Here is a 57,671-nt window from a genome sequence, read left to right as displayed (position 1 = left end):
AGAACAACCCTCCGATAAGACCGATAATCACAAGTGGAAGCAATAAATTCAGCCACTGCCATGTCGATTTCTCTTCGGTAATTCTTTGCCTGTCAAGAAGCCTTTCTTCAATATTTCTGTTTCTCAGCTCCATCAGGTTACTGTCATCCAGCAAATAATCTAAAGCGTTTCTAAGGAACTGTTCGTTTCCAAACTGCTCGTTGGTTAAAAGATCTACTCCCAATGGAAGTGGTTTTCCTTTGATCACTTTATTTCTTCCTACATCTCCGTCTGCGATAACGATCATTTTGTTTTCCGGACTTGATGTTTTGAATCCAGGGTAAGATTTTCTTTCAATTCTTGATGCATATGCAGAATTAAATTTCCCTTCCAGAGCAACAGCAAAGATCTTTGGAGTACTTGGTTTTTCCATTTGTCCAAGACTGTCTACGCTTGCAATTTCTTTCAAATCAACATAGTTTGGAACCTGTTTCAACAATGTTCTTTCACTGGATTCGAAAAGAACTTTTGTTTTGATATTCTTTCTTCCACCTAATGTGTCAATGGAAGTTGGGAATTCAAATTTTACGGGATTGATATTTTTTGTGATAGGGTCATTACTTTCAGCAATTCCAAGTGGATAATAAGGCCAAGGTAAGCTCGTATACTGAGGATTTCCGCTCACTTCACCTGTAACCAGTCTTAAAAGGGCAAACTTTTTAACGTCTTTTACCAAAGCAGGATTGATTCTCAACCCATAATTGAAAAAGAAGTCTGTCATATTAATATCTACCGGGAAAGGCATTACTTTTTTGGATCTCGTTAAAGTATCCATTTCAGCATTTACTGCATCAATCATCCAAAGGGTTTTCCCTCCATTCATGATGTACTGGTCAAGAATTACTTTTTCATTATCTGTAAACGCTTTTCTTGGTTTTGCAATCACCAAAGCGCTCATCTGTTTCAACAGTGGAATATCTTCCAACGAAAGCTCAGTCTGATTTTTAGGAATAATAGGTCCGGCATCATAGTTTTCCATGGCCAGCTGTACAAATCCCTGGAATTCGTCTGGATTTAGCTCATCATGATTCACCAGGATTCCGATTTTCTTTCTCTTAGCTGCTGCAATATTCTTGATATTGGAAACAAGATTGTACTCTAATCCTTCAATAGATCTTGTCAGCTGCTGATCAGCATCAATTCCCGCCTGTTGTACTACCAATGGTATAGAAGCTCCGCCATCTCCATATTTGATCACAGCGTATGGGAAAAGAGTGATCTGTGAGATCTTTCCGTCTTTTACATCCGGAAGAATAGACGGCTGCATACCCATTGCCATCAGGGTATCCTGGGACATTTTTGTTTTGATCGGGTCTATGAATTTAAAATCAATCTTCGGATTAATTTTTCTGAATTCTTCCAGCATGAATTTCGTTTCGCTTTGTAACTGCTTGAAACTTGCAGGAAAGTCACCTTCCAGGTATACTTCAACAGTCAGAGGCTTTTTCACGGACTCCAAGACTTTGATGGTGTTATCTGAAAGTGTATATCTTTTTTCTTTTGTTAAGTCTAATCGGATTCCTGAATAGGTCAGGATAATCACTAAAGGAACAATTACAATTAAGAAAATTCCCAGTGGAGATTTAGCATTGAACTTCTTCATGATTCTACTTCTTTTTGTTAATAAAATGATTAGACAATACTAATGAAGCACCGATAACAAGGACGAAATAGGCTACATCTTTAAAATCAATAAGCCCTCTTGTAAAGCCTAAGAAATGTTGATAGAAACCAATATTCTGAAGAATAAAGTCCGCTCCCCCCAATAATTTATAGCTTGCCAGCTGCTCGATTCCAAAATACATAATAAAACACATGAAAACCCCCAGCAAATAGGCCATAATCTGGTTTTGAGATAATGAAGAGGCCAGAATTCCCACTGCTGAAAATGCTGCGATTAGCATGATTAGCCCAAGGTAGCTTCCGAAGGTCATCCCAAGGTCAATATTCCCTGCAGGAACTCCCAGCACATATACTGTATAAAGGTAAATTAATGAAGGAATAAGGCATAAAATACCAACAATCCATACGGAAAGAAATTTTCCGGCAACCAGTTCTGAAACCTTTAATGGTTGTGAAAAAAGCCAGTTTAATGTTCCGGTTTGCTGTTCTTCTGCAAAAGTTTTCATGGAAAGTGCTGGAATGATAAACATCAACAGCCATGGCACCAAAACGAAATAGCTCTGCAATGAGGCCATTCCGATCTCAAAAATATTAGAATCGTTGTCGAAAAAGAACAGGAAAAGGGTTGCTATCAAACTGAAAGCGGCAATAATCACCCATGCACTCCAGTTTCCAAAGTAACTCCAAAGTTCTTTCTTTAAAATTGCAATCATAGTTTTTTTGTAAGATGTAAAAAGGATGAATGTATTAAAGCATACGTCCTACTCCACAATTATTTGTTTTTTTTATTTTTATTAACCAGTTTCACTGTCATCATGATAAGAAATACAAGAACGAAAAATCCTGTAATTAATTGCCACCAGTATTCGATCACCATTGATTTTAAAATGACTGTAAATACCACCAGAAACAAAATGAAAGTTGCAATTTCATTAGCCTGTCTCAGTTTGATATTGGCAATTGGTAGTGTATTTCCACTCAATATTTTTAAATGAAGGACTTTTTTCCAGCACCAGTAATGGTAAATAGCAAGCCCGATAAGGAAAGTAAGTTTCAGGTGAAACCAACCCATCTTCATCAACCCAGGATTTAGAAAAATCATGACCAATCCGCATACCGTCATAATTACCCCCGCCGGAACGGTAATAATATTCCACAGTCTTCTGGCCATAAAAGTATACTGCTCCCTCAGAATTTTCTTTTTTTCTTCCGGAAATTCATCGGTATCCTTATAGTAAACGAAAATCCTCACGAGATAAAAAATCCCCGCAAAGTAGCTTACCATAAAAATAATGTGCAGCGCTTTGATTATTGTATAAAGCATTCAGAAAAAATTAACAGCAAAGATAAGCTTATTATATAATTGTTAAAAATAAATTTCTTTTGATCAGGAAAATATAAGTAAAAATAGATTTCTATAAAAAATAGTTCGGCTCGGGGCAGCAAAGCTGCCCGAGCCGAACATTATATTTTCATTGTTGTAATCAATTCAACGATTAAGAGATCACTCCTAATTCTTTTCCTACTTTTTCAAAAGCGGCAATGGCTTTATCCAAATGTTCTCTCGTATGAGCCGCAGATAGCTGTACTCTGATTCTCGCTTTTCCTTTCGGTACTACAGGATAGAAGAATCCGATTACGTAAATACCTTCATCCATAAGCTTTTCAGCCATTTTCTGAGAAAGCGGTGCATCGTAAAGCATGACCGGAACAATAGCGGCATCTCCTTCAGGAATATCGAAACCTTTCGCTTTCATTTCCGTTCTGAAATATTCTGCATTTTCCATTACTTTATCACGAAGGGATGTATCATCAGAAATCATATCCAATACTTTCAAAGCAGCTCCGACGATTCCAGGCGCCAGAGAGTTAGAGAATAAATAAGGTCTTGAACGCTGTCTCAGCATATCAATGATCTCTTTTTTACCGGAAGTAAATCCTCCTAAAGCTCCTCCTAAAGCTTTTCCTAAAGTAGAAGTGATAATATCTACTCTACCCATTACTTCATTAGCCTCATGAGTTCCACGACCTGTTTTCCCGATGAAACCTGTTGCGTGAGAATCATCTACCATTACCAAAGCATCATATTTATCAGCAAGGTCACAAACTCCTTTTAAGTCTGCAACGATACCATCCATTGAGAATACTCCGTCTGTAACAATAATTTTGAAACGGTGATTCTTTTCAGAAGCTGCAATCAACTGAGCTTCCAGATCAGCCATGTTATTGTTTTTATATCTATATCTAGCTGCCTTACACAAACGAACACCATCAATGATAGATGCGTGGTTCAATTCATCTGAAATAATAGCATCCTCTTCTGTAAACAAAGGTTCGAAAACCCCACCATTCGCATCAAATGCTGCTGCATAAAGAATAGTATCTTCAAGACCTAAGAAATCAGCGATTTTTTTCTCAAGATCCTTGTGAATATCCTGTGTTCCACAGATGAAACGTACAGAAGACATTCCATATCCATGAGATTGAATCATTTCCTGAGAAGCTTTCATTACTTCCGGATGGTTTGATAATCCCAGATAATTATTCGCACAGAAGTTCAAAAGCTTTTTTCCGTTGGCTTCTATTTCTGCACTTTGTTGAGAAGTGATGATTCTTTCTCTTTTGTAAAGTCCGTCATTCTCAATATTCTGAAGTTCATTCTGTAAATGTTGAAGGTATTTTTCAGAGATCATTTTTGGTAATTTTTTAGATGTGCTAATTTACTAAAAAGGCAGTAAAATAAAACCTTTTATCAGTTTAATTCTAAAAAATCAATATTGATTTAAGTTTTAACATCATTAGTCTACAAATTTAGTAGGATAATATTTATATTTGTTTAAAATTTTAATGCATGAGACTAAAGCCGGTACAAAAAACAAAGAAAATCAGTTCAGAAACCTTCATTAACACCCATATGAAACCGAGAATTCCCATTATTCTTGAAAACTTTATGCACCCGGAAAGTCCAGCTTTCAAAAAGTGGAATTATGAATATTTCAAAGAAATTGCAGGTGATCAAATGGTTAATATATATGGCAGTGAACTTGATTCTCTGGACAGAGTCGCAAGTGATCCTATCGCACAAACCACATTTTCAGAGTACCTTGATCTGATACAATCTGCCCCTACAGAACACAGACTTTTCTTATTTAATTTACTAAAAATAAAGCCTGAGCTTAAGAACGATATCATCTACAATGATGTTACGAATGGGAAAATATTAAAATGGCTTCCTTTTATGTTCTTTGGTGGTGAAGGTTCTGTTACCAGAAATCATATTGATATTGACATGTCACATGTTTTCATTACGCAATTTCAGGGAATCAAAAGAGTATGGCTTTTCCCTTGGGAACAGTCTGATTTTATGTACAAACTGCCTTATAATTTTCACAGTCTTACTCAGATAAAAAATCCGAATTACAGAAAATATCCGGCGCTACTCTATTTAAATGGTTATGAAGCAATTATTCATCCCGGTGAAACGCTTTATATTCCTTCCGGATGGTGGCATTATATTCAATATGATGCGGAAGGATACTCTATATCAGTAAGAGCCCTTCCATCGAGTGCTCTTGAAAAATGGCGGGGCTTTAAAAACTTAGTCATTATCCGGCATTTTGATAATCTCATGCGTAGAATATTCAAAGAAAAATGGTTTAGCTATAAAGTAAAAATAGCCCGGGAAAGAGGAACCAGAGCGGCCAAAAAACAAAGAAGCTTTCAAATCTGAAAGCTTCTTTTGTTATATTGTGATTGATTTTGATAAAAGTAATCATTCATACCTTACCTTCTGCCATTTTAATGTTTGATAAATTTAATATTCTTTTCATCAATGGTAATAAAATAAGCTCCAGGAACCAATTCTGAAATTCCGATTGCTTTACCTGGCTGATAAGTTCCTTTTCCTACCAGTTTACCATCTATAGCATGAATGGTATAATCTACAGCTCTATTAATACCTTTAAGGTTAATTTCATTTTTGGCAGGATTTGGATATAAACCAAAACCTTCTTTCTCAGCAGAAGAAACACTTAAAGTATTATCCTGAGTAACGGTAGAGTTTTTCTCAAGAATCTGATATTCATAATTAAACTGAACACTTGCAATCGGGAATGTTACAGACTGTAAAAAGCTCTGATTATTTGAAGTATTGTTAAGAACCAAATAAGCAGTCTGCCCTGAAGTTCCGGTTACTTTAATAGGTAACGGCATTTCAAAGAAACTTACCGTAGAGCTGCTCTGGGTCTGAGAAACTTTAAATAAAGCCTGATTCCCGTTTTGCATCCATTTTATATTATAAGTAGGATATCCTTCCCCATACACCCAGTCATTAAAAAATTCTGTAAAATCTGTACCCGTAGATTGAAGCAGAGAAGCATTAAAATCAGCTGTACGCGCATAGCTGTAGGCCAGATTCGGTCTCGCATGATAATCTTTAAGTGCCTGATAAAAAGCAGCATCTCCTAAAGCCCATTTCAGCATTCTCAGGATATATCCTCCTTTAGCATACGTAAGCCTGCTATCGAAAATCCTGTTGATACTGGAAAGTCCGCTATCAGGTACATAAACACTTCCTCCTACACTTCCGGTAATATAGCCGGACTGACCTTGTAAGTAATTCAAAAATTCAGTATTGGTCATCAGTAGTTTTTCATTGGCAACATGCTCTCCAAAAGTAGCAAAACCTTCATTCAGCCAGATATCATTCCAGGCACCACAAGTCACCTTATCCCCAAACCACTGGTGGGTAAGTTCATGAGCAATAAGCTGTTTGCTCCATCCTCCCATAGAAGACATGGTCTGATGCTCCATACCTCCTCCATACATAAATTCCATATGGCCGTATTTTTCATTACGGAAAGGATAAGAACCAAAATACGTTTCAAAAGTATTCATCACCTGCTTCGTCCAGTCAATATTAGCTATACTGGCAGCATTTGAATTAGTAGATGGATAAATATAGTTCACAAAAGGAAACGGAGGATTTCCCATTGTATCAGTAAGCTTCACAAAGTTAGTGATAGACAAAGCAATCAGATATGCTGCTGTAGGATACATTGTTCTCCAGAAGGTAAGCTTTGTAGATCCTGTAGGAAAAGTTTCAGACATCAGCTTTCCGTTAGCAGCCACGCTGTAATTGGATGGAGTTGTAATTTTAAAATCAAATCTTTCAATTTTATCATTCAAACTCTGTTTTGTCGGAAACCAGTCCTGTGCACCATAAGGTTCATTCAAAGTAGAAAGTACCGGAGTTCCGCTCTGAAGTGCTGTTTTGAAAGCATCATTGCTTGTGGATGGTGCTCCTGCATAATAAATAGTAAGTGAATCTAATGTATTAGCAGGAATGGAAGCTGGGAAATCAATTTTCAATTCTTTTGAAGGAAGCTGTTGAAAGCTAGTAATGTTAGTTCCATGATACTTCACCTGAGAAACCGTTAATGAATTGGAAAGATCAAAATAAATACTTCCCATACTTTGGTTAGGTTTGAAATGCGAAGTTACTGAACCTGAGATATTATATACTGCAGGATCCAGACTGACATCCATTCTTTGATACTGCAAGTCATAATTCAGTGTATTGGGGTTCGTATTCCCAATATTCATTTTCTGAGTAAAGGATTGTTTCTCTTTTTCGATCAATCCTTTCATATCTATGTTTTGCTCATGCTTCTGGCCATAGAACTGCTGGGATAATATAAACCCCAACACCAAAAGGTACAATTTTGTCATGTTTTGAAAAATTTAATCAAATATAAAAAAAACCTTTTAATCAATGATTAAAAGGCTGTTATAATATATAAAATAAAATATTTTTAAAGATCCAGTGCGGGTTCAAGAATTTTTTCCATTCTCTTTTTCACCATATCTACAGATCCGGAATAGTTATTCACCATTAAAGAGAACACCAATGTTTTCCCGGAATTTGTTTTCAGATATCCGGCTAATGTTTTTACTTTATTTAAAGTTCCTGTTTTAGCAAAAACCTGTCCGTTACCTCCTCCGATAAACATTCTTTTTAATGTTCCGGATTGTCCTCCAATGGGAAGAGAAGTCAGATAAGATCTGTAATATTTCTGATCCATCAAAGAAGTAAGAAATTTTGCCTGAGAAATAGGAGTTACATTATTGCTTCTTGAAAGACCACTTCCATCCATATAATTAAGACCATTCATATCAAAACCTGCCTCTCTTAAGTGATTGGTCACCACTACTCTTCCAGATTCTGAAGTCTGGTCACCCATTTTCTGATATCCTACAGTTCTTAATAAAGCTTCTGCTAATGAATTATCACTATGCTGATTAGTATAATAAATAATATCACCTAAGGTTGGAGATTTATAAGCTGAAAGCATTTTTCTGCCTTCCGGAGCTGAATCTGTCATTTTCGGACTTACTTTTCCGGTAACAGGAATTCCGCTTTTCACTAATGTAGTTCTGAATGAGTTGGCAAGAAATGCCGGAGCGTCAGGAACTTTGGTTGTTAAAGCTCCGTTTCCTTCATATTTATCAGCATATACCATCTGATGATTGTAAGGAGAAACGTAGAAAAACTTCTTATCTGTAGAGAAACTTCCTTTTTTAACAATCAGTTTTTCGTTGGCCGGGTTAATATCTCGGGTACTTCCAGCGGGCAGATAGTAATTATTGTTTTCCAACCATACAACATTTTCCGGAAGCACTGAAATATTGCCTTTGAAAAGCGCTGTCTGAATGATAATATCACCATTTACCTTTTTGATTCCCTCTCTTGAAACTCCGCCTACGAAATCTGAAATGATATCTCTATAAGATGAAGCACCAGCTTTATTGGTTCCCAAAGAGGGGTCACCGCTTCCTATCACATAAAGATTTCCATTTAAGACTCCATTTTCATCTATAGTCCCTGAATACTCAAGCTGAGTCATCCAACGGTAGTTTTCACCCAAAAGGTTCAATGCTGTTTCCGTTGTAAGGAGCTTTGTAGTAGAAGCAGGTACTAAAGGAGTGTTTTCATTATACGAAGAGATTACTTTCTTCGTTTTCGGATCGTACACTACGAATCCCCAGCTTGCATTTTTCAGCACAGGATCCGCCATCATTGTGTTTACGTTAATATCTACTAGTTCTTTTGCTGACAAAACAGTTTTCTCCACCATCGTACTAACGGGTGAAGGCAGGTTTAAGCTGCTTTTCTGACTGTCATAATTCTGAGAATAAAGAACGGTAGAAACGGTAGACTGAGCCAGGAAAAGACCAGAAGCCAACACCGCCGCACTTGAAAAATATTTTCTGAAATTTACCATCTATCTTCTTTTAGTTCTATAGTTTTGACTCTATAAAAAATGATAGGTTAAATCATCCGATACAAAAGCCAAACACTTAATCAACGTCCAAAAGTAGAAATTATTGTAATACAACGAGCTACCAGCGTCTTATAAAAGAGTGTAAAGTTTGTTAAAAATTGTTAAAAATCCACAAAAACATCTTTTTTAATGCTTTGATAAGCAGTAATTTCATCAAATTCTTTCAAACTTATCAAAACCATATTTTTGAATTTCTCATAGTTTTTCCCGCGGGGAAGTTTAAGCATAATCTGGAATTGATACAGGTTATTCAGTCTTGCAATCTGGGCTCTCTCAGGGCCTAAAACACAATCTTCCGGAAGGTATTTTCTAAGGATAGAACCCAGAAACTGAGAAGCACGGTCTACTTTATCTTCTCTTCTGTGCTTCATTTCAATCATAATCAGCTTGGTAAATGGCGGATAATGAAATTTTTGGCGTTCTGTAAGGATATATTTATAGATCTTCGCTGGATTATTCATCTTGATCAGCTGAAATACAGAATGCTCTGGATTATAGGTCTGAATCAGGATTCTCCCTTTTCCGGAAACCCTTCCCGCTCTACCTGAAACCTGCGTGATCAGCTGATAAGCTCTTTCTTCCGCTCTGAAATCCTGTACATATAATAAGGAATCTGCTTTAGGAATGGTTACCAATTCGATATGATCAAAATCAAGACCTTTGGAAATCATCTGTGTTCCTACGATAATATCAGTTTCTCCATCCTCAATCTTTTCATACAGCTTTTCGTAGGCAAATTTCTTACGCATAGAATCCACATCCATTCTATCCACCTCATTTTCGGGGAAAAGCTTGGTAACTTCCTCATGAATCTGCTCTACCCCAACTCCTCTTTCGTTTAGTTTTTCGGAATTACATTTCGGGCAGGTTCTTGGTTTTGAAGCTCTTTGTCCGCAATAGTGGCATTTCATTTCATTAGCAGCCTTGTGATACGTCATAACAACATCACAATTGGAACAGTAATTCACATAACCGCAGCTCTCACATTCAATGACATTAGAATAACCACGACGATTGTGCAGAACGATCGCCTGATTTTTTTCATCCACCGTTTTCTTGATTTCTTCAATCAATTTCAAAGAAAAATTTCCGGAAACCTTTTTAGATTCCTGGGCTTCTTTGAAATTGATCAGTTCATATTCCGGCAGATTAACATTCCCGAATCTTTCATTCAGGAAAACATATTTCATTTTATCTTTTCGGGCTCTGTAATAACTTTCAACGGAAGGAGTTGCGGAACCTAAGATTACTCCCGCATTGTAAAATCCACCCAACACCAATGATGCATCTTTGGCATTAAAATAAGGAGAAGCCTCTCTCGGTCTGTATGCAGAATCATGTTCCTCATCTACAACAATAAGTCCCAGATTCTGATAAGGCAAAAATAAAGCATTACGGGTTCCGATCAGAATACGGATATCATTTTGCCTGATTCTTCTCCATACTTCTACCCTCTCAAAATCAGTTAGTTTCTGGTGATAAAAGCCAAGCTGTCTTCCGTATTTCTTTTCTAACCTTTGGGTAATCTGTTTCGTCAGAGAAATTTCTGGAAGTAAAAACAAAACATTTTTTCCTTCTCTGATACACTCATCAATTTTCTCTAAATAAATATGCGTTTTTCCTGATGAAGTAACCCCATGAAGCAGAACATTCTTCCCTTCTTCAAAAGCTTCATCAATTTCAGACTTTGCAATTTTCTGCTGTTCGGAAAGTTCTTCAAGCTCTTCAATTTCTCCTTCATAGCTTTCAATTCTGTCCTTCTGCATGTAATATTCTTCTACAAGACCTTTGTCTGCTAAAGGTTTGAAGTGCGAACTTCCAAAATAGCCATCCTCAAACAGCTCCGATTTTTTTATAGGAACATCAGGATTTTCCGTTTGTTTTTCTAAAATAAGGAGGAAAAGATCTTTCTGTTTTTGAGCTCTGTTCAGTTTTAAAAGTACATCAGTAAGATTCTGATTGGCCAAAACCTCATCATTGATTCTTACATATGCTACTTCTTTCGCTTTATATTTCTCAGCAATTTTTTCATCAATCTCAATATATTGAAGATCAATTAATGAATTGATGGTTTTAATAATATCCTTTTTAGGAATAAAAGCTTCAATATCTGTCAGATTGATCAGCTGCCGTACTTCCAATGCCTGAATCAGGTACATCTCGTTGACATCCAGATTTTCAAAATCAACAACTACACCCGGTTTTAATTTTAAATAGGTTTCGCTCTCCAGTTTTAACGAAGAAGGAAAAGAAAATCGGTAAATTTCACCAAGGCTGCAAAGATAATATTCCGAAAGCCAGTTCCAGAAATTAATCTGTTCCTCAGGCATAATCGGTTTATCATCCAGCATGCTGATGACTTCTTTTGCCACAAAGTTTTCCGGTGCGTTATTATGAAGTTCAAATACAATTCCCGTGTAGATCTTCTTTCCGCCAAACGGTACCAGGACACGCATCCCAGGCTGGATTTCAGACATCATTTCTTCAGGAACTTTATACGTAAAAGATCCTTTCAGGTTTAGGGGTAAAACAATTTGAGCGTATTGCAAGGGAAATATTTAAAGTGTAAAATTAGATTTTTCCTGAGAGAACTGCAACTTTGTGGAGATTGTTTCAAGCTTCTTTAACAGACCTTGAAATCCAATTTAGAAAAAATATTCAATACGAACGGACTAAAGTCCGTTTGATAGAAGTAAAATTTCAATAGGCTTTAGCCAAAACCTAGATTATAACGCGATGTTTGCAAAGCTATGATGAATTGTCTAATTCGTTCGCAAAGGTGTTCCACTCAGCAAAAATATCCCTCCAAAACAACAAAGAATGCCCATATTAATAAACGATAGCTTATCATTAAAAAAGAAGTTCCGTCATCTCATACCAGAATGCGGAGGTAAAAAATCCGACAATAATACTGACTCCGATGATCAGATTGGTCAGTTTTGTATTCAGTCTAAATTGTTCTGCAATGATACTTGAGGTAACGAGTGTAGGCATTGCTGCTTCAAATACCGTAATTTTTGCTACATCTCCTTTTATTCCGAATAACAAAGCCATTCCCAGAACCATTGCAGGTGCCAGAATTAATTTATACAGCATAGACATTGACATCTGGGGTATCAGCTTTTTCCATCCGTTGAATTTCAGCTGTAATCCTACTGAAAATAAAGCTAATGGACTTACTGTTGCTGCCAGCTTATCAAAGAACGGTTCTGCAACGGTAAAATCAATGAACTGCGACAATACTAAAGCAGAAATACATCCAATTAATGGAGGAAACGTAACAAGTCTTTTTAAAATAAATAGTGCACTTACCTTTCCTGATCTGCTTCCTCCTTTCACTGCTGCAATAATTCCGAGCGTGGAAAGAGAGAAAAACATGGTCTGATCACAGATAATCGCAATGCTCAGAAGCCCTTCACCATAAAATGCACTGATTAAAGGAAATCCAATAAATGAAGTATTACTATAGCCACTTGCCAGTTCTAAGGTACTTCTGGAACGCCTTGAATACCCTTTGCTTTTACTGTACAACATCATAAAGAAGAAACAGAACACAGAAATTAAGAACGTAGCCGCAATCGGGAACAGCATTTCTGTTGTCCATTTTACTTTAGGCAGATATTTAAATGAAACTGCCGGAAGAGCAAGATAAAGAATCCAGGTGTTGATACCTTTATGGGCATCGGGGTGGATAGATTTTGTTGCTTTGAATATCATTCCTGCAATGATACACACTGCAATCAGAACAAAATTTACCATAATTATAAAGAAATATGCTGCAAATTTACGGCTGATTTTTGAGTTGGAAGGGTAAAATTTATATTTTTTTCGGTAGAATTTTAATGAAATTTTTCAATTGTAATCAAAACCTATAAGGTTTGGAGAACTTTTATATTTTAATTCTTCATCACCTCCCAAAGACTCATTATTTCAATTTTATCCAAAGGTTTTGAGAGGGTAACCCTTTTTGAAGTTCCCGGTAACAGATCAAAGAAATTATCACTGAAGTGAGTATCTCCAATCAAGTAAACATCTTTTGCCAAGATGTCCGTTGATATTTCAATTTCAGTGGATGAAATTTTTCTGATTGTAATCTCAGGTTTTGAAAGTTTTAAATCTTTAGGTTTATTAAAGAAGAACAGCTTTTCGAATTTCGAATCTTTATCGGAACTGATTTTTAAAATAGCTCCGGACAAATCAATCTGAGCGAGTTCTGATTTGTTGATGCTTCTAATTTTCTTACTTACATCAGCATTGATAATATCTGACTGATTGGCTTTCCAAAGTGTTTTTCCTTTAAAATCAATTAATTCAAACTTTATGTCTGTTTTAAGTTCCTTCAATAAATCACTGATCAGATAAACGTCATAACTTTTATCTGTTTCAGCTACTGATACCAACACAGGTTCAAAGCTTCTTTTTGCCTGATAATGGAAAGCTTTCCAGTTTCCTAGATAATCGATGGACGACCATGATACCACCGGCCAGCAATCGTTAAGCTGCCAATACAGCGTTCCCATATTATAGGGTTTTGCACGGCGGTGAGCTTCGATAGCGATCTGCATTCCTCTTGCCTGTAACAGTTGTGAAACGTAATTGTATTGTATAAAATCGGTCAGAATTTTATAATCACGTTTCAGGTATTGATTAATGATGTCCCAGCCACGGGCATGTTTTTCATGAGCTTTAATGGTTGGATTTTGTAGACTTAAATCCGGAGTTCCGGAAAACATTGATTTTGTAGTTTCAAGAGCAGGTGTTCCCTGAAAACCATATTCAGACATGAAACGCCCTACTTTTTCGTTATAAATTTCAAAAGGTTGCTCACCCCACCAGACTCCCCAATAATGGGAATCACCTTCTGTAAGACTTTCCTTATGACCCCAGCCGATAGACGGGGAACTTGGCCAATATATATTTTTATCTGACTTCAGATTTTCGGCCAAAGCATTAGGAATTACATCATGAAACAACTTCTTATAATCTTTCCAAACCTGCAGTGAGTCGTTTTTTGAATATTTGAACTGTTTCTGATATCCCCAGTTGACAATCGCTTCATCAATCTCATTATTCCCGCACCACAATGCAATTGAAGGGTGATTTTGAAGCCTGCTGACCTGATCTTTTACTTCTTCTTTTACATTGTTTAAGAATGCTTCATCTGCCGGATAAAAACTTCCTGCAAACATAAAATCCTGCCAGACCAGAATTCCGTTCTCATCGCAGGCTTTGTAAAACTCATCGTCTTCATAGATTCCTCCGCCCCAGATACGAATCATATTCATATTGGCGTCTTTGGTATCTTTGATGAGTTTCTGATATTTTTCTTTGGTCATTCTCGGTGAAAAGCTATCTCCCGGAATCCAGTTGGTTCCTTTGATGTACAATGGATGTCCATTGACTTTAAAGTAAAATGATTTTCCTTTTTCGTCTTTTTCCTGAACAAATTCTACCGTTTTTAAGCCTATTCTGATATTTTTACCATCAATCTTTTTTTGATCTTTTGAAAGCTTTATTTCAAAATTATAGAGGTTGGCTTCACCACGTCCGTTAGGCTGCCAAAGTTTCATTCCGCTTGTTTCATAAGGCACCGATATTGTATTGATTCCTTTTTTTAAAGATATCTTTTGGTGGGCTTTATTCAGATCTAAAGTATAATTCCCGGCATTTTGCGCATAAATTTCTACATCAAAATGTAAATCATTCACCCCTTTATCAGATCTGTTCTGAATATCTTTGACGGTAATAATTTTGGCATTATTCCAGAATTCCAGCTGAACATCTTTCCAAATTCCTGCCGTGACCAATCTTGGTCCCCAATCCCATCCAAACTGATATTGTGCTTTTCTTACAAAACTTCTTGGTGATTCCGGCATAGTGAACGGAACTTTTTTGGCTAATTCCTTTCCTGTATTAACTGCAGATTTGAACTTAATCTGAATCGTATTCTTCCCTGTTTTCAGATACTGTTTCACCGGAATTGCCCATTTCCGGAACATATTATCTGTTTTCTTTAACAGTTTTCCATTAAGATAGATTTCTGAAAATGTATCCAATCCGTTAAAGACAAGATCAATATTTTCATTCTTTAATTCTTCGGAAGAAACCGTAAATGCGGTCTGATAATCCCAGTCTTCATTTTCTATCCATTGTACTTTCTTTTCATTTTCATCTTTGTAAGGATCGGGAATCACTTTATTATCGATTAAATCCATATGAACCGTTCCCGGAACTTTCGCAGGAAGCCAGTTTTGGTCTTTTGAATTTCTGAACTGCCAGCTTTCAGAAGACAAACTTCTTTGGGAAAACTGTGCAAAAAGGATATTCTGCGTGAAAAGGAAAGCAAAAAGGATCGTTCTATTCATCAATAATTTTGTTTTGTATCATTACAACACCTGTGATTTTGTCATTCCGAGGAACGAAGGAATCTCTATCTTATTGGTAGATTCCCGCTGCACTTGGAATTATAAACTTAGTACGAATCATTCATCCTATTTATTTTTCAGTGCAACTACTTCATCCGGGTTGGCAAAAGCTCCCCCATCAGTAATGGCAGAAGAGTGAAAATATCCTGCATTGGTAACAGTTCTTATTTCTTCAATATTGGATGAACGAAGCCCGCCTCCAACAAGGATTTCTATTCTTCCATCGGAAAGTTCAACCAGTTTTTTAAGGTTTTCTTTTCCTTCTGATACATTGGGTTTCTGGCCGGAAGTAAGAATAGTTTTGAAGCCACATTCAATTACTTTTTCTAAAGAATCTTCCAGACTTGCAGCACGGTCAAAAGCACGGTGGAAAGTACATGGAAGTGGTGCTGCCAGTTCTACTAAAGCTTTATTTTGCTCCATATTAACCTCATCATTTTTATCCAGAATTCCGAATACAAAACCATCTGCATGTAAGGATTTTAAATGAACCAAATCCCTTTTCATCTGCTCAAATTCTGAATCTGAATAAGTGAAGTCTCCACCTCTGGGACGGATCATCACAAAAATTGGGATGGTAATTTTTTTACGAAGTTTTTTCATTGTCCCAAAGTCCGGAGTGGTTCCGCCTTCACTGAGCCCATCACATAATTCTATTCTGTCTGCTCCGTTTTCAAAAGCGATCACCGCCGATTCGGGATTAAAACAAGCTATTTCTATTTTTGACATTCTATGATCTATTTAATTTTATTTTGGCTCATCCTGCAATACATCTGCAATCAGAAAGGAGCCGTTTTCTTTTATTACTTTTATTACAGAGGGATAATGAGCTTTAAAACCATCATCTCTCAACACCACATTAAAGACGTATTCATTTTTAGAAGAGGATTTTAAATCACAGCTTTCAACTTCAATATTAACCCAATCCTGTGCGGAAATAAGAAATCCTATACCAACTCCTGCTTTACCGGTATCAAATTTAGACTTCCATTTATCCTGAAATTCTTTTTCTGTAAGGCTTCCGTCTACATCCAGATCAACATTCGTGGCGTCCATTTTATAATCAAAATAGTCTTTTGTGGTGATCTTCTGTAAATTCTTTTCTCCATTTCCGATATCGGCTTTAAAATAATCGACAATGCTTTTTTCCAACCACTTTTTTGCATCTTCTGCTTCATTGGATTGATGATTCTGAACTAACTTTTCTTCTATCCGCTGTGGTTCTATGACTGTTTTGGCCTCCTTCTTTTCTTCCTTACATGCAATGATGAGAAATAAGGAAGCGATAATCATTCTTTTCATATTTATTTTATGTTTTGGCTAAAGCCAATTGGTGTCATTGATTTTTTTAAATAGGCTAAAGCCCATTTCTATTGAATTTTTAATTTTTGTTGGAATAACGCAAAGGCATAAAGATTTTCCTGTAACATTTTTTTAGGACGCAAGGATTTTATCTCCGATAAAATTTATCTATAACTCTGGCTATTTATTGCTTTTATTATACAATTATTTTAAAGCAAATTCTGGTTTTTCAAGACGGTTTCCTTTCTGATCGTAAACAGCAAAATTGAATCCGTCCTGAATACAATAAGATCCATATTCTCCCTGCTTGTTGATGGCAATAAAGCCTACCTGAATATCTTTTAGATTTTTGTTTCTTCGCTGAGTGATTTTAACAATCCTTTCTACGGCTTCTTTACAGGCTTCCTGTGGATTTCTGCCTTGTCTCATCAGTTCAACCACAAGATGGGTTCCCACTGTTCTTATTACTTCTTCACCATGACCAGTTGCTGTAGCCGCCCCTACTTCATTATCTACAAACAGACCTGCTCCGATAATTGGGGAATCTCCTACCCTTCCATGCATTTTGAAAGCCATTCCGCTTGTTGTACAGGCACCTGAAAGATTTCCCTGAGCATCCAGAGCGATCATTCCTATGGTATCGTGGTTTTCAATATTAGCAATAGGTTTATACTGGCTGGTTTTTAACCATTCTTTCCATTCTTTTTCCGATTCGGGAGTGAGAAGATTTTCTTTTTTGAATCCCTGTGAAAGGGCAAACTGTAAGGCTCCATCTCCTACCAACATAACGTGAGGAGTCTTTTCCATTACCGCTCTGGCAACGGAAATTGGGTTTTTAACATGTTCAAGACATGCAACGGAACCAATATTATAATTTTCATCCATGATACAGGCATCCAGCGTTACTCTTCCATCTCTGTCCGGACGGCCTCCATACCCTACACTTCTTTCTTTTGGATCCAATTCTACGAGACGTACTCCTTTTTCTACGGCATCCAAAGCTTTCCCTCCTTTTCCAAGGATTGTCCAGGCTTCTTCGTTGGCTATTAATCCGAAATTCCAGGTTGAAAGGACAATCGGTTTGTTGACAGTTTTTACAATAGGTTCAGGTAATTCGGCAGCCATTAAATCCAGTGGGTTTACGGCAAGTGCAAGAGAAGCTGCAGCGGTTTTTTTTATAAAGTTTCGTCTACTTTGCATATCAGGTTTATTAGGCCTACAAATTAGCGATTTTCCTGCTGGTAGGAAAGCAAAAAGACTACAGAAAAATGATCTGTAGTCTTTTATATTTTTAATTAAAAAAATTGATGATTTTATTTTGTTTTAAACAACATCAATTTCCTGTTAATGAGGTAGTTTATCTCTGAAATATCCATATACCCATGTTCCTGCAATAGCACTCAAAAGGGTAACGGATACTGCTAAAGCTCCTGTTCCGATCTGCGCAAACAGCGGTCCGGGGCAGGCTCCTGTAATCGCCCAGCCAAAACCAAATATCAATCCACCGTAGATATGACCTTTATTAAACTTTTTGGGAATCAGTGTAATAGGTTCACCGTGGATTGTTTTTATATTGAATTTTTTGATTAGCCATACTGAAATCATTCCCACCAATACAGCACTTCCTATAATTCCGTACATATGGAAAGACTGCAGGCGGAACATTTCCTGTATTCTGAACCAGCTGATCACTTCTGCTTTCACAAAAATAATCCCGAATATAACTCCCGAAGCGAGGTATTTCAAATTGTAATACCATGGATGAGTAAGGGTACTTTCGTTCACGCAAACAGCATCCTGATGACGTATATCCTGTTCTTTTTCTTTTATCATGATATAAACTTTTCTTTTAAAATTATAGGGAAAGAATGATTGGTAGAATAATATTCGCCATTAAAAAACCTCCAATCATAAAACAGACTGTTGCCACCAAAGAAGGCCACTGTAGATTGGAAAGTCCCATAATCGCGTGTCCGCTGGTGCATCCTCCCGCATATCTCGTTCCGAAACCTACTAAAAATCCACCCGCAACCATTGTGATTAATCCTCTTAGTGTCAACAGACTTTCAAAATTCATCAGTTGTACAGGAACCAGATTGCTGTAATCTGTAATTCCGTAGCCTGCCAGCTCTGCTTTCAGATGGAGGTTCACTGTTATTTCGTTGGGATTCACCAAAAAATAGGAAGCAATCATTCCCCCGAAGAAGATTCCCAGTACAAAAAATAAATTCCAGGCTTCTTTTTTCCAGTCGTACTTGAAAAAATTCACATTGGCAGGGATACAGGCTGCGCAAATATGCCTTAGTGAGGAACTGATTCCAAACGATTTATTTCCCATAATCAATAAAGCAGGAACGGTAAGTCCAATCAACGGGCCTGCAATATACCATGGCCAAGGTTCTTTTATAATCTCCAACATTTTATTTTTTAATCTAATTTGCTCCAATTTCATCCACAAATAACCACGCTTTTGAATCTGCTCCAGGGTTTCCTGCCGGAATAATACCTGCATTTTCAATACTTACTTTCAGGTATTTTGCATTCTGCGTTCCTACATTTATTTTGATTTTCCCATGAGCATTCTGAATTTCAACTGTCCCAATTTCCTTGATCATTTTAAAATTCTTATTATCATCGGAAACAAAAATCTTAGCAGATTTAGCCAGATGAATCCAGCTTCCTTTATTTTCAAGGGTATTGAAATAAACTTCTGAAAAAGCTGTTTTCTGACCAAAATCTATAGTTGCCACAACATCTTTTCCCTGGAAACCAAGCCATGTTTTACCAAGTTGTTTTACATTTCCGATAATTCCATCTACTAAGGTAAAAGCACCTCCAAAAGAATAATTTTCACTTGGCTGCTGTTCAAGACTTATGTTTTTCCCAGTAGTCTTTGAAATGGTAAACTGCTGAGTAGAGACAGCACTTTTCAACTGGCCATCTTCAAAATAAGCTGATTTTATCGTTAAAGAATTTGGAATCTGAACTGCATTCTGATACGTTTTAGAATTGACAGAAGGATTAGTTCCATCAAGAGTATATCGGATTCCATTTGAATTCTGTGATGTAGACAGTTCGTAGGCAATTCCGTTATTGGAAGGAACTACTTTTCCGGTGATGTTATAAATGCTTTTTGCATAGTTCACATTCATTTTATCCAGTACATTGAACTGGTTGATCACCCTGTTTTCAAATTCTTTGTATTTTTTAGAATCTGATGTTCCCCATCCCACTTCAGAAAGCGCCATTAATCTTGGAAAAATCATGTACTGAACCTGTTTAAAATCTAAAATGTATTCTGTCCAAAGGTTGGCCTGCACTCCCATTATGTATTTGGCCTGCTCAGCATTCAATTCAGAAGGAATAGGATTATAAGAATAAACTTTCTCTAAAGGAGTAAAACCACCAAAAGCGTTAGGCTCAGACTGTGGATCTCCCTGATAGTGATCAAAATAACAATATGCACCTGGGGTCATTACGGCAAAGTGCTTTGATTTTGCAGCTTCAATACCGCCGTTCACACCTGTCCAGCTCATTACTGCTGCATTCGGGGCTAATCCGCCTTCTAAAATTTCGTCCCAACCAATAATTTTTCGACCTTTACTGTTGACATATTTTTCAATTCGATGAATAAAGTAGCTCTGTAAGCCATGTTCATCTTTTAAATTATTTTTCTTAATCAATTCCTGGCAGTGTGCGCATTCTTTCCATCTCGTTTTCGGGCACTCGTCACCGCCAATATGAATGTATTTGGATGGAAATAATTGGATCACCTCATCCAGAACGTTTTCCAGAAAGGTAAATGTTTCATCTTTCGGGCAGAAAACATCATCAAAAACGCCCCATTTTGTAGCGGCTTCAAAAGGCCCCTTCGTACATGCCAGTTCAGGATATGCTGACAGTGCGGTCAAAGCATGACCCGGCATTTCTATTTCCGGAACTACTGTGATATGCCTTTCCTGAGCATATTTCACCACATTTTTGATGTCTTCCTTAGTATAAAAATAAGGTCCGTAAGGTTTGCCGTCAAAGGTATTGTCAACATAAGCCCCAATCATGGACTCTTTACGTTTCGAACCAATCTGAGTAAGCTTAGGATATTTTTTTATTTCAATTCTCCATCCCTGATCATCTGTCAAATGCCAATGAAAAGTGTTCAGCTTGTACATCGCCAGATAATCTATGTATTGTTTCACCTCATCCACGGTGAAAAAATGACGACAGACATCAAGATGCATTCCTCTCCATGCAAACTTCGGCTGATCTTCGATCTTCATTACAGGAATTTTCTTAGCATCTTTATACTGTTCAATAATCTGAATTAAAGTTTGAAGAGCCAGAAAGTATCCTTGTTTCGTATAAGATTTTATATGAATTTGTTTTGGAGAAATTTCTATTGAATAATATTCTTTTTTCTGTTCTGCATCTGCTCCCGAAGCAATTATGGAACTCGTTAAATGAATGCCACCACCTTTCGGGGTATATTGGAATTTTAAACGAGAACCAATTCTTTTTTTGAAATATTCTGTCTCTTCTTTCGGTAGGTCACCGCTTAACACGAATGTTTCAGGGATTATAAATTCTCCCTGTGAAAATTCAACTTTTTGAGGGTAAGGGATTAGATTCAATGTATTTTGAGCAAAAATCATGTTTGAAATCAATACAAAAAACACTAAAAAAGTACGTATCATTGGAAGTGGTTAAGGTTTAAGCTAAGATAATTATTTTTCAAAACTCCTGGAACCTTTTTAAAAACAAAATTTAAACATCTTAAGTTGTTTAAATTCTCATGAAATAGATAATTTATAGTTGTTAAACCATGTGCTTAGAAATTGTTCTATAATATCCTGTATATTATGGTTTATTTTTTGATAAAATTAGATGACTTCAAAAAATTAAAAGGTTTAAATTTGTAAAAAAATACAATGAAAAAAAATATTTTTCTTGCAGCAGGATTATTATTCTCAATATCAACACAGGCACAGCTTTTAGATATCATAAAATCTACCGTTAAAAATAAAACAGGGGTAGACCTGAACATTCCCGTAAAAAATAATGGTACTACCACAACTACACCAACTTCCACTACAAGTCAGACCAATAACTCATCTGCCAATCTTGGAAGCCTTACTTCAGGCCAGATTTCTTCAGGATTGAAAGAAGCTTTAAGTATGGGTGTAACTGATGGTGTTAAAAAACTAGCAGTTACAGACGGTTTTTTCAAAAATGAAGCGGTAAAGATTTTAATGCCGGAAAAATTAAGAAAGATTGATACAACTTTACGTTCTATTGGAATGGGAAGTCTTGCTGATCAGGGTGTGAAATTACTTAACAGAGCTGCTGAAGATGCCGTAACAGAAGCTGCCCCTATTTTTGCAAATGCGATTACTTCCATGTCGATCACAGATGCCAAGAATATTCTGTTAGGCAGTAATAATGCTGCAACAAGTTATCTTCAGGGGAAAACCCAGACGCAGCTGTTCAATGCCTTTCAGCCTAAAGTAAAAGCTTCTCTAGGAAAAGTAGGTGCTGATACGCTTTGGAAAAATCTGATTTCAAAATATAATACATTTACAGGACAGGCTGTTACTACAGATCTTAACGAATATGTTACTACAGAAACCATCAATGGTGTATTCAAAATGGTAGCAGATAAAGAGAGCGGGATCAGAAATACGCCTGCCATGAGAACGACAAGTATTCTGCAGAAGGTATTTGGGGCTCAGGATGGGAAATAAATTAGAGGTTAAATTGACTTTATAACCGTTAGATATAAAAAAACTGTTTCATGATGAAGCAGTTTTTTTGTTTTTTAAATTTCTTTTGTCTTGAAACAAAAGAAACAAAAATTCAAGACCTGGATCTCTCCGCTAAAAATAAATCCTGTTCTCTAAAAATTCTAAACTTGCGCGAAATCTTTATTTCTTAATCAGTTCCCAATTTGTCGCGCGCTTCGGACAGGAGAATTTTCTTAACGCTCACAGGAATTATTTTTTTAACGCTGCGATTTCCTATGTCGCGTTATTTCTGACGTCTTATACAAGTTTCGGCCTCACTTTATGAGGCCGAAACTTGTATATTTTTTAAACAGGTTAGAACTGCATTTCAGGAATTTCTCCTTCAATTATCAGGTCTGCTTCTGTTGCTTTAATAATATCTTCTACGGAAACTCCCGGTGCTCTTTCAACCAGTTTGAATCCTGCCGGAGTAACGTCCAGAACAGCTAATTCAGTAACTACTTTTTTTACACAGTTTACCCCTGTTAAAGGAAGTGTACATTTTTTTAGGATTTTACTTTCTCCTGCTTTATTCACGTGCATCATGGCTACGATAATATTTTCAGCAGAAGCAACAAGATCCATTGCTCCTCCCATTCCTTTCACCATTTTTCCGGGAATTTTCCAATTGGCAATATCTCCGTTTTCGGAAACTTCCATGGCTCCAAGGATCGTAAGGTCTACTTTCTGACCACGAATCATCCCGAAACTAAAGGCAGAATCAAAGAATGAACCTCCTTCCAGAATAGTAATAGTCTGTTTTCCGGCATTGATGATATCAGCATCTTCTTCTCCTTCGAAAGGGAAGGGTCCCATCCCCAAAACTCCGTTCTCACTCTGGAATTCTACGGAAATACCTTCCGGAACATAGTTGGCAACCAAAGTAGGAATTCCAATTCCCAGGTTTACATAATAGCGATCTTTCAGTTCTTTTGAAATTCTTTTGGCAATTTGTTCTTTTGTAAGCATAATAAAAACTTAGACTGCAATTTAATTATTTTCACTTGAATACAAAAGGGCTTTGTTGTATTCAATAATTAACACTGTTAGTTAAAATAATATCTGTAATTTTGCTCCATTATTTTAACAGAATGAAAATACTTTTTAAATATCTTAAACCTTATCAGTGGCTGATTCTTATTTCTTTATTTTTGGCTACTATCAATCAGGTTTTTTCTTTATTTGCCCCGGCGATCACAGGAAATATCCTGGATCAGCTGGTTACTCATCCTAATTTTTTTGATAAAGAAAAACTATTACCGAGAAACCTGAATGAATATTTATATGGAAGTTCAGTATATCATGGTGCTTTTTATTTTCTGGGATTGCTTATCGGAACAGCAATGGTGAGCCGGATTGCCAAAGCTTTTCAGGATTATGTGGTAAGCGTGATTACCCAAAAGTTTGGAGCCAAAATATTTACAGACGGCCTAAAGCACTCTATGGCCTTACCTTATCAGGAATTTGAAGACCAGAGAAGTGGCGAAACCCTTTCTATTTTAACAAAAGTAAGAGAAGATACAGTAAAATTCATCACTAATTTCATCAATATTTTCTTCGGGATTCTGGTGAGTATTATTTTCGTTTCGGTATATGCTATTCGTCTACACTGGTCTATTATGCCTGTTTATATCTGTGGAATTTTCTTTATTGCTATTGTTACCAATTTATTGAGCAAGAGAATCAAAGTGATACAGAAAAATATTGTGACTGAAACAACCGCTTTGGCAGGAAGTACTACTGAAAGTCTTAGAAATATTGAGATTGTTAAAAGTTTAGGATTAACCAATCAGGAGGTGATCCGTTTAAATAACAATACTTATAAGATTCTTGGTCTTGAGCTGAGAAAAGTAAAAAGCATCCGTTCTTTGAGTTTTATTCAGGGAACAATGGTCAATTTTCTTCAGCAGATGATTACATTGACTTTATTGTATTTAATTTTTAAAAACATTGTTACTCCAGGTCAGTATCTGTCTCTGATGTTTTACGGTTTCTTTATTTTCGGGCCAATGCAGGAAATTGGAAATATTATTATTTCTTACCGTGAAGCAGAAGCTTCTCTTCAAAACTTTGACCGTTTGATGAAGAAAGAGGTAGAAGAAAAACCTCTTCATCCAAAGAAAATTGGGGCTATTGAGGAACTGGAATTTAAACACGTTTCTTTCAAACATCAGTCTGCTCAGTATAAAGCTTTAAATAATATTTCTTTTGATCTTAAAAATGGTGAAACGATTGCCTTTGTAGGGCCGAGTGGTTCCGGAAAAAGTACTTTGGTAAAACTATTGGTAGGATTGTACAGACCTCAGGAAGGAAATATTTTTTATAACGGAATTAATGGAAAAGAATTTGATTTTGATGAACTGAGAAATCAGATTGGTTTTGTAACGCAGGATACTCAGTTATTTGCCGGAACTATTAAAGAAAACCTTCTTTTCGTTAATCCTTCCGCTACTGAAGAGGAACTGGCAGTCGCTTTACAGAAATCAAGCTGTACGGCATTGCTGGAGAGAGCGGAAAAAGGAATAGAAACCGTTATTGGAGAAGGTGGTCTGAAGCTGAGTGGTGGTGAAAAGCAAAGAATTGCCATTGCAAGAGCTCTTTTAAGAAAACCTCATCTGTTGATTTTTGACGAGGCAACTTCTGCACTGGATAGTATCACTGAAGAAGAAATTACTACGACTATCAAAGATATTTCGAAGGAAAGAGAACAGATTACCGTTCTTATTGCACACCGTTTAAGTACGATTATGCATGCGGACAAAATTTATGTTCTTGAACGCGGGCAGGTGGTAGAAACAGGTTCCCATGCCAATCTTATTGACGAAAAAGGACTTTACTACGCCATGTGGAGACAACAAATCGGAGAAAGAAAAACACTTACTCCTCAATGATAAAAAAAGCGCTGAATATATGTTCAGCGCTTTTTTATTTTATGGCTTGAGCCTATTCTTTAGTTCTTACTGTTCTCTGCTCAATTCTTTTTTCAAATTTTTCTCCCTGGAAAATTCTCTGAATCATGATTCCCGGAATGTGAATCTCGTTCGGATCTAATTGTCCCGGTTCTACCAGCTCTTCTACTTCAGCAATGGTAATTTTTGCTGCACCCGCCATCGGATGGTTGAAATTTCTTGCAGATCCTTTGAAAATAAGGTTTCCTGCATGATCACCTTTCCATGCTTTTACGATAGAATAATCTGCATCGTAAGCATGCTCCAGAATATGAGGTTTTCCTTTGAAGTCTTTCACTTCCTTCCCTTCTGCTACTTCAGTTCCATAGCCTGCAGGAGTATAAAAAGCGGGAATTCCTGCCTGAGCGGCTCTGCACTTTTCTGCTAAAGTTCCTTGTGGAGTAAGCTCTACATCCAATTCACCTGAAAGCATTTGTCTTTCAAATTCAGCATTTTCTCCTACATAAGAAGAGATCATCTTCTTAATCTGTCTTTTGTGAAGTAATAATCCTAACCCGAAATCATCTACTCCTGCATTGTTTGAAATACAAGTCAGATCTTTCACATCGCTTTCTACCAAAGCATTAATTGAGTTTTCCGGGATTCCGCAAAGTCCGAATCCGCCAAGCATCAGGGTCATTCCATCTTTAATTCCTTCGATGGCCTCCTTTGCATTTTTTACTCTTTTATCTATCATGAAATATTAGATTTTTCTGTTGGCTAAATTTAATAAATTTTCCGGTATATCCTATGAACGGAAACAGTACTGAATTTCATACTTTTTTAAAATAGCATTTAAAAACATCATAATCAGAATATTACATTCAAAACCGAACAAGTCTGTTCATTTTTGTTTTATTTCTCGTCAAATTGATTTATATTTGAACCCTCAAAGCTGAAAAATGCAGTATATTTTATTGTTTTTTATTGTAATTCAAACACAATTTTAATGTAAAAATTATTCTTTAGTAAATTATCACTACCTCTTTTCGCATAATTTAATCTTCTACAGATACACCATCACCATAATTATATACAAAATCAAACCTTAAATAAAAACATGAAAAAATTATTTACCTCAGCATTACTTGCCCTGGTATTGAGCATCAATGTATATGCTCAGAAAAAAACGTATTTCGATGAAAACTGGGAAAAAACCACTCAGGATAAAATGGAATATTACCGTGAAATGACGCCTAAAGGAAAATTGACCCTTATTAAAGATTTCTACAAAGATGGAAAACTCCAAATGGAAGGTTTTGCTTCTGACACTACTCCAAACAACGAAGTGTTCGACGGAAAGGTAACCTGGTATACTCCGGAAGGAAAAATAATGACTGTAACCACATTTTCTAAGGGCAAACAGCTGGGAATCTCCCAATCTTATGATGAAAAAGGAAGACTTACGGAAGATGTAAATTATAAATCCGATGGTACTTTCGATGGAAAGACATTCCTTTATAAAGATGTAGAAAGTGAATATTTTTACAACACCATTACCACCTATGAAAATTCAATACCTGCAAAGACCATCGTTTATGATGAAGATATAAAACGAGTTAGATACGAAAACTATGCTACAAAAGACGGCGGTACTGAAACCAAATATTATGACGAAAAAGGAAAGCTTATTGGTACTGCTCCTTCAGGCTCCGGAGAAACTTTAATGGTAGATTATTATCCAAATCCAATGAGAGTTTCTAAAATTGAAAAATATAAAAGCGACGGCAGCGTGAAGGAAGGTGTTATCTATGGCAAAAACGGGAAACTGCTGCAAGAGCAAAAAAACAGTAAAAAAGATGGCTATAAAACCACTTACGATGAATCCGGAAAGAAAATAGGACATCTTGTGTATCAGTTTGACAAAGAAAATGATACCTTCAAGCCTATGGATGGTGAAGATTATCAGTTTAATTATGATTCTACTCAGATTTCGGCTATTGATGTTTATAAAAACGGAAGTATTATAACCAGTAAATCTTTCGATGAAGCCGGAAAATTATCCTCAGAGAAAACATTTAAAGATGGTGAGACACAGGAGATCAAATATTACAGCCCGGAAGGCAGCCTGAAATCTACACTGACCTACAAAGATGAAATGCCATATAATGGCACATCCTACGAAGGGCTTACCGAAACACAATATAAGGAAGGCGTTGTAGTGAATACCAGAATATATAATGAAGAGAATAAGCTGAGATCTGAGAAGAAATTAAATTCTAAGCAAACAGCTTATGACGCCAACATCTATGATAACAAAGGCACTCTTTTATATACTTACAACCAGCCTTTGAATGCAGATGAAGATAATTACTTTTTTACCGCTCAAATTGTACAGTATGTAAAAGGAAAACCTGCCAACAAATCTTCTGTGAAAAAAGGAATCATTCAAGCCGGAAAAATAAAATTAGCCACCTTAAACGGATCTAAAGAACTTGAACGCAGTGGAAAGTGGGTACTTTTAAAACTATATGGTACGGATGGAAAACTTATTCAGGAAACTAAAACATTGGCCGATATCCCTGAAGAGTATGCTTCTACTGAAAATCCGGCAGCGATGAACGAGGATGATCTGTACTATTTTGACTAATCACCACCTATATATTTAAGGCAGTTTCAATTTTGGAACTGCTTTTTATTTGCCCACAGATGACACAGATTTTCACAGATGATTGGATATTTTTGAACCTGGCAGAAAAGAAGAGGCTGCCATTGCTGGCAGCCTCTAAAATTATAATAGTATTTAGCTTGTCTTACTGAATAATCAGTTTTAAAGTAAATAATTTTCTTCCGTGTACTTTTACAAAATAAACACCAGCCGGAAGGTTTTCGTTCACTAGAGAGAAACGCTGGTTATTGATATTTTTCGATACATAAAGCAGTTCTCCTGAGGCTGAAACTAATTCAATTTTTTCAATTGGATAATCACTTTTAATAAAAGTAGGCTGCCCCGGTTTGGTTGGATTTGGATACAACACTACATTTTTCTCTGTGCTTCTAGTTTCTTCTGTTCCCAAAGTAGGAGAAGCTACCTGAAACTGTACTCTGTTCGAAACTTCCGTATAAGAGTCATTGGTAAACATGACCATATAATAATTTCCTGGAGTAGCAGGTACCGCTGTTCCCTGAATTGTTTTTGTTCCCTGAGTCACACCGTCAAAATACGTATAAGAAACAAAGTTGTCATCCGGTGTCTGGACACTTTGAGGGTAGATTCCTAACCAGTCTTTAATAATTCCCGGAGAATCCGTCCATGAAGCCGTAATATTTTCCCCTAAAGTATACACAGGTTTGTTGATCCACAGGTCAGTAACGATGTCTCCCACTTTAAAGAATACCTTCTCCCCGATTCCGTTATATCCGTCTTCCAATAAATACTGTGCATAATAATATCCTTTTGGAAGTCCTGTGAAATTAAGAGTTCCTGAAGCCGCATTTACATAACTCCATTTGATAGAAGCTGTAGTTCCCGGAGTCTGCCCCATTTTATAAATTCCGATCCAGTCTTTCTGCAAGTTGGGACCATCTGTAAAATTGATAACAACAGTTCCTCCTACCGGATATGTATCTGCTGTAGCCTGAAGCTGCACTTTCGGTCCTACATAGAAATTTTTTCTTGCCGTAATTTCCGTATAACCGCCATTCGCAAAGAATCCTGCAAAATACTGACCTTTAGTAGCCAAACCATTCGGGAAAGTAGCTGTTCCGGCAGTCTGTCCGTTCGTATAAACAAACCCTTGGGAAGTAGTAGATGCCGGAGTTTGTCCTTTCTTATAGATTCCTACCCAATCCTGCTGATTTCCGGGACCTCCTGTATAAGTAGCGGTGATCGCTTCATTTTGAGCATATTCTGTTTTATTTAATGTAAATGTAGGATTTGAAACCACACTTCCAGTAATTTCGAACTGCTTCACATCACTCCAGTCGCTCCACTCAAGGTTTCTGTCTCTGTAACGTGTTTTCACATAATAGATACCATTTGGAATAGAGTTCGAAGCCAGCGTTACTTTTGTAATATCTACTCCATCATTCAGGTTTTTTGTTTTATCCGGAGTTCCATTTCCGTCTTTTCCGAACCAGTTTTCAAAATCTCTGTAGAATTCTTTTTCAATAACAGAAAAATTTGAGGTTTTACTGATTAAGAACTGTGTTGTATTTAAAAGTTCTGCGTTTGAGGATGAAAATGCACTTCCATTCAATGTCAATGGCAAAGTAATAGTACCAGTGAAATTGTTTGTAATAGAAGGTTTAGCCGGTTTAGGCTGGTTTTTATATCTGTGGAAAGAATCTACAAGCACATTGTTTTTCTTGTTATACACTCCTCCGATAGAATAACATTCGATATCTACTTTTCCTGTTGGAATATCTACTTCTACGATCTGATATGTCCAGTCTGTCAATGTTTTCTGAACATCATCAAAATCCTGCTCATTAGACATTCCCCAGTACTGATCCCATGCTGTCCCTCCTGAAATAATCTGATAGTTCGGCGTATTTTTAAGCTGACCTCTGTGGTACAAATGGTGGTGAGCTCCTACATGCATTAAATATTTATCTGAAGTTACCAGAAGTGGTACTGCATTTTCTCTTACCCATGTAGAAATATCTCCTACATACTGCTCAGCCTGGTAAGGTCTGTGGCTTAAAGAAATAATCCAGTCTACGGTAGCATCATTGTTGGCAGCTGTTAAGACTTGCTGAAGCCATGTCTGCTGTGCAGATCCCGTATGTTCTGAACTTAGACTCACAAATAATACATTACCAGCCTGCTGAGCATAATAATTTTCATTTCCTGAGCTTATTCCTTTATAACTGATTTCATCAATATAAAAGTGAGCATAGTAAGAATTCATTCCCATTGTTCCATAGGTCTCATGGTTTCCTACCGTTGTCTGGATAGGCAAATAAGGCGATAATTTGATATTCTTTTTGAAGTGAACATTTTCATAGTGATCCAGAGTTCCAACGTCTACCTGATCACCCACCATAAAAGTAAGTGCAATATTATCGGAAGGATCTGATGTAGCCCCGAACTTTTCTTTTAGTTTTTTATAGGCATTCAAAGTAAGCGTATCATATCTTGGTTCTGCTTTGATCTGGTTGTCTCCCATAATAAGGAAACGGATCTTTCCATTGGCCGTTACAGGTTGTCCCGGTAAAGGAAGTGTTCTAAAATTATAAACAGCAGACTCACTTGTTCCTGTTTTGATCTTATAATAGTATTTGGTATTCGGCTGCAGGTTGTTAACCTTTGCCGTGTGATAATAGTAGTTGTTGTTGTATCCTGTATCTGAGAAGATATTGGTGGTTCCCGTTACCGTTACATTCAGGTTTGTTGGAGAATCTCCATAGATCACCGTTGTTTCATTATTGGAAGCTGTTTTCCAATTGACGATCATAGAATTGGGAGTCGGGTTTTGTAAATAAGGATACAAAGCCTGCCCGAAAGCCATCTGGACCGCGAAACAAAAAAAGAAGAAATAATGTTTCATAATCGTTTTCGTTTTAAAATAACATATAGAATTTCGAATTGTAAATCAATCAATTAAAAAATCATTGCTTTGATTTTTTATTTCGGGCAAAAGTAGAATTCCCATATAAACTCAGTCTGATGGTACTTTGAAGAAACCGTTAATTTTTCAGCAAAATCGGAACGAAAAAATTATAGTTTTTAGCACATTAATTATTTGGTGTATTCAAAAACTATTTTGTACATTTGCAACCTGTTATTCAACCTCTGACGAAGAACGTGTAAGTTGCTTAGCTTTAACATTTTATTTTATTAATAATGGATTTATTAAAGTACGTACAAGACAAGTACATTGCGAAAAAAGAATTCCCTGAATTCAAAGCAGGTGATACAATTACTGTGTATTACGAAATTAAAGAAGGACAAAAGACTAGAACTCAGTTCTTCAAAGGAACAGTTATCCAACTAAGAGGTACTGGATCTACAAAAACTTTCACAATCAGAAAAATGAGTGGTGATGTAGGTGTAGAAAGAGTATTCCCTATTAACTTACCTGCACTTCAGAAGATCGAGGTTGACAGAAGAGGTAGAGTTAGAAGAGCTAGAATTTACTACTTCAGAGACCTTAGAGGTAAAAAAGCAAGAATCAAAGACGCTGCTTACAAGAAGAAATAATTCAGACAACAATAAATACAAAAAGAGGCTGTTTACATGTAAACAGTCTCTTTTTTTGTTAAAACATTTTTTATCTTATTTCTTATATGGAGTTCCATTTCCGGTTTCCAGAAAGTGTTTCAAACTTCCGATGAACTGATTCCAGCCACCAGAACAAATAGTATAGCATTCCACCGCCGGATTCAACCCTACATGGGTAAGCTGCAGCAAACTGCTGTTTTCCTTTTGTTCCATTTCCCAGATGATACTCGTCCCAATCCATTCTGTCTGATTTTTTAATTCAGGAATGGCAATCAAAGAATCTTCAACAAACCAGATCATTCTCAAATTGGGTATTGATTCTTTTATTCGTATTGTCTTGTGAATATTGTCTCCAAATCTTACTGTAAATACATCTCCTACCTGCGCTGATGCACCAGTAAACAGCTCAGACCACCAAAGAGGAATCTGATGAGCAAGTGCTTCATAGGTCTTCTCTGCCGCTGCCTTGAGCTCAATTGTAATAGTATAATTGTCCATATCTTTTATTTTTTAATAAGCTATTCTGTTGACTTATACAATTTTAAGCAAATTACTGTTTAACTGACTTTGCATAGGACAAGAAATATTCACTAGTTTTTAAACCATTAATAATTTTTAAACAGGTAAGATAAGTCAAGAAAAATCAAAGATTTTTGGAACAAGAGCCATTTTGATTTTTTCATTATCAGCCCGTAACCCCTGTCAAGGTTTAAAACCTTGACAGGGGTAATTGCGCATACTTAATAGCTACTCGTTTTTCATCACATATTGCAAAGGTGTGGAACCTGTATGTTTTTTGAAAAACTCAATAAAAGCACTATCTGAAGAGAAGTCCAGGATATGTGATACCTCTCCTATTGAGTTGCCTTCCACCAACAGTTCAATTGAGCGCTGTAATCTCCATTGCTGTCTCCAATCCTGATAAGATAATCCAGTTTCTTTTTTAAAAATACGACTGATCGTTTTCTCTACCGCTCCTGTTTTTTCCGCAAGAACTTTTAGCATGGGAGGTATAGAATTACGCTGAGTCCAGTCTTCTATAATTTTGTTAAAACGCCAGTCCTTCGGCATTTTAAGTTCCAGTTTTTCTGCCGGCGCTCTTTGCATTTCATCCCAGAACACCTTTAAAAGATGGGTTTGATCATTTTTAAGAGCAGACCAATCCCAAAAACAAATCCTCTCAATAATCTCCTTTAACAAAGGGTTTACATGTAAAACTTTAAGACCGGTATTGATATATTTTCCAGCATAACTTTCATCAAAATAGATAGATCTGTAAGCTACAATATTCCGGAAATTCACACGATGAACTTCATTCGCAGGAATCCAAAGCATTCTGAGCGGAGGCAGCACCAATTGCCTGTCGGAAGTAGTAACCGTCATACAGCCTGATGGTGCATACAACAATTGAGATTTCGTTTTATGAAGATGAAAACCGGAATCATGCAATACCATATCTGAGGCTATTCCAACTACTATTTCCGGAATAGAATCGGCATCAAATTCTTGATTCTGTTTTAATACAGCCATGTCCTATTTTTGATGTTTTTTGTTTTTATATCATTATAAATATAAATTGATTTTTTGGAAACTTTGCAGAAAAAAATGAAAAAGACAAATCCTGTATGGCTGCTGACGTTGCTGGTAATGCTTCCGCAGTTTATAGAAACCATCTACAGCCCTGTTTTACCCATGGTTCAGGAAAAGTTCGGGGTGAAAGAAGAATCTGTAACTTTGACGATCAGTTTATATTTTATAGCATTTGCCCTGGGAGTGGCATTTTGGGGCGTTCAATGTGACAGAATTGGGAGAAAAAGATCATTGGAATACGGGCTTATTACCTATGGAATCGGAGCTTTAACAGCTGTTTTTGCACCCAATTTTATCATTTTTCTTGCAGCCAGGATTATTTCAGCATTTGGAATTTCTGTAGGTTCTATTGTGACACAAACCATTTTAAGGGACAGCTATGACAAAGACAATCTCAGTAAAGTGTTTTCCTGGATCGGAATTGGTTTATCTATAAGTCCTGTTGTGGGAATGATTACCGGTTCAGTATTGGCTTCCTCCGTTGGACATCAGGGAATATTTATCACATTATGCATGCTGGCCTTACTATTTTTTATTCTTTCGAGACAAAAAATTACTGAAACCCATCATTCAAGAAGGGAAATTAACATAAGTGCTTTGGCAAACCTGTTCAAACGAATGATTCAGGATCAGGAAATTATCAAATGCTGTTTATTAATCATGAGTTTTAATGTATTGTTGTTTTCATACTATTCACTGGCCCCGTTTATCTTTAAAGAATACCATTATTCCTCTTATGCATTCGGATACAGCAGTCTTATATTGGCAGGAGGAACATTTGCAGGCGCGAAACTTAACAGATTTTTGTTATTGAGAAACATACAACCTAAATATTTAGTTAAAGCAAGCATATTGACAGCATTCATTGCCTCTATTTTTGTGTGGATACTGATTGGTACGGGAATCTATTTTTTAATTCCTTACTTTTTTATTGTGATGGCATTCAGTACCGCAATCCCTAATATTTTAAGTACAGTACTTATTAATTATAAAAATGAAACAGGAAGTGCCGGAGCTTTACTGGGACTGATTTATTATATACTGATAGGTTCAGGATTAATAAGTATTGGGTTTATACAAAATCTGGGAGTTTCTTGCGTATTGTTTTCTGGAATTGGAATTGGTACTTTATTCCTGTTTGAGGACAAAAAGAATTAATTTTGAAACATTAAGTTTAATGAAGGTGATAAGAATTGTTAAGTTTCTTCAAAAATGAAAAATTAAGCAGAATCCCTTGCAAAAACTTAATGCTTCAAATATTTTATGAGTAAAGATCGATTTATTGTATAAAATTATACAATGCTTCAATGAATTTTGAATAGACTTCAATATGGGGAAGATGTCCTACATTTTCAATCTCAACAAGTTTTGAACCGGCAATTTCCCGCTGGGTTTTCTTTCCTAATTCCTGATACTGCCCCATTTTCGGCTGAAGTTCTTTAGGAGCTCTATCCTTTCCTATTGCCGTTCTGTCTCTTGTACCAATGATTAATAATGTGGGAACTTTGATATTTTTAAATTCATAACAAACGGGTTGATTGTAGATCATATCTGTGGTAAGTGCTGCATCCCAGGCTACCTGAGGATAATCTTTATGAAGTGTCCACCCAGCAATTAAGTCAAGCCAGGGTTGGTATTCTTCTTTCCACTTGTTGTCGTAATAAAATTTCAGCTGATAATTTTTATAAGTTTCAGCTGTATTTTTTAGTTCAGATTGGTATGCCTGATCAATAGTCTGATATGCTGCAAAAGTCTTATAATCTTCCAGCCCGATTGGGTTTTCGAGAATCAGCTTCTGGACTTTTTCAGGATACAGTAATGTAAATCTGGTCGCTACCATTCCTCCCATTGAATGTCCCAAAACGATTACTTTATCAATATTTAGTTCATCAAGAACCGCTTTTGTATTTTCTGCCAACTGTGAAAAAGAAAACTGATAATTATGAGGTTTTGAAGATTTTCCAAATCCTATCTGATCGGGAATCACCACTCTGAAACCTTTAGCAGAAAGATCTTTCGTCGTTCTTTCCCAATAAGCACCATTAAAGTTTTTCCCATGAAGAAGCATAATTGTTTTTCCATTGGATTTTTGTGGCTGTACATCCATATAAGCCATTTTCAGATCTTCCCCTTGAGATTTGAAATTGAGAAAATGAACTTCATAAGGGTATTGATAATCAGACAGCATTGCATCCAGAGGTTTTACCTGTGAAAACATAAAACCAGAGACCGTGATTGTAAAAGCGGCCATTATATTTCTGAAATGTTTCATGAAACTTTTATTTTAAAGATTAAAATTAAAAAAACCGCTCCAAAAGGAACGGTTTCAATTGTTATTTTTAGTTAAATATTTTTAAGATAATTCTGCTATTGACACTTCTTTTTCTTTCTTTGAGGGTAAATTCATCAAAACAATAGCAAAAAGGATCAGGGCAATTCCTACCCATTGGATGAGAAATACTTTCTCTCCCAGTAAAACAAAAGCCATTGTTACAGAAACCGGAAGTTCCAGTGAAGAAACGATACTTCCCAGTCCTAATCCAGCATTTGGAAATCCAACATTGAATAAAATCGGAGGGATAATGGTTCCAAACAGTGCAAGCACAGACCCATATGTCAGGAATATTGAATAGTTAAATGAGTGAATGTGTTCTGTATTATCTGTGAAATTTAAGTATAATGATTTTAAACCATCAAAATACATTGGTCCTATCTGAGCAAAGAATAAAAAGGCAAAAACTACTACTGAACCACCTGCCAGCATAATAATACTCTTTCTGAAAACCGGAAGATGGGTAGCCAGCGTATTAGACGTAAACATTGTCAAAGTATATGAAGCAGCAGCCATCAAGCCCCAGAATACTCCATGCCAGTCCAGTTCTATTTCCATATTAATAAGATTCGTTGCCAGAACTGTTCCCAGCAATACGATCACCACAGAAACTACTTTTCTTGCATTGGGCAGTTTTTTTGTAATAATACTTTCCACCACCACACTAAACCACACCGACTGCATCAGCAATACAATAGCAATGGAAACATTAATATATTGTACCGCAATATAATAGAATAAACTTGTTCCTCCCAGGGAAGTTCCTGCAAGAAGCAGCATTCTTACTTCTTTAGAATTTGGCCGCGATAATTTCTGTTTTGAGGTTAGGGTTTGAATAAGGTTAAGGATCAAAAGTCCAGTCAAACCTAAAACGAATTGAGAGGTAGTCACTTCCGAAGTTGTAAAACCATCATGGTAAGCCATTTTCACAAAAGTGGCCAACATACCATATATACTAGCTCCAATCCCTACAAATAAAACACCTTTTAGTATATTTTTCTTCTTCATAATTTTTTTAACAGCCTGCAAAGGTACGATATATAAATTAAACCATTCTGAAGTGTTAGGTTAATAGATAAATAAAATCGCCACAAGCAAGCTTGTGGCGATTTTGAAATTGATTATAGGTAAATTATTTTTTAACCATTACTTTTGAAGAAGCTTCAAAACCAAGTCCTTTGATTTTAACCATATAAGTTCCGTTAACCAAATTGCTTGTAGAGATTGCTTTCTTAGCATCCGGTGAAACTTTATCTTCAGAAGAAACCAGTTTTCCAGACATATCAAAAAGTTCTACACTCACTTTTCCTAGAGTATTGCTTGGGAATTTGATATAAAACTCATCTTTAGCCGGGTTTGGATAGATAGAAACATCTTTGTTTTTATCACTGTTTACTTCAGTAGTAGCCAATAATGCACATTCTTCCGGCACATTGAAGTCCTGAACCTGATCATTAATGTTATTCTTAACTCCAGCCGAAGCACTCACTCCTAGACCTCTTCTTGCAAAAACTCCCCAAATCATACATTTATCTTGTCCCTGAGTGGTAGCTAACTCTGCTGCCAATATTGCATTTCTTCCATCAATAAAACTAGGATTACATCCCTGAAGTTTCAGAGCATCTGTTACCAGTTGTAATACTTTTGTGCTTCCGTTAGGTGTTGAAGATAATACATCAGAAGAGTATCCATATTTTTCAACATATTTCCAGTGAAGATCCCATAGCATGGTAGCCCATACAAAACCAATGGAGTGTACATCCGGAACTATTGCCGTTCCATTGTTGTATTCCATTCCGTTGGTATTTCCGTAAGTATATCCGTTAACTGAAAGGTTTGTTGAATATTTTGCAGGTCTGATACCAGCTCCTGTTATAGCCTGGCCTAATGCATAAGTACCTGTACCTCTTGCTACAGTAGCATTATCTCCAGCTTTGTTCGTAAGCATTAAGGCAAAGAAATCTGACCACCCTTCTCCCATTTGCTCTTTACTTACCCCTGAATTCAGACAGTTATATCCTGTACCGGTCATTCTGTTGGATATTCCGTGGCCATATTCATGAGTTACGATTCCATTATCAAAGCTTCCATCAGGAGTCATATTTCCTTTTAAGGTAACATTTACAGTTGTACTTGCTGCCATCTGAGTTTTGATATATTCTCCTTCTGCATTGGTAATAAGTACTGAAGGAATTGTAATTGTTGGATCATTACCCGCCATATTTCCTATAGTAGCTCCATTCACTGCGTTGTTATAAACAATCGCCGCTTTTGCTCCTGCATCCTGAAGGTTTTTTACTTTAACAGCAAAGGCGCATGTTCCTCTTTCAACCAAACCAATTTTTTCTGTCAACGAACCTGCAGGCAAAGCAGTACATCCATCTAAGACTGAAGACAATGCTACATCTCCTGTTATTCCGTTCATAGGTAACGGGTTACCAAACTGAGCCGTTCCGGCTCCCGGTGTACGGGAAACCGCAGCACTTGGTGCATTATAATAAAATACTCTTCCAACCGGAGACCAAAGGTACATCTGCATTTTTCCATTATAACCTTCCGGTGGTGAAGAGAAATTGGCATTATTTAATCCGCTTCCATCCTGAGCTTCTGCATATACAGAATCATCATCTGTCCCTACAGCTCCATTTCCAAAATTATTCTGCTGAAAGTTTCTTCCGGTTTCTGTAAACCCGAACTGATAGAACACATCATGAATTTTGTTATTCAGATAAAATAAATTGGTAATAGCAGCATTCCTGTTGTTTAATGGAGTTTCATTAATATCAAAAGGGAAATTAAAGTTTCTTGCAGCACCTCCATCAGCTGGGGCTCCTGTAAGGTAATCAGGCGCCGTTAAAGCCGTTCCCGCAGCATCCTCATAAGCAAAAACATTATTTCCTCTTGTAATAGTATAATGATTGGTTCCGTCAGAATGCCATCCTTCAGGAGAAGCATTCAGAAGCCATGGGTTGGTAATAATTGATCTTGAACCAAAAGTAGGCGCTTCAATAGGCAATGGAAATACATTATAAGATGCATTATCCGGCAAAAGGAAAGGAATATTTTTTTGTATGATACTGTTCTGAGGTCCTGATAATGTATTCTCAAAATGATCAGCATGGCTATAATCCACATGTGAACTATAAGCATCATGATGGAAATTACAAGATACCGTCAGGTTATTTTTCATCAGGATATTCCCATTGTTCGCATCTACTAAAATATTCCAGTAATTCGGAGATTTTGGCTCCATTAAGATATACTCATATGCCAGACGAAGATTTCCATTCTCATCCTTCGTATATACCAGTCTTTGATTGGCAGAGGTAGATTTTTTCTGAGTTTTTTCAAGATATTCCAGAATCGTAAAATTGGCAATATCAGGATTTTTAAGATCTTCAGCAATCTTTTGAAGTGCTGTACCTTTATTAATAACAGCTGTACCTGATGTAGATGCAGTATAATCTTTTACAAAATTATCTGTGTAGTAAACAATTTTATTGTCCTTAATCAATGTTGTTCCTACAGAGCTGTATATTGGCAAGCCATTATAGGTCTGTAAAAATTTCACAACATTACCATTCAATGATTTTGAAGGATCTACATTATCAATAATGATATTGTTAAGATCAGACTTCTTATATTCTCTTATTTTATTTTGAGAAATATAATCTTTAATCAGTTTTTCATTGTCTTGTCCAAACAATACTGTAGGAAATGCAGAAAATACTGCAAACAAAAGAGGTAGAGCTTTATTTTTCATATCCATTATTAAAGTCGCTAATCTACAAATAATTCACAAATTATTATTATTTTTTTTAATCAAAATTTAAAAATAATTCAATACAAATAAAATAGGAAAATTAAATTGATTTTGCATGTTTCTCAATAAGGAGAACGCCATATTAGATTTACCTCTAACACATTATATTTATGGTACTTTTAGATTTTTTTTGATGTAATTATTTCATTAAATAAAATCATCAATCAATGAATATTCCTGACCTTCTTTTTACTGTTTTTTGAAAATCTTCATTTCCTGACAACTAAAAAAAGTATGTCTTTTTTCCTTTACCGTTAATTATATAGGCATAAAAAAGCCGCTCAAATGAGCGGCTCCTTATGTATGAATGGTTCAAAGATTATTTACCTTCTTCCATTTTTCTTTTCAACTCTGCTAATGCATCGATGTCTCCAAGAGTAGATCTTTCTTCGTTGTTAGAAGAAGAAGTTACGTTTCTAGAAGAAGATTCTTTAACGTTTTTCTTTTCTTCGTCTCTGAAGATACCTGTGTGAGATACTACTACTCTCTTGAATTCTTTGTTGAATTCGATTACTTTGAATTGAGCATCTTCACCTTTTTTGATTTTAGATCCATCTTCTTTCTCTAATAATCTTGAAGGGCAGAATGCTTCTACTTCAGCATCTTCGAATTGAACAGAAGCTCCTTTATCGTGAACTTCTACAGCTTTACCAGCGTGGATAGTTCCTTCAGCATATTTAGTTTCGAATTTATCCCATGGGTTTTCAGTCAATTGCTTGTGACCTAGAGATAATCTTCTAGCTTGGATATCTAATTCAAGAACTACAACATTTAGCTTATCACCTACTGCGCAGAACTCAGATGGGTGCTTGATTTTCTTAGTCCAAGAAAGATCAGAGATGTAGATTAATCCGTCGATACCTTCTTCTAACTCTACGAATACACCAAAGTTAGTGAAGTTTCTTACAGTTCCTACATGCTGAGATCCTACTGGATACTTAGCTTCGATGTTTTCCCATGGATCTTTAGACAATTGCTTGATACCAAGAGAAATTTTTCTTTCTTCTCTATCTAAAGTTAATACTTCAGCTTCTACTTCATCACCTACTTTTACGAAATCTCCAGCAGATCTTAAGTGAGTAGACCAAGACATTTCAGAAACGTGGATTAATCCTTCTACACCTGGAGCGATTTCTACGAATGCACCATAGTCAGCAAGAACTACTACTTTTCCTTTTACTTTGTCTCCTACTTTCATGTCAGCAGAAAGAGCATCCCAAGGATGAGCTTCTAATTGCTTCATACCTAATTGGATTCTTGTTTTCTCATCATCGAAATCAAGGATTACAACTTTTACAGTTTGTCCGTCCTCTAGGATTTCAGATGGGTGGTTCACTCTAGACCAAGAAAGGTCTGTAATGTGGATCAATCCATCAACACCTCCTAAGTCAATGAATACACCGTAAGAAGTAATATTCTTAACAGTACCTTCAAGAACCTGACCTTTTTCAAGCTGAGCGATGATTTCTTTTTTCTGACCTTCGATATCTGCTTCGATCAATGCTTTGTGAGATACAACTACGTTTTTGAACTCAGGGTTTATTTTCACAACTTTGAACTCCATAGTTTTTCCTACGAACTGATCGTAATCTTTAATTGGCTTAACGTCAATTTGAGAACCAGGTAAGAATGCTTCGATTCCGTGAACGTCAACGATCATACCACCTTTAGTTCTAGATTTAACAAAACCGTTAACGATTTCTCCAGTTTCGTGAAGTTCGTTTACTTTATCCCAAGCTTTAAGCGTTCTAGCTTTTCTGTGAGATAATTGTAATTGTCCAGTTTTGTCTTCTCTCTTGTCAACCATTACTTCTACCTCATCACCTACTTTTAGGCCTTGGTTATAACGGAATTCGTTTAGAGAGATAACACCTTCAGATTTGAAGTTGATGTCTACGATAGCTTCTTTGTCAGTTAATCTTACAACTTTACCAACTAAAACGTCGTTATCGTCTAGGTTGTTTAAAGATCCGTTGTAGATTTCTTCTAAATCGCTTTTTTCTTTTCTCGCATCTGCATCAAGACCTGATTCGAATGAATCCCAATCAAATTGTTCTGGTGCTACGTTTTGGTTTAATAAAACCTCTGCTGAATTTGTCTCTTTTGACATTTTCTAATAAAAATTTGTATTCCTTCTTTTTTAACGGTTTGAATAAATGCGGATTAAAAAATACGGAAGTAATTAATTGTAAGTAATTTACTCTTCAAACCTTTTCGCCACAAAAGTGGGTGCAAAGATATGAATTTTATTTAAGATAAGCAATAGATTTCCATATACTAATATTTAACTTATATATTTAAAAATCAACATCTTGATTAAAAAATGCTTCATAAACTGCGTTCGTATACCTCTATAATAAGTAGAAGACAATATGAGATTCTTCATTTCGCTACGCTTCATTCAGAATGACAGTAACACAGAATCAAAGAAGAACAATACTTTCCTATCCCTCTCAAACTCTCCTACTCTAAAACCCTCCCACTCTCAAGCCCTCAAACTCCCCCATCTAACACCATCTAAATTCACTACCTTTGCACCATGGAATTAGAATCAATCTATCAAAAGCTGCAGATTCAGGATATGAATCAGATGCAGAAATCTGCTTATAAAGCATCTGAAAACAATACAGACATTGTTTTACTCTCTCCTACAGGATCAGGAAAGACTCTTGCCTTTTTATTTCCGGTGCTGAGAAATCTGAAAAAAAATGTTCAGGGAGTTCAGGCTTTGATATTGGTTCCTGCCAGAGAGCTGGCCTTACAGATTGAACAGGTTTTTAAAGCCATGGGAACAGATTTTAAAGTATCTGTATGCTATGGCGGACATGATAAAAAAATCGAGGTTAATAATTTAATTGAAGCTCCGGCTGTACTCATCGGAACTCCGGGAAGAGTTGTTTATCATTTACGAAATAACAATTTTGATCCAAAAACAATTAAAACTTTAGTTCTTGATGAATTCGATAAAGCTCTGGAACTAGGTTTTCAGGATGATATGGAATTTATTTCCAATTCTTTAAAAGGACTTTCTCAAAGAATTTTAACTTCTGCAACAGCAATGGATGAAATTCCGGCTTTTACAGGTTTAAAAGATGAAAAAGTGATCAGCTTCCTTAAAGAAAATGACATAAAACCAGATCTTCAGTTGAGAAAAGTAATGACCATTCCTGAGGAAAAACTGGATACTCTTTTCAATCTGGTTTGTAAAATAGGAAACAAAAGAACCTTAATTTTCTGTAACCACCGTGAAGCTGTAGACCGTATTTCTGAACTTCTTAACCAAATGGGAATCGACAGAGAAACCTTCCACGGCGGTATGGAACAGGACGAAAGAGAACGTGCCCTGCTTAAGTTCAGAAATGATTCTGCAAGAATTCTTATTACAACCGACTTAGCTGCCCGTGGACTTGATATTCCTGAAGTGGAATCTATCGTTCATTATCAACTTCCTCCAAAAGAAGACGCTTTCATCCACAGAAACGGACGTACAGCAAGAATGAATGCCAAAGGTTTTGTATACCTGATTATGACTGAGGAAGAAAATTTCCCGTTCATTAAGAATAACACACCTGAAGAAAGTGTTGCCGGGTTTACTAAAGTTCCGCAAAAAACATCTTTCCAGACCATTTATATCAGTGCAGGAAAAAAAGATAAAGTAAATAAAGTAGATATTGTAGGATATCTTTTAAAGAAAGGAGAACTACAAAAAGAGGATGTAGGAATTATTGAAGTAAAAGATACCACCTCTTATGTTGCCGTTTCCAGAAATAAAGTAAATGCTCTTTTAAGAAAACTTCAGAATGAGAAACTGAAAGGAAAAAAGGTAAAAATGGAAATTGCTTATTAAACAAAGCCATTACTAAAAATTAAAAATAGCGGCCGGTATATACCGGCCACTATCTTAATTACAATAATATTAAAAATTATTTAATAATCAATTTCTGGGTATAAGCACCTTTTGATGAATTGATATTGATCAGATAAATTCCTTTAGGAATATTTAAATTAAATTCTTTTGTGAAATCTCCATTACTCTGATAAGAATCAGAAGTGATCAGTCTGCCTGAAGAATCAAACACGGTCACTTTCATTTCTCCTTTTAAATTTCTTGATTTAATAAAGAAATTACCATTGCTTGGATTAGGATACACTTTAATATCATCTGCCAATGGAGAGGAAGAAACGTCCTTAACCCCTAAAGTTTCTGTTTCTCTTGTACAAACTTCAAAAGACCATGCCGTAACAGTTCCTGTACTTCCAAGATTATTGTCTGTTGCGAAAAGTTTCCATTCTCCCTGAGCTTTATGTCCTTTAAATATAGCTAGAGATTCATTTGACTTCGTTTCTCCCGAAAGAGGTGATGCACATGCCACAGCATTCCCCCCCTCACTGAATGAAGCTGTAATTCCTGACTGCCCGGAGCACTGCCTGTTCCAGAAAAGAGCTGAAGATCCTACCGGACTTTCGATTCCCATCGCCAGCTGGCTGATGTTCGGATGGATAACGGACGGAGTTACTTTAATTTTAGTAATGGTTCCTGTATTATTTACCATTAAAGGGATATTTATTCTAGGTGCCGATATACCTAAACCACCAGGACCATCTGTAATGGCTACAGCAGCTCCGTTGTAAGTATATGTATTACATGTTTCACCCTTCACTGTATAGTCTATAACAAAACTGGGGCTTACCGCATAATAAACATTCCCTACTGATTCTACTAAAATATAAGCATTGGCAGTAGTAGATCCCGCTGGTATTGTAATCTGCTCACTGCCATCATTAGCCGTATTGGCGGCTATTGTTGTAAAGGTTAACCCTCCGTCTTTTGATAGTTTAATGTTAACATTAGCCGTGTTAATAGGTGCCTGATTTGTATTGGCAACATTCCAGGTCACATTAATGGTTCCTCCGGAGGTTAATGACTGGCCGAATGTTGGAGCTGTCACTTGAAATGGGCCCGATGCAGCATTTACCGTTATTATTGTTTCATCCTTAGATACCTGCGGCTGTATCGGATTGTTATTTCTTACCGTAGCAGCAAAATTAAGGTTTCTCGCTACACTCGATACCGTTTCCCAACGGGTTGATAAAACACCAGCCAGAACTTTATTAAAATCAGGAAAATATCTTACCGGAGAACTTATCGGAGTAAAAGATCTAAAAGTAGGTCCTGTTGGTTTTGTAGGATAAGCTGCCGAAATATCTCCCGCTCCTATCTGAGCTGCAGCAGCCTGATCTGCCTGCTCCCATGTATAAGTATAAGAAGCGGTATTGGCATCTGTAGTGGTAGCTTTTAAAACAAATGGTGTAGATTTCGGAATCGTATAATCAGCACCGGCACTAATATTTGGAGCTGGGTTGGTAAAAGGAGCATTGACCCCACAAGCAATACTGTTTAGCTTATTTCTAATCTGTGTAACACTGTTGGTATGAAAATAATCATTGGAATTAAACTGAACATCTGAAGCAGTTGTTATCCCCGTGTAAGCCATGATTGTACTCCCGCTTCCCGGTTCTACTTTCTGGTCTGCCTGTACGGATCTGTATGTATAAGAGTGCCCGGCACCCAGCTGATGTCCCATTTCATGGGCAATATAGTCTATATCAAACTTATCTCCTTCCGGAAAATTATGGGCAGTCCATCCCTGTCCTTTTGAATCGTTATTACAGATAACCCCTAATCCGGCAGATCCGTTTCCTCCTTTTTTGTCTATGAGATGCCCCATATCATAATTTTCGGAAGCTATTCTTGCTGATATCTGAGCATGGGCCTCATTGGGGCCTCCGTTCGTATAAGGATCTGTCGCCGGATCTAAAAACATAATCGCTTCATTCCCTGCTATCAGGTTAAAGTGAAAGGACAGGTCTTTTTCAAAAACACCGTTCAGCCTAGTGAGTGATGCATTCATGGCGGCAAGAACCACTGCCATTTTTTGAGCATCTGTAGCTCCGGCCGGAGTACCCGCTACCGTTAAATGATACTGGGCATATTCCCCGGTACAGGACAATGCAAGTCTGAAAATATTAAAACCTGCTAATTTCTTATTGACACTTTCGCTTTTTTTTTCAGCAGCACTTTTTTCTACAACCTCTGTAACAGAGCATTCAAACGGCTCCTTATCCTGGCCTCTTTTTGCATTGGAATCAAAAACTGCATAAACTGTTCTATCTTCGGAATAAGCTTCAATGAATTCGGAAAGACCAGACCGTGTGATCATAGAAGAAAATCCTACCGGAGAAAGACTAAACCTTAGGTAAACGGAAGGATCCTTGACACCCGTTCCTACATAGGATTTGATGTCCGGATATTTTTTCTGAAGGGCGGGATCCATATTGGAAGATTCCCATACCTGAAATTTCTCGATCTTTCCACCAGCTGTAGGAAGGGAAATGACCACTCCTTTTGATTTCGAAAAACGCTCGGGAACATCTTTCAACGCAATTCGAAGTTGATTGGCGTCTAAGGAATATAAACCCGCATATTCCAGTTTCTCCTGAGATTTTTTGACTTTTTGGGACCTCAGCTCTGTTCTTGTCCATTGTGATGATCCTAAAAACGGAATCATTGACAATGCAATAATTAAGTAAAATTTCATATATATAATTTTGATGGTGATTAGAATAAAATTTCAATCTAAGATGCTTTCTGTCGATTTAAATACCTCGCTGATTTAAAATTTCAGAAAGCTCTTAAATATTTTACAAAAAAAGCAAAAAATATAACACAAAACACACAATATCAATAATATATATTTATATTTATTAATTTTTTCACAATTAACATAAATAATTCACATTAAATAGAAATGAATTAGTTATTATAAATTAATTTATTAAAAACAAAGAATAATATTCCGATCATTTAAAACCAAATGTATTTTCTTTCTATTAACTTTTCAAAAAATTGATTATTTTATTACTGGGAAAAATTGCAATACAAAAAGGCTGTCTCCTATATTTGTATTGTCAAACATAGGAGACAGCCTCACTATTTTATCATCATGTCTGATCCTGAATCTTTCTTGAAAGGCTTCGTAATTTATCTTGTTCCTCTCACTTTGGTAGGGAAAATATAGACGGATTTGGAAGCGGTAATGAAAAGCACATTATTATTTTGCCCACCAAAAGCAACATTGGATGTCCACTTTTCCGGGATAGAAATATGGTAAATTTTCTTTCCCAAACGGTTAAAAACATGCACTCCATCTCCTGTTAAATAAAGGTTTCCATGCTTATCCAACTCCATTCCGTCTGAGCCCATTTCGCAGAATAACTTTTTCTCAGAGAGCTTTCCATCCCCCAATATATCATATACATAGGTTTTTCCGGCATCGATATCAGAAATATATAATTTCTTTAATTTTTCACTTCCTACAATTCCATTAGGTTGTGTGAACGTATCCAACTTTATGACTTTTCCGGTTTTGTCTCTGTAATAAAGGCTTTTGTGCTGAATTTTCTGTTTAAAGCCAACCCAGTAATCTCTTTCATACAGAGGATCAGTAAAGTACATTCCTCCCGCTTCATCATTCCATACATCGTTTGGCCCATTCAGTCTTTTACCTTCAAAACCTTTAAGCAAAACTTCTACTTTTCTATCTTTTGAGATTTTCCAGATCTCTCCCTGGTCATCAGAACAGGTAATTAAATATCCGTCTTTATCGAAGTGTGTTCCGTTGGCCCGTCCTGTCTTATCTAAAAACTCTATCACCTTATTGCTTTTCCAGTCCCAATAATAAATCTTATCGTTAGGCTGATCGGTAAAGTAAACATTCCCCTCTTGATCAGCAGATGGGCCTTCTGTGAAGCTGAACTTGTCGGAAACCATTTCCGGTTGTACTCCTTCATAAAACATTTTACTATAATTTACTGATTGACAGTTTATCAATGCGAAAACCAAACCAATCATACTTATTTTAAAGATATTCTTCATACTTCATTTTTAAAGCCGCAATTTACAATATGACTCACAGGTATCAAAATATTTTCTCATTTTGATACAATAAAAATCATCAATACAAAATGTCCCAATTGTACTATTTTGGAAGTAGATCATATTAGTACTAAAAGGATATAATCCGGAGCTTTGCAGTACAGGATCAACATACTTTTTTCATGAAAAAAAATCTTAAAATGAGAATGAATCCTGATGAAAATTGTACCAAAATACTTTTATAGCATACAACAATGAGCGCAGAGTCCAACAATATCAAGTCTTTGGAAATTGAAAATGAAGATTTCAGAAATTCAGTGGGAACGATGGATGAAACTGGAAAAAGGAAATGGATTTTCCCTAGAAAACCCAAAGGAAAATATACCAATTACAGAAATTACACCAGCTATCTTCTCCTTGCTTTATTTTTCGGATTGCCATTTGTAACAATCAATAATAATCCTTTTCTCCTCATTAATGTCATCGATGGGAAGTTCTTTATCGTTGGACAACCATTTTATCTGCAGGACTTTTTCATCCTCGCTTTAGGAGCCGTAACATCTGTTATTTTTGTGATGCTGTTTACCGTAGTTTTCGGAAGGATATTCTGTGGCTGGCTATGTCCCCAAACTCTTTTCATGGAAATGATTTTCCGAAAAATAGAATACTGGATTGAAGGTGACAGAAATAAACAAATGAAACTCGACAGACAGGAATGGGATGCAGAGAAAATCCGAAAAAGACTGACGAAATGGTCTGTTTTCCTTTTAATTTCACTGACTATTTCCCACTTCATGTTTATGTATATCGTAGGCTATAAAGAGGTTTTCCGTATTATGGCTGAAGGACCGGAAGGAAACTCGCTGAAGTTTACCGGTATGATATTTTTCACCATGACCTTTTATTTTGTTTTTGCATGGCTTCGTGAGCAGGTTTGTACACTGGTCTGCCCATACGGAAGACTTCAGGGTGTATTGATTGACAAACAGACGATCAATGTATATTACGATTTTAAAAGAGGAGAAGGCCGAGCAAAATGGAGAAACAACGAAGACAGAAAAGCTGCCGGAAAAGGAGATTGCATCGACTGTAACCAATGTGTAGTAGTATGCCCTACAGGAATTGATATCAGAAACGGACAGCAGTTGGAATGTGTAAACTGTACTGCATGTATTGACGCCTGTGATGAAGTGATGGAAAAAGTCGGTTTACCTAAAGGACTGGTACGTTATGCTACGGAAGCAGAGATTGAAAATCAGGACAAATTCCGGTTTACTCCAAGAATGAAAGCAACAACCGCTATCCTGGCATTGCTCATAGGGTTCCTTGGATTCTTAATGTACGATCGTGGTTCTATGGAAGCAAAATTCATCAAACCGGCAGGTTCTACCTTTTTCGTTAAAGACGGCAAAATCACCAATACTTTTATTTATACTCTTCTGAATAAATCGAATGAGAAGAAAAACCTTACCATCAAAGTGATCGCTCCTACCAATGCTGAAATCACGTATTTCGGTTCTGAAAAAATCATTCTGAAAGGAGATCAGATCCTGAAGGGAAACATCAATATTTCTTTCCCTGAAGAGGAGATTAAATTCTCAAAACAAAATATGGTTATTGGAGTTTTTGATGAAAAAGGAACACTGGTAGACTCATTTGAAACCACTTTTGAAGGACCGTTTAAATTAGCACTTTAGGTAGCAGATGGTAGGTGGCAGGTAATAGATTGTAAGGATTAGGAAAAGTAGTTGAGATTTCCTTAATTCCCATCCTCCGGAGGGGTGGCGAAAATTCAAAGAATTTTTGACGGGGTGGTTTACAACAATCTCTCATCCAAACCTTAAACCTTAAACTCATTAAGCCTTATATTTCCTCATAAACTGAGTAGGAGTCATTCCGGAGCTTTTCCGGAATACTCTTACAAAGTAGGAATACTCTTCATATCCTAAACGGAAAGCAATTTCCACAAGGCTTTCATCAAGGTACATCAACATTCTTTTGGCTTCCAGTACTACTCTTTCAGTAATGACATCAGTAGCGGTTTTCTGAACAACCGTCTGTACAATTCTGTTTAAATGTTTGGATGAAATTCCCATTAAAGAAGAATAATAGGTAATTGATTTCTGTTCTGCAAAATGCTGTTCAATCAGATTTTCAAAATCCTGATAATGTTTAAAATAAGAAAGTCCGGCAGCAGAATCCATGGTATCAAAGTCTCTTGAAAATAATCGGGTAGCATTGATGAAAATCTGAGACATTAATGATAAAATCAGTCCTTCTTTCATGATATTTTTAGCCTGATGCTCTTCTCCCAACTTCTGAAATAAAGTTATATTTTTCTTCAGTTCCAAATCATCCAGCTGAAGCTTTCGTGGAAAAGATACAGATCCGAAGAAGGGAAAATTTCTCAGCTTCTGATTCACATAATGCATTTCATAAAATTCCTGGGAACAAAAGAAAATATACCCTTCAATATCTTCGGAAAGTTCCCAACTGTGAATCTGCCCCGGTGACAAAAAGAAAAAGCTTCCTTCAGAAACATCATATTTCTGAAAATCAATTTCGTGAACTCCTGTTCCTTTGGTAAAAAGAACTGCGGCATAGAAATCATGTCTGTGAGGTTTTTCAATATGACGGTGTCCCACTACCAAATGATTTTTCATGGTATTAAAATAGAAATCTGAAGTATTTTTACCTGCCTGGAAAAGATTGATATGAAGAACTGAGATCGGATTCATCACTTATATTTATATAGATCGTAAGGATTCACAAATTTAAACAAAAAAAGGACCGGTATAGACCGATCCTCTTTATCTGTTACAACGAATTGTTGTTATTTAATGACAAGTTTGCTGTTGTAAACTCCTTTTGAAGAATTGATGCTGATCACATATACTCCTTTAGGAACATTTACATTAAACTCTTTGGTATTATTGCCTTCACTCTTATATGCTGAAGAATAAACCAGTCTTCCACTAGCATCAAACATATTTACTTTTACATCTCCTTTTATATTTTGAGATTTAATAAAGAAATTACCATCACTTGGATTAGGATAAATTTTAATATCATCTGCCAATGGAGAATTCGTTTCTTTAATTCCTAGTGACTGTGTCTGACGGGTACATACCTGAAGTGTCCATCCATTGATGGTTCCGGTATCTCCTGTATAATTATCTGAAGCAAACAATTTCCATTGTCCCTGTGCAGGATGTCCTACGAAAATACCCAATGATTCATTAGATTTAGCTTCCCCTTGAATAGGTGTAGCACAAACAACCGCATTTCCTGTATCACTGAATGTAGCTGTTATATTATCCTGAGAACCACACTGTCTGTGCCAGATAAGAGCAGATGTTCCCAAAGGCCCCTCTATTCCCAGTGAAACATCACTTACATAAGTATGAGTAACAGAAGGTGTTACTTTAATTTTTGTAATGATTCCAGGGTTGTTAACGGTCATTGGCGCTGAAACCATAGGCGAAGCAATCGCAGCATCTCCTCCAGGGCCATCCGTAATAGGAACAGCAGGACCTCCGTAAGTATAGGTAGTACAGTTTTCTCCTTCTACACTATAATCAATCACGAAGCTAGGGCTTACCGCATAATAGATATTTCCTACCGCTTCTACCATAATATAAGCATTCGTAGCAGTAGATCCTGCCGGAATTGCAACCTGCTCACTTCCGTCGTTAGGAGTATTGGCTGCAATAGTGGTAAACGTCTGTCCTCCGTCTGTAGACAATTTAATATTTACATTCGCTGTACTTACAGGCGCTTGTGTGGTATTTGCTACATCCCATGTTACATTAACTGTTGATCCAGAACTTGCAGATTGTCCAAATGCAGGAGCAGTTACTTTAAATGGTCCTGAAGCATTATTTACAGTGATCATCATAGCATCCTTGCTGGTTTGAGGAGCAGTAATACTATTATTTCTTACAGTCAGTGCGAAATTAAGGTTTCTTCCTACTCCTGAAACAGTTTCCCATTTAGTAGTAAGAACCCCGGCCAATACTTTATTGAAATCTGGGAAATACCTTACCGGAGTGGTTACCGGACTTATAGATCTGAATGTAGGGCCAGTAGGTTTGTTCAGATAAGGAATAGAATTATTTCCTGTTTGAGCCGAGCCTGAATCCATCTGTTCCCATGTATAGGTATAAGGTGCTGTATTAGCATCTGTAGAAGTTCCTTTAAGGACAAATGCGGTAGATTTTGGAATTACATAATCTGCACCAGCATTGATAGATGGTGCCGGGTCAGCAAAAGGAGTATTCGCACCACAAGCAACACTGTTTATGTTTGTTTTAATTTCCTGTACACTAAATCCATGAAAATAATCATTGGAATTAAACTGTACATCATAGTTACTTGTAATTCCGGTATAAGCCATAATGGTTGAACCACTACCCGGCTCCACTAATGACGCCAGGTTACCAGATGCTGTACTGTAACTGAATGTGTGATTTGCTCCTAGCTGATGCCCCATTTCGTGAGCCACATAGTCGATATCAAAATTATCTCCTTCCGGATAATTGCTGGCTGTCCATCCCATAGCTTTAGTGGCATCATCGCAAATATCACCTGGTGCATATCCGTTTCCGTCTTCACGATCAAAAATATGTCCCATATCATAGTTAGCAGCACCAATAAGGTTGGTAATGGCAGTTTGTCCGGCCTGATTCTGTTCTCCGGATGCAGTATAAGGATAACCAGGTGTAGCAGAATTAACATAGATTACGGCATCATTATTGGCTACCAGATTGAAATGAAGAGATAGATCTTTTTCAAAGACCCCATTCAGACGGGTCAGCGTTGTATTCATTGCTGCCAGTACAACAGCTTTCTTTTGCGCGTCTGTTGCTCCCGAAGGTGTTCCCGCTGCCGTAAGATGATACTGTGCATATTCATTTGTACACGTTAAGGCAAGTCTGAAGACATTAAATCCTGCTGTTTTTTTATTGGCAGCATTGTTTTTTTTTTCGGAATTTTTGATTTCAGATGTATTGGGTGTAGCACACTCAAAAGGTTCTTTATCCTGTCCTCTTCTCGCATTGGAATCAAAAACAGCGTATACAGATCTGTCTTCAGTGTAGGGTTCGATAAACTCAGAGATTCCTGATCTTGTTGTCATGGATGAAAAACCTACTGGTGAAAGACTGAATCTTACATATGCAGAAGGATCTTCCAAACCTGTTCCTACATACGATCTGATATCCGGAAATTTCGCCTGCAATTCAGGAGCCATATTGGAATATTCCCATACCTGAAATTTTTCAAGCTTTCCATTGGCAGAAGGAAGGGAAATAACCACTCCTTTTTCATTTGAAAAACGCACGGGAGCATTTTTCAATGATTCTTTAAGCTGGTCAGTATTTAACGCATACAGCCCGGAAAATTCTAATTTTTCCTGTGATTTTTTAACTTTCTGAGACCTGACCTCAGTTCTTGTCCACTGTGAAAACCCTAAAAAAGGGATCATTAGTGAGAAAATAAAGAAATAATGTTTCATATCATAATGTTTTGGATTGATTTTGACTAAGATATTAAAAAATCAGATTTATTTTTACTTTTTTCTCCCTTATTCATGAATAAAATACATTCCTCCTTTGAAATGAAAGTCATACAGCACTTTTTACAATATATTTGGTTACAACTTTAAAAAATTTTTATCTTTGAGGTTTAGGAGTTGTAAAATGAAAATAAATTTACCTGATAAACTGTATTATTCTATAGGAGAAGTAGCCAAAGCATTCAATGTAAATACTTCATTAATACGCTACTGGGAACAGGAATTCCCTATTATCAAACCTAAAAAGAACAGAAAAGGTAACCGATATTTCACTCCTGAAGATATCAAAAACCTTCAAATGATCTACCATCTGGTAAAGGAAAAAGGATACACGCTGGACGGAGCCCGCATCGCTTTGACTACCAACAGTAAAATTTCCGAAACCATTACCCTCATCGACCGCCTGGAATTTGTAAAAGCTGAACTGATCAAGTTAAAAGAATCTCTGGGAGAAAGAGATGATGAATAGTTTCTTTGAAAATATAAAAACCTCCGCTGCAATGAATTGCAGCGGAGGTTTTATTTAAAGTCTATCAGAAAAGCGACTATCAGACACTTGATGAAGTGGGTGGAGACAGTTTATAAAATAGTTCCCTGCACTTTAATAAGTATAACAGGGATATTTTACCGGATATTTTTTAACCTTTACTTTACAGAATGTATTATCTTTGAATCTTCACAAATTGATTAAGAATGGACCACAAAATACATCAGGGAAGAAATGTAAAACGTTTTAGAGAAATGCTGGGAATAAAGCAGGAAGCATTGGCTCTTGATTTAGGCGAAGACTGGAACCAAAAGAAGATTTCTTTGCTTGAACAAAAAGAAACCATTGAGAACCAACTGCTCGAAAAAATATCCGAAGTACTGAAAGTTCCCGTAGAAGCTTTTCAAAATTTTGATGAGGAACAAGCTGTGAACCTGATTTCTTGCACTTTTTCAGATAATGCAATGTTTAATAATAGAGTTGAAGTCCAAAATATCAATCCTATTGATAAAATCGTCCAGCTTCACGAAGAAAAAATTGCATTGTATGAACGTATGCTGAAAGAAAAGGATGAAATGATGAGCAGACTGGAAAAGTTGCTTGATAAATAAAACAAAGCCACTGCTTAAGCAGTGGCTTTGTTTTATTTATGGATACAAGCGAGACGCTCACTTGCGTGAAGTGAATGTTAGCACTATTCTATCAATTAAGTAAAAAAAGCCAACTTTAGAGTTGGCTTTTTTTACTTAACTCTCTACATCTACATGGTGGTGGAGCACCTTTAAAATTAGTGCTGTCAAAATGTAAATAACTTTTTCTATTATTTCTTTCAATTAATATTGTTAAACTGCCTTTTTTTTTAGAAACATAATCTCCTAACTCAATTTTGTCTTTCCATTGATCAAGCATAGGTAAACAAATTTTACCAAAATTCATATAAGCATTCATATGATTTAAGGAATCAGCAACTTCTCCTAAGTATTTTTGCTTTTGTATTTCAATAGGAGAAAATTCAGAGACAAAAGAATCTGTTTCTGATTTAAAAAGATCAGATAATCCTTTTTCATAATTAAAATAAATAAATAAATAAAATTAACAATGAAGATAAAATGAATATTAATATAATATGTTTCATCTTACTACTTTTAAATTTTTATTGTACATATCATAAATTACTTTAGTATCATCTTTTTTATAAATAGTAAAGTAAGTAACGTCTTTATTCTTTACTATGGAATCTCCTATTTTAATTAAAGAAATTATTTTCAAATCTTCCAAATAAATTTTATTACCATCTGATGATTTGACAATATTGAAATGAGTCATAAGATCATATGAGTTTGAAATCACTCGTCCATTACAGTACTGATTAAAGTATTTATATTTAGATAAGTCAGGATCACATATTTTTTTTATAATTATCCCAGAAAACATTATTCCGAAAAATAATAAAATAATTTTGTTAATATTTTTTTTTAAAAATCCCATACAGATGTTTTTGATCGTTTATAAAAAACTCCTGTTCCAATTCCTTTTAATCCTGCACTTATTTCAGTAACTCCTCTTTTCCCTGCTCCTACATTTAAAGGATTTATCATTTCCAGAGGTGTAGATTTGGGGTCAAAAGTTCCCCCATATGTAACCCCAACAGGTGATATAAAAGATTTTGCTTCACCAGAATAATCTTCTAATAAAAATGGTCCGGAATGACTTGAGGAGATTCGTCCTATTCCGACACCTCCCTCAAAGCCTAAACCAAAATTTATATTTCTATTAAAAAACAGTCCCCAATTATTTCCTGAATCTTTAACTAATCCAAAATCGACTCCAAATCCACCTCCTAAAACTCCATTTATACTAAAGGATATGCTAGTACCCTTACTTTCTGTACCTATAATAGTCGTTCCGTCTTTTGTTTCAAATGTTTCTTTACTACTTTTTTGAGAGCCATCAGCATTTGTTATTGTTCCATCATCGTGGAAAGTATATTGAGAAATTGTTTCTCCATTCTCTGTTGTCGTAATCGAGCTACCTTCCGAAAGATGTTGTGTATTTTCTCCATATTTAGCCGTAGCCTGTTCCTGGCTTTTTATTTCCGAATCAAAAAATATTTGATTTCCACGCTGCAACCAATCTTTATTCTCCCTACCATCCGGATCAATAAACTTAATTGGATTATTAAATGCATAATTATAAGGACTATATCTTCTCATCTTCTCCGCCAGCGGATCTACAACACCCCATCTTCCCAGATCCGGCATATAAAAACGTGCTCCGTAATCATACATACCAGTCTCCTGCAGCTCTTTTCCATTGTACTTATAGTTATAGCTAGGATTTCCTACGGAAGGATTAGAGATTCCATGTTTCAATCCAAATGGATAATAATTACTTTCTTCAATGATCTCTGTGCCCGCTCCATTTTTAGCATAGCTTATCCTGATATTTCCTAAATGATCTGTATAATTGTACACATACTTCCCAGTCTCAACATTAAAATATCCTTCTGCTGTTGGGAAGAATTTCAATACAGAATTTTCATATTGAAAACCATCCAGGTAGTCTGTAGTTTTTGTATCAAAAACCTTTCTTACCCTCACTTCGTCTGCTCTGTAAGTATAATCTGTTACTTTGGTGTTTTGGGTGACTTTTTCAGGTAAATTTAGATAATTATATTGGATGGAGGAATATAATTATTTGAATAAGTTTATAACAAAAAACCACTATTTGCAGTGGCTTTTTGTTTTGTTTTTGGACACGAGCGAGACGCTCGCGCCAGCGGGGGGCTACAGATGTTCTTTTGGAAAAGAATATTGTTTCTAAAATTTTGGATATCCAAAAACTAAAAGAGAACGACAGACAATACGTCTTCGCTCTCCTTGATGCTTTTCTCAAACAAACTAAATTGCAAAGCATTATGTAATATAAAAGCCACTCGGAAGAGTGGCTTTATTGTTTATAGGCTCATATTATCATTTTTCTTTCCCCATTTTTGATATAATTGAAAATCATTCATTTGCTTTAACCTGTAGCTTGGTGCATGAGAAACTTCTTTTTGAGATTTAACATTAACAACTGAAAATCCCTTTTCAAAAACCTCACTTTTTTTGCTAAAGTTCCTTCCAATTATTGACATACAAGGCAATCCCAGAGAATCATTCGGAGGAATAGAAATAGGTGTTAATGCTTCAAAGTTTATCTTAAACGTATCCTTTTCGTATATATGTCTGTAGTTTGCTTGAACATCTTTAAGAGAGACTTTAAGAGTATCATTTGTAGGGTTTCCAAATAGTAGAAAAGTCTCAACGTTTTTAATATTTATACTATCTTTTGTATAATCACATATCAAATTTTGGAAAGAAGAAACAGCATTATCATTCTTGGAGATAGATTTTTTACAGGACATAAATAAAGCAACTAGCAATAATATGTAAGTATTGAGCTTATTTTTGTTTATATTTCTCATAATAGAATTTATCATTGCTATAATTTTTTTTCATTAGTTGTTGAAATTGAGGTGTAGTCTTGTTAAAAATAGGGGATGCCATTTGATGCTCATAAACTTTGACGTGTTCTTTTGCTAAATCTAATTTAGATATATTAACATTATCAGGATTTACTGTTAAATGACTTACTGTTCCTCCCTCATGGCTCAATGCAGATATCATATTGTACTTATTGTTATATAATTCATCTGCTTTTCCATTACCAACCATTAGTGACACTGTCTTAGATCCTTTATTTGCTTGCATTAAAGCATCTGGATTATATTCTCCTCCATTAAAACTAGAAACTTTACCTACCATTTTACCAGCATCAAAATGATAATCTGCAATTCCAACAGATGTACTATTACCTTTAAGGTTATCTAAATCTATGCCTGCGTCACTAGCGTAATGATTTGCAATATTTGCTAAAATAAATGCATTATCCTTATTAAATTTATAATCTTTTAATTCTGTTGATAACCACGGAGCTGTATTCAAGCTTCCATTGATAGGATTTTGAAAATCTATAACTATGTTATTGGTCTTCTTATTATCAGTATATAAAAATTTACCAAACTGATTAAAGTGATCATCAACAGGTTCTCTTCCGTCTGGATCCACAAATTTCACCGGATTATTAAAGCAAAATGCGTACGGCGACCAGCTCGGCATCTTCTCCGCTAATGGATCCACAACACCCCATCTTCCTAGATCAGGCATATACATCCTCGCCCCATAATCATACATACCAGTCTCCTGTAGCTCCTTCCCATTGTACTTATAGTTATAGCTAGGATTTCCTACGGAAGGATTAGAG

At 36.2% G+C, this 57,671-nt stretch carries 43 protein-coding genes (1 of these 43 running past the window's edge); 10 read left to right on the top strand and 33 right to left on the bottom strand.

Annotated features, from left to right (window positions below; genetic code table 11):
* The 4 genes from gldG to kbl all read right to left on the bottom strand — a co-directional run.
* Positions 1-1,642: the 5' portion of a gliding motility-associated ABC transporter substrate-binding protein GldG gene (gldG, locus tag ACM6F9_RS22300; RefSeq protein ID WP_414847696.1), read on the bottom strand. It extends 29 nt beyond the left edge of the window; only the first 1,642 of its 1,671 coding nucleotides appear in the window; it begins with the start codon at positions 1,640-1,642; the stop codon falls past the left edge of the window.
* Positions 1,643-1,646: 4 nt separating this feature from the next.
* Positions 1,647-2,375, bottom strand: coding sequence for an ABC transporter permease (locus tag ACM6F9_RS22295; RefSeq protein ID WP_414847695.1), 729 nt, complete (start codon positions 2,373-2,375; stop codon positions 1,647-1,649).
* Positions 2,376-2,434: 59 nt separating this feature from the next.
* A complete protein-coding gene (locus ACM6F9_RS22290) occupies positions 2,435-2,986 on the bottom strand; it encodes a CopD family protein (RefSeq protein ID WP_414847694.1) in 552 nt (183 codons plus the stop codon).
* A 172-nt stretch (positions 2,987-3,158) separates the two neighbouring features.
* Positions 3,159-4,355: a glycine C-acetyltransferase gene (kbl, locus tag ACM6F9_RS22285; RefSeq protein WP_105703114.1), complete on the bottom strand. Its 1,197-nt coding sequence runs from the start codon at positions 4,353-4,355 to the stop codon at positions 3,159-3,161.
* Between the two features lie 158 nt (positions 4,356-4,513).
* Between kbl and ACM6F9_RS22280 the strand changes: the two genes are divergently transcribed.
* Positions 4,514-5,392, top strand: coding sequence for a cupin-like domain-containing protein (locus ACM6F9_RS22280; RefSeq protein ID WP_414847693.1), 879 nt, complete (start codon positions 4,514-4,516; stop codon positions 5,390-5,392).
* Between the two features lie 68 nt (positions 5,393-5,460).
* Here ACM6F9_RS22280 and ACM6F9_RS22275 read toward each other — a convergent pair whose 3' ends face one another.
* The 11 genes from ACM6F9_RS22275 to ACM6F9_RS22225 all read right to left on the bottom strand — a co-directional run bounded on the left by ACM6F9_RS22275 (position 5,461) and on the right by ACM6F9_RS22225 (position 21,423).
* Positions 5,461-7,392: a M1 family aminopeptidase gene (locus ACM6F9_RS22275; RefSeq protein ID WP_414847692.1), complete on the bottom strand. Its 1,932-nt coding sequence runs from the start codon at positions 7,390-7,392 to the stop codon at positions 5,461-5,463.
* 83 nt (positions 7,393-7,475) lie between these two features.
* Positions 7,476-8,945: a D-alanyl-D-alanine carboxypeptidase/D-alanyl-D-alanine-endopeptidase gene (gene dacB / locus ACM6F9_RS22270; protein ID WP_414847691.1), complete on the bottom strand. Its 1,470-nt coding sequence runs from the start codon at positions 8,943-8,945 to the stop codon at positions 7,476-7,478.
* 161 nt (positions 8,946-9,106) lie between these two features.
* The gene (priA, locus tag ACM6F9_RS22265; protein WP_414847690.1) at positions 9,107-11,554 is read right to left on the bottom strand and encodes a primosomal protein N'; all 2,448 of its coding nucleotides are present in this window, start codon (positions 11,552-11,554) and stop codon (positions 9,107-9,109) included.
* A 301-nt stretch (positions 11,555-11,855) separates the two neighbouring features.
* Positions 11,856-12,764, bottom strand: coding sequence for an AEC family transporter (locus tag ACM6F9_RS22260; RefSeq protein ID WP_414847689.1), 909 nt, complete (start codon positions 12,762-12,764; stop codon positions 11,856-11,858).
* A 137-nt stretch (positions 12,765-12,901) separates the two neighbouring features.
* Complete coding sequence (locus ACM6F9_RS22255) at positions 12,902-15,370, bottom strand: beta-mannosidase (protein ID WP_414847688.1); 2,469 nt, start codon at positions 15,368-15,370, stop codon at positions 12,902-12,904.
* A 126-nt stretch (positions 15,371-15,496) separates the two neighbouring features.
* The gene (locus tag ACM6F9_RS22250) at positions 15,497-16,159 is read right to left on the bottom strand and encodes a copper homeostasis protein CutC (protein ID WP_414847687.1); all 663 of its coding nucleotides are present in this window, start codon (positions 16,157-16,159) and stop codon (positions 15,497-15,499) included.
* Between the two features lie 18 nt (positions 16,160-16,177).
* Positions 16,178-16,732, bottom strand: coding sequence for a hypothetical protein (locus ACM6F9_RS22245; protein WP_414847686.1), 555 nt, complete (start codon positions 16,730-16,732; stop codon positions 16,178-16,180).
* A 204-nt stretch (positions 16,733-16,936) separates the two neighbouring features.
* Positions 16,937-17,932: an isoaspartyl peptidase/L-asparaginase family protein gene (locus ACM6F9_RS22240; protein WP_414847685.1), complete on the bottom strand. Its 996-nt coding sequence runs from the start codon at positions 17,930-17,932 to the stop codon at positions 16,937-16,939.
* Positions 17,933-18,076: 144 nt separating this feature from the next.
* Entirely contained in the window at positions 18,077-18,565 is a 489-nt protein-coding gene (locus ACM6F9_RS22235) for a DUF6691 family protein (RefSeq protein WP_414847684.1), read from the bottom strand.
* A 22-nt stretch (positions 18,566-18,587) separates the two neighbouring features.
* Positions 18,588-19,151 (bottom strand): YeeE/YedE family protein, encoded by a 564-nt coding sequence (locus ACM6F9_RS22230; protein ID WP_414847683.1) that lies wholly within the window; start codon positions 19,149-19,151, stop codon positions 18,588-18,590.
* A gap of 13 nt (positions 19,152-19,164) precedes the next feature.
* The gene (locus ACM6F9_RS22225; RefSeq protein ID WP_414847682.1) at positions 19,165-21,423 is read right to left on the bottom strand and encodes a family 20 glycosylhydrolase; all 2,259 of its coding nucleotides are present in this window, start codon (positions 21,421-21,423) and stop codon (positions 19,165-19,167) included.
* Positions 21,424-21,657: 234 nt separating this feature from the next.
* Between ACM6F9_RS22225 and ACM6F9_RS22220 the strand changes: the two genes are divergently transcribed.
* Positions 21,658-22,470, top strand: coding sequence for a DUF4197 domain-containing protein (locus ACM6F9_RS22220; protein WP_414847681.1), 813 nt, complete (start codon positions 21,658-21,660; stop codon positions 22,468-22,470).
* A 354-nt stretch (positions 22,471-22,824) separates the two neighbouring features.
* Here the strand turns inward: ACM6F9_RS22220 and ACM6F9_RS22215 are convergent, their stop codons facing one another.
* On the bottom strand, positions 22,825-23,478 hold the full coding sequence (locus ACM6F9_RS22215) for a CoA transferase subunit B (protein WP_002980639.1): 654 nt from the start codon (positions 23,476-23,478) through the stop codon (positions 22,825-22,827).
* A gap of 122 nt (positions 23,479-23,600) precedes the next feature.
* On the opposite strand from ACM6F9_RS22215, the gene ACM6F9_RS22210 reads away from it, so the two are divergent.
* Positions 23,601-25,400, top strand: coding sequence for an ABC transporter ATP-binding protein (locus ACM6F9_RS22210; RefSeq protein ID WP_414847680.1), 1,800 nt, complete (start codon positions 23,601-23,603; stop codon positions 25,398-25,400).
* 52 nt (positions 25,401-25,452) lie between these two features.
* Here the strand turns inward: ACM6F9_RS22210 and ACM6F9_RS22205 are convergent, their stop codons facing one another.
* Positions 25,453-26,154: a CoA transferase subunit A gene (locus ACM6F9_RS22205; RefSeq protein WP_105703091.1), complete on the bottom strand. Its 702-nt coding sequence runs from the start codon at positions 26,152-26,154 to the stop codon at positions 25,453-25,455.
* Between the two features lie 363 nt (positions 26,155-26,517).
* On the opposite strand from ACM6F9_RS22205, the gene ACM6F9_RS22200 reads away from it, so the two are divergent.
* On the top strand, positions 26,518-28,047 hold the full coding sequence (locus ACM6F9_RS22200) for a hypothetical protein (RefSeq protein WP_414847679.1): 1,530 nt from the start codon (positions 26,518-26,520) through the stop codon (positions 28,045-28,047).
* 163 nt (positions 28,048-28,210) lie between these two features.
* Here ACM6F9_RS22200 and ACM6F9_RS22195 read toward each other — a convergent pair whose 3' ends face one another.
* The gene (locus ACM6F9_RS22195; RefSeq protein ID WP_414847678.1) at positions 28,211-30,949 is read right to left on the bottom strand and encodes a fibronectin type III domain-containing protein; all 2,739 of its coding nucleotides are present in this window, start codon (positions 30,947-30,949) and stop codon (positions 28,211-28,213) included.
* Between the two features lie 296 nt (positions 30,950-31,245).
* Here ACM6F9_RS22195 and rplS point away from each other — a divergent pair, with 296 nt between their 5' ends.
* Positions 31,246-31,602 carry a 50S ribosomal protein L19 gene (rplS, locus tag ACM6F9_RS22190; RefSeq protein ID WP_068942389.1) on the top strand — a complete coding sequence of 119 codons (357 nt, stop codon included), beginning with the start codon at positions 31,246-31,248 and terminating at the stop codon, positions 31,600-31,602.
* Positions 31,603-31,677: 75 nt separating this feature from the next.
* Here rplS and ACM6F9_RS22185 read toward each other — a convergent pair whose 3' ends face one another.
* Both ACM6F9_RS22185 and ACM6F9_RS22180 read right to left on the bottom strand, forming a co-directional pair.
* On the bottom strand, positions 31,678-32,121 hold the full coding sequence (locus tag ACM6F9_RS22185) for an SRPBCC family protein (RefSeq protein WP_414847677.1): 444 nt from the start codon (positions 32,119-32,121) through the stop codon (positions 31,678-31,680).
* Positions 32,122-32,370: 249 nt separating this feature from the next.
* Complete coding sequence (locus ACM6F9_RS22180; RefSeq protein ID WP_414847676.1) at positions 32,371-33,153, bottom strand: AraC family transcriptional regulator; 783 nt, start codon at positions 33,151-33,153, stop codon at positions 32,371-32,373.
* Between the two features lie 75 nt (positions 33,154-33,228).
* Here ACM6F9_RS22180 and ACM6F9_RS22175 point away from each other — a divergent pair, with 75 nt between their 5' ends.
* Positions 33,229-34,371 (top strand): MFS transporter, encoded by a 1,143-nt coding sequence (locus ACM6F9_RS22175; protein WP_414847675.1) that lies wholly within the window; start codon positions 33,229-33,231, stop codon positions 34,369-34,371.
* Positions 34,372-34,492: 121 nt separating this feature from the next.
* Here ACM6F9_RS22175 and ACM6F9_RS22170 read toward each other — a convergent pair whose 3' ends face one another.
* From ACM6F9_RS22170 to rpsA, 4 genes are all read right to left on the bottom strand, one after another.
* Positions 34,493-35,485, bottom strand: coding sequence for an alpha/beta fold hydrolase (locus ACM6F9_RS22170; protein WP_414847674.1), 993 nt, complete (start codon positions 35,483-35,485; stop codon positions 34,493-34,495).
* Positions 35,486-35,566: 81 nt separating this feature from the next.
* A complete protein-coding gene (locus ACM6F9_RS22165) occupies positions 35,567-36,553 on the bottom strand; it encodes an EamA family transporter (protein ID WP_414847673.1) in 987 nt (328 codons plus the stop codon).
* A 124-nt stretch (positions 36,554-36,677) separates the two neighbouring features.
* A complete protein-coding gene (locus ACM6F9_RS22160) occupies positions 36,678-39,308 on the bottom strand; it encodes a T9SS-dependent M36 family metallopeptidase (RefSeq protein WP_414847672.1) in 2,631 nt (876 codons plus the stop codon).
* Positions 39,309-39,687: 379 nt separating this feature from the next.
* The gene (rpsA, locus tag ACM6F9_RS22155; RefSeq protein WP_414847671.1) at positions 39,688-41,478 is read right to left on the bottom strand and encodes a 30S ribosomal protein S1; all 1,791 of its coding nucleotides are present in this window, start codon (positions 41,476-41,478) and stop codon (positions 39,688-39,690) included.
* Positions 41,479-41,907: 429 nt separating this feature from the next.
* Here rpsA and ACM6F9_RS22150 point away from each other — a divergent pair, with 429 nt between their 5' ends.
* Entirely contained in the window at positions 41,908-43,215 is a 1,308-nt protein-coding gene (locus ACM6F9_RS22150) for a DEAD/DEAH box helicase (RefSeq protein ID WP_414847670.1), read from the top strand.
* A 76-nt stretch (positions 43,216-43,291) separates the two neighbouring features.
* Here the strand turns inward: ACM6F9_RS22150 and ACM6F9_RS22145 are convergent, their stop codons facing one another.
* Positions 43,292-45,967, bottom strand: a complete 2,676-nt coding sequence (locus ACM6F9_RS22145) for a reprolysin-like metallopeptidase (RefSeq protein WP_414847669.1) — start codon at positions 45,965-45,967, stop codon at positions 43,292-43,294.
* A 443-nt stretch (positions 45,968-46,410) separates the two neighbouring features.
* Positions 46,411-47,304: an SMP-30/gluconolactonase/LRE family protein gene (locus ACM6F9_RS22140; protein ID WP_414847668.1), complete on the bottom strand. Its 894-nt coding sequence runs from the start codon at positions 47,302-47,304 to the stop codon at positions 46,411-46,413.
* 254 nt (positions 47,305-47,558) lie between these two features.
* On the opposite strand from ACM6F9_RS22140, the gene ccoG reads away from it, so the two are divergent.
* A complete protein-coding gene (ccoG, locus tag ACM6F9_RS22135) occupies positions 47,559-49,001 on the top strand; it encodes a cytochrome c oxidase accessory protein CcoG (RefSeq protein WP_414847667.1) in 1,443 nt (480 codons plus the stop codon).
* A gap of 159 nt (positions 49,002-49,160) precedes the next feature.
* Here the strand turns inward: ccoG and ACM6F9_RS22130 are convergent, their stop codons facing one another.
* Together ACM6F9_RS22130 and ACM6F9_RS22125 are read right to left on the bottom strand one after the other, a co-directional pair.
* On the bottom strand, positions 49,161-50,042 hold the full coding sequence (locus ACM6F9_RS22130; protein ID WP_414847666.1) for an AraC family transcriptional regulator: 882 nt from the start codon (positions 50,040-50,042) through the stop codon (positions 49,161-49,163).
* A gap of 95 nt (positions 50,043-50,137) precedes the next feature.
* Positions 50,138-52,819: a reprolysin-like metallopeptidase gene (locus tag ACM6F9_RS22125; RefSeq protein WP_414847665.1), complete on the bottom strand. Its 2,682-nt coding sequence runs from the start codon at positions 52,817-52,819 to the stop codon at positions 50,138-50,140.
* Positions 52,820-53,003: 184 nt separating this feature from the next.
* On the opposite strand from ACM6F9_RS22125, the gene ACM6F9_RS22120 reads away from it, so the two are divergent.
* Complete coding sequence (locus ACM6F9_RS22120) at positions 53,004-53,348, top strand: MerR family transcriptional regulator (RefSeq protein ID WP_414847664.1); 345 nt, start codon at positions 53,004-53,006, stop codon at positions 53,346-53,348.
* Positions 53,349-53,572: 224 nt separating this feature from the next.
* Positions 53,573-53,977, top strand: coding sequence for a helix-turn-helix domain-containing protein (locus tag ACM6F9_RS22115; protein ID WP_414847663.1), 405 nt, complete (start codon positions 53,573-53,575; stop codon positions 53,975-53,977).
* 115 nt (positions 53,978-54,092) lie between these two features.
* On the opposite strand, the gene ACM6F9_RS22110 is transcribed toward ACM6F9_RS22115, so the two are convergent.
* The 5 genes from ACM6F9_RS22110 to ACM6F9_RS22090 form a co-directional block, all read right to left on the bottom strand.
* Positions 54,093-54,302, bottom strand: a complete 210-nt coding sequence (locus tag ACM6F9_RS22110; protein WP_414847662.1) for a hypothetical protein — start codon at positions 54,300-54,302, stop codon at positions 54,093-54,095.
* A gap of 195 nt (positions 54,303-54,497) precedes the next feature.
* The gene (locus ACM6F9_RS22105) at positions 54,498-54,854 is read right to left on the bottom strand and encodes a hypothetical protein (RefSeq protein ID WP_414847661.1); all 357 of its coding nucleotides are present in this window, start codon (positions 54,852-54,854) and stop codon (positions 54,498-54,500) included.
* Positions 54,842-55,966, bottom strand: coding sequence for an RHS repeat domain-containing protein (locus ACM6F9_RS22100; RefSeq protein WP_414847660.1), 1,125 nt, complete (start codon positions 55,964-55,966; stop codon positions 54,842-54,844). The genes ACM6F9_RS22105 and ACM6F9_RS22100 overlap by 13 nt, the downstream gene beginning before the upstream one ends.
* 356 nt (positions 55,967-56,322) lie before the next feature.
* On the bottom strand, positions 56,323-56,832 hold the full coding sequence (locus ACM6F9_RS22095; RefSeq protein WP_414847659.1) for a hypothetical protein: 510 nt from the start codon (positions 56,830-56,832) through the stop codon (positions 56,323-56,325).
* Positions 56,810-57,671: RHS repeat-associated core domain-containing protein (locus tag ACM6F9_RS22090; RefSeq protein WP_414847658.1), on the bottom strand; the 862-nt coding region annotated here is incomplete at its 5' end. The genes ACM6F9_RS22090 and ACM6F9_RS22095, both read right to left, overlap by 23 nt.

It is taken from the genome of Chryseobacterium sp. IT-36CA2, from assembly GCF_949767875.1.
Taxonomy (GTDB): domain Bacteria; phylum Bacteroidota; class Bacteroidia; order Flavobacteriales; family Weeksellaceae; genus Chryseobacterium.
This window is presented reverse-complemented; position numbering and strand designations above follow the sequence as displayed.

Bases quoted from the DNA above. Each gene is read 5' to 3' on its own strand.
- ACM6F9_RS22245 (WP_414847686.1), bottom strand. From the start codon at position 16,732: ATGAAAAGAATGATTATCGCTTCCTTATTTCTCATCATTGCATGTAAG.
- ACM6F9_RS22225 (WP_414847682.1), bottom strand. From the start codon at position 21,423: ATGATACGTACTTTTTTAGTGTTTTTTGTATTGATTTCAAACATGATT.
- ACM6F9_RS22170 (WP_414847674.1), bottom strand. From the start codon at position 35,485: ATGAAACATTTCAGAAATATAATGGCCGCTTTTACAATCACGGTCTCT.
- ACM6F9_RS22150 (WP_414847670.1), top strand. From the start codon at position 41,908: ATGGAATTAGAATCAATCTATCAAAAGCTGCAGATTCAGGATATGAAT.
- ACM6F9_RS22275 (WP_414847692.1), bottom strand. From the start codon at position 7,392: ATGACAAAATTGTACCTTTTGGTGTTGGGGTTTATATTATCCCAGCAG.
- ACM6F9_RS22235 (WP_414847684.1), bottom strand. From the start codon at position 18,565: ATGATAAAAGAAAAAGAACAGGATATACGTCATCAGGATGCTGTTTGC.
- ACM6F9_RS22120 (WP_414847664.1), top strand. From the start codon at position 53,004: ATGAAAATAAATTTACCTGATAAACTGTATTATTCTATAGGAGAAGTA.
- ACM6F9_RS22185 (WP_414847677.1), bottom strand. From the start codon at position 32,121: ATGGACAATTATACTATTACAATTGAGCTCAAGGCAGCGGCAGAGAAG.
- rplS (WP_068942389.1), top strand. From the start codon at position 31,246: ATGGATTTATTAAAGTACGTACAAGACAAGTACATTGCGAAAAAAGAA.
- ACM6F9_RS22115 (WP_414847663.1), top strand. From the start codon at position 53,573: ATGGACCACAAAATACATCAGGGAAGAAATGTAAAACGTTTTAGAGAA.
- ACM6F9_RS22255 (WP_414847688.1), bottom strand. From the start codon at position 15,370: ATGAATAGAACGATCCTTTTTGCTTTCCTTTTCACGCAGAATATCCTT.
- ACM6F9_RS22145 (WP_414847669.1), bottom strand. From the start codon at position 45,967: ATGAAATTTTACTTAATTATTGCATTGTCAATGATTCCGTTTTTAGGA.
- kbl (WP_105703114.1), bottom strand. From the start codon at position 4,355: ATGATCTCTGAAAAATACCTTCAACATTTACAGAATGAACTTCAGAAT.
- ACM6F9_RS22165 (WP_414847673.1), bottom strand. From the start codon at position 36,553: ATGAAGAAGAAAAATATACTAAAAGGTGTTTTATTTGTAGGGATTGGA.
- ccoG (WP_414847667.1), top strand. From the start codon at position 47,559: ATGAGCGCAGAGTCCAACAATATCAAGTCTTTGGAAATTGAAAATGAA.
- ACM6F9_RS22175 (WP_414847675.1), top strand. From the start codon at position 33,229: ATGAAAAAGACAAATCCTGTATGGCTGCTGACGTTGCTGGTAATGCTT.
- ACM6F9_RS22110 (WP_414847662.1), bottom strand. From the start codon at position 54,302: ATGAATTTTGGTAAAATTTGTTTACCTATGCTTGATCAATGGAAAGAC.
- ACM6F9_RS22290 (WP_414847694.1), bottom strand. From the start codon at position 2,986: ATGCTTTATACAATAATCAAAGCGCTGCACATTATTTTTATGGTAAGC.
- ACM6F9_RS22230 (WP_414847683.1), bottom strand. From the start codon at position 19,151: ATGTTGGAGATTATAAAAGAACCTTGGCCATGGTATATTGCAGGCCCG.
- ACM6F9_RS22240 (WP_414847685.1), bottom strand. From the start codon at position 17,932: ATGCAAAGTAGACGAAACTTTATAAAAAAAACCGCTGCAGCTTCTCTT.
- ACM6F9_RS22140 (WP_414847668.1), bottom strand. From the start codon at position 47,304: ATGAAGAATATCTTTAAAATAAGTATGATTGGTTTGGTTTTCGCATTG.
- ACM6F9_RS22215 (WP_002980639.1), bottom strand. From the start codon at position 23,478: ATGCTTACAAAAGAACAAATTGCCAAAAGAATTTCAAAAGAACTGAAA.
- ACM6F9_RS22220 (WP_414847681.1), top strand. From the start codon at position 21,658: ATGAAAAAAAATATTTTTCTTGCAGCAGGATTATTATTCTCAATATCA.
- ACM6F9_RS22105 (WP_414847661.1), bottom strand. From the start codon at position 54,854: ATGGGATTTTTAAAAAAAAATATTAACAAAATTATTTTATTATTTTTC.
- ACM6F9_RS22125 (WP_414847665.1), bottom strand. From the start codon at position 52,819: ATGAAACATTATTTCTTTATTTTCTCACTAATGATCCCTTTTTTAGGG.
- rpsA (WP_414847671.1), bottom strand. From the start codon at position 41,478: ATGTCAAAAGAGACAAATTCAGCAGAGGTTTTATTAAACCAAAACGTA.
- ACM6F9_RS22160 (WP_414847672.1), bottom strand. From the start codon at position 39,308: ATGAAAAATAAAGCTCTACCTCTTTTGTTTGCAGTATTTTCTGCATTT.
- ACM6F9_RS22130 (WP_414847666.1), bottom strand. From the start codon at position 50,042: ATGAATCCGATCTCAGTTCTTCATATCAATCTTTTCCAGGCAGGTAAA.
- ACM6F9_RS22205 (WP_105703091.1), bottom strand. From the start codon at position 26,154: ATGATAGATAAAAGAGTAAAAAATGCAAAGGAGGCCATCGAAGGAATT.
- ACM6F9_RS22210 (WP_414847680.1), top strand. From the start codon at position 23,601: ATGAAAATACTTTTTAAATATCTTAAACCTTATCAGTGGCTGATTCTT.
- ACM6F9_RS22250 (WP_414847687.1), bottom strand. From the start codon at position 16,159: ATGTCAAAAATAGAAATAGCTTGTTTTAATCCCGAATCGGCGGTGATC.
- ACM6F9_RS22200 (WP_414847679.1), top strand. From the start codon at position 26,518: ATGAAAAAATTATTTACCTCAGCATTACTTGCCCTGGTATTGAGCATC.
- ACM6F9_RS22295 (WP_414847695.1), bottom strand. From the start codon at position 2,375: ATGATTGCAATTTTAAAGAAAGAACTTTGGAGTTACTTTGGAAACTGG.
- ACM6F9_RS22180 (WP_414847676.1), bottom strand. From the start codon at position 33,153: ATGGCTGTATTAAAACAGAATCAAGAATTTGATGCCGATTCTATTCCG.
- ACM6F9_RS22195 (WP_414847678.1), bottom strand. From the start codon at position 30,949: ATGAAACATTATTTCTTCTTTTTTTGTTTCGCGGTCCAGATGGCTTTC.
- ACM6F9_RS22095 (WP_414847659.1), bottom strand. From the start codon at position 56,832: ATGAGAAATATAAACAAAAATAAGCTCAATACTTACATATTATTGCTA.
- ACM6F9_RS22260 (WP_414847689.1), bottom strand. From the start codon at position 12,764: ATGGTAAATTTTGTTCTGATTGCAGTGTGTATCATTGCAGGAATGATA.
- ACM6F9_RS22280 (WP_414847693.1), top strand. From the start codon at position 4,514: ATGAGACTAAAGCCGGTACAAAAAACAAAGAAAATCAGTTCAGAAACC.
- dacB (WP_414847691.1), bottom strand. From the start codon at position 8,945: ATGGTAAATTTCAGAAAATATTTTTCAAGTGCGGCGGTGTTGGCTTCT.